The following is a 57,671-nucleotide window of genomic DNA, read 5'->3' as shown; positions in this document are numbered from 1 at the left end:
ATATGGAAACTCTCAATAGCGGATATGATCGCAGTGATGAGTGGATGTATTTTAAAGCCGGGGCTTATACTCAAAACAATACTGGTGATGACGATGACACTGATGTGGTAACATTTTATCGCCTCAACAATACCCATGATGCTAATTAAGAGAACAGCAGATAAAGAAAATAGTATATTCTAAAATAGGCTACCCTTCAAGGTAGCCTATCTTTTTTCTTTGTTGTTGGAGACTAGATATTACTTTACCAAATGAGATTTAAGGTCTTCATAAGTGGCAATGGATATGACAGATTTCTCTCTGCCCAATACTTTTTTAATTTGAGGAGGTATATCCAATTTTGTTCCAATGGTTTGTTCAACTACTGGGAGAAACTTTACCGGATGCGCTGTTTCCAAAAAGATACCATATACATTGGAATGGTTTTTAGTATATTCTTTTAAACCAAGATAACCTACCGCTCCATGTGGATCAAGAATGTAACCCGTTTTTTCATATACTTCGGTCATAGTTTTTCGGGTCAACTCATCATCAAAGGAATAGGAACTCAAATTTTGTGAGAGACTCTCAAAATTGTTTCCATACAATTTTTGTATTCTAATAAAATTACTGGGGTCACCAACATCCATAGCATTTGATATGGTTGGCTTGGAGGGTTTTGGCTGATATTCCCCGGATTGCATAAACAAAGGTACAGTATCGTTGATATTGGTAGAAGCCACAAAATGTTTTACGGGCATCCCCAATTTTTGAGCTACAATTCCAGCACAAATGTTACCAAAGTTACCTGAGGGAACAGAAAACACAATCTCCTTACCTTTTGATTTAGCCTGTTTGTAAGCAAACAAAAAATAGAACAATTGTGGAAGCCATCTCGCAATGTTTATGCTGTTGGCAGAAGTCAATTTTCTTTTGGAAGTTATGTCTTCGTCCAAAAATGCTGTTTTTACCATACGCTGACAGTCATCAAAAGTACCGTCAACCTTTATGGCAACTATATTCTGCCCCAAAGTGGTAAGTTGCCGTTCTTGAATGTCGCTTACCTTTCCATTGGGATACAGGATTACTACATTCACACCTTTCACCCCTAAAAATCCATTGGCAACTGCCCCTCCAGTATCACCAGAAGTTGCAACAAGGACAGTTACATTGGTTTCCTCTCCCTTGGAAAAATAACCCAAGCACTTTGCCATAAATCGTGCTCCAACATCTTTAAAGGCCATAGTGGGTCCATGGAAAAGTTCAAGGGTGGCAATATCATCTTCTATCTCCACTACGGGAAAATCAAAATCCAGTACGTTTTCAATAATATTTTTTAAAACATCATCTGGAATATCCGCATCCACAAATTGATGTATTGCCTTAAATGCAATTTCATTTGTAGAAAGCGATTCAATACTTTCAAAAAAACTTTTGGGAAGTGGCGTTATCTCTTCTGGAAAATAGAGTCCCTTGTCTGGAGCAATACCAGCTATAAGAGCGTCTTTAAAAGTCGCACTTATGTCAGAGTTATTTAGGCTATAAAATTTCATGGATTTAGGATATTCTTTTTACACCTTGAGTGTTGACTTTGGAAACATGGATATCAAATTCAATTCCAATATTCTTATAGGTCTCTTTCATAGATTCAGCTACTTTTTGGGCGATTTTCTCTCCTTTGCTCAAAGCAAAAATTGAAGGACCAGAACCTGAAATTCCTCCTCCCAGAGCCCCAACATGGATTGCGTTTGCTTTTATTTTGTCAAAACCGGGAATTAAAATAGATCGTATTGGTTCCACTATATGGTCTTGGAGTGAACGTCCAATCAGGTCATAATCATTTTGGAAAAGACCGGCAATTAATCCCCCTACATTACCCCATTGTTGAATTCCTTTTTCCAAGGTTATGTTGGTTTTTAGAATTTTTCTTGAATCTGAAGTTTTTACTTCAATCTGTGGGTGTATTACTGTGGCAAAAAGCTCATTGGGTGTGGGTATGGGCACAATATCCAAAGGATTATAACTTCTCACTAAAGTGAACCCCCCATAAATAGCTGGTGCCACATTATCTGCATGGGCAACATCGCTGGCCAATTTTTCTCCCTGCATGGCAAACTGGACCAGTTCCAAATTGGAAAATGGCTTGCCCAAAAGTTCGTTCATTGCCCACACGGCTCCTGCTGAGCTTGCCGCACTGCTTCCTATGCCACTTCCGGGTTTGATTCTTTTGTCAATTTCTATTTCAAAACCTCCATCAAAGTCACTTTTCTCCAAAAATGCCAAGCCAGCAACCCCTGAAACATTTTTGGTAGTTTCAAGAGGCAATTCTTGTCCAGATATTTTGGTAATCGTTATTCCCTTTTCAGAAGTTTTGCGTATAATCATTTCATCTCCCACAGAATCCAATGCCAACCCGAGAACATCAAATCCACAAGAAACATTGGCTATTGTTGCAGGGCAAAAAACTTTTATTTCTTCCATGTTAAAAGTTTCCAATTCGTATAATATCTGCAAAGATACCAGAAGCCGTGACTTCTGCACCTGCACCTGCACCTTTAATGATCATAGGCTGATTGGGGTAGCGTTCCGTGTAAAAGAGTACAATATTGTCGCTGCCTTCAAGATTATAAAAATCATGGCCCTTCGGTATTTTTTGAAGCCCAACTTTGGCTTTTCCATTTTCAAACTGGGCAACATATTTGAGTTTGCTTTCAGCATCTTGAGCCTCTTTAAAAAGTTTTTGGAACGAGGATTCATGGTCTTTTAAAGATGTGAAAAATGCTTCGTTTGAATTGGTTTCCAAACTTTCTTTGGGGAGGAAGGATTCGTTTTCTATTTGTTCAATATCCAATTGATTTCCGCTCTCTCTAGCAAGAATAAGAATCTTTCGCATTACATCGATACCACTTAAATCAATTGTTGGGTCTGGTTCGGTATAGCCCTCTTCTTGCGCTTGTTTTACAACATCATGAAAAGTAACCGAATCATTGAAGTTATTGAACACAAAGTTCAGACTTCCGGATAAGACAGCTTGAATCTTATTAATTTTATCTCCAGAAGCGATAAGATGTTTAAGTGTATCTATAATGGGAAGGCCGGCACCTACGTTGGTCTCAAACAAGAATGGTGAATTGTATTGTTTTGCCAGTTTTTTAAGTTCTTGATAATAAGTGTAGTCCGAAGAACATGCAATTTTATTGCAAGTGACCACTGAAATGCTGTTTTTTAGATAATTGGGATAGCTTTGGGAAACTTCTTCACTAGCGGTATTATCTACAAATACACTATTTCGGTAATTGAGTGATTCAACGGTTTTAAAGAATACATCCTTGTCTGCTTTTTTACCATTGGCCAAAATGGTCTTCCAATCTTCAAGATCAATTCCATTTTCATTAAAAGCCATGGTTCTAGAATTACTAATTCCAATGACCCGTAGATTTAATTTGAGTTCTTCTTTTAGATATTTCCTTTGTTGTGCTATCTGATCAAGAAACTTTGCTCCAACATTACCCACTCCCATTACAAAAAGATTGAGTTGTTTTATGTTTTCCTCAAAAAATTCTTCGTGGAGCGAATTAAGTGCCTTTTTTACATCAGCCTTTTTAATAACCGCCGAAATATTACGCTCAGAAGCCCCTTGGGCAATGGCTCTTATGTTAACATTGTTTTTACCAAGCGTGCTGAACATTTTTCCGCTAAGCCCCTGGTGACTTTTCATATTGTCTCCTACCAAGGCTACAATGGCGAGGTCAGTTTCAACGATAACGGGCTTTATTTTGTTATTGGAAATTTCGTAAGCAAAAGCATCATTTATTGCCTTAACAGCTTTATCAACATCCTCATCAGAAATCCCAATACAAATAGAGTGTTCAGAAGATGCTTGCGTTATTAGTACAACACTGATATTTTCGAGTGACAATGTTTCAAAAAAACGTTTTGATATACCTGGAATACCAATCATACCAGGCCCTTCCAAAGAGAGTAAACTTATGTTGGCCACATGGCTTATTCCTCGGACCGTTTTGCCATTTCCATTGGTGTTTTTAGTGATATGGGTTCCAATGTCCTCTGGCTTAAAGGTATTTTTGATAATAATGGGAATCTCCTTGTTGAGCACAGGTTGTATTGTTGGAGGATAGAGTACTTTGGCTCCAAAATGTGACAGTTCCATAGCTTCTTCATAACTTATATGGGAAACGGATTTTGCCTGTTTTACCAATTTTGGATTAGCTGTGAACATACCACTAACATCTGTCCAAATTTCTAGAACATCGCCATTCTGCGAAGCTGCAATTATGGCGGCGGTATAATCTGAGCCTCCTCTTCCCAAGGTTGTGGTATCTCCTGAATTGCTTGATGCCACAAAACCCGGTAGTACTATTGTCTGATGTTGATTCGCTTTAAAATAATCATTGCAGAGTTGATTGGTTTTATTAAAATCAACATTAGCTTTCCCGTAAGCATTATCAGTAATAATTAGTTGTCTACTATCCTTGAATGTAGCATCCAAACCTTCGGATTTTAAAAATTCGCAGATAATAAATGAGGAAAGTAACTCTCCATAACTTACTATTTTGTCTGAAAGCTTTGGGGTAAGTTCTCCAATTGAAAAAGCTCCTTCCAGCAAGGTTTCCAAAACATTTAAATCACTTTTTACCTTGCTTAAAATAGCACTTTGGGATTTAACCGGGATAAGTTCCTTGATTGCTATAATATGTTGCTCTTCAATTTCACCAAGACCTTTTTTATAGGTAGTATCTTGATTTGAAGCAAGTTGAGAGGTTTTTAATAATAAATCTGTGATTCCACCAAATGCAGAAACAACCACAGCCACTTTTTTTTCACTTTGGTTTAGAAGAATTTTTTTAACTCGATTTATGTTTTCTGGATTGGCAACTGAAGTACCACCAAATTTTAAGACTTTCATGATAAATTATATTGTAAAATATTGGAATAGATTATAGACGGACGGAAATAATTAGCAGATTACCCCAAAGGGGTTGTTGTAGTCAAAGTGAAGATAGATGAAAAAGTATTCATCATAATTAAATTTATATCCGTTTGTTTAGATTGCATCGCACAATAATCGTTGGTAAAAGTAGTACTTTTAGATGCTTCTCCAAATAATTCTAAAATTTTTACGAAATATATACCAATAATCAATTTTTCTTATTGAATGAAAATATTTACCGCAAGTCAAATCTATGACGCTGATAAATTCACAATCTCAAAGCAACAAATTAAGAGTGATGATCTTATGGAAAGGGCAGCCACTGCACTTTTTAATTGGATACATTCCAGACTAAATGGCGCACAGGTCAATATTAAGTTGTTCTGTGGAATTGGCAACAATGGAGGCGATGGGATAGCTCTTGCCAGGCTTCTTCAAGAGCATGGGTATAGTATTTCTGTATTCGTTGTGAATTACAGTGAAAAGCGTTCAAAGGATTTTTTAATAAATCTGGACAGATTGAAAGATCGAAAATTATGGCCAGAGTTTTTAGACTCGGATTGTTCTTTTCCAGACATAAACCAAAACGATATAATAGTAGATGCCATTTTCGGAATAGGGTTGAACAGAAAATTGGATGACTGGGTTGGCAATTTAATCAAGCATATAAACGTTTCCAACGCCTTTGTACTTTCGGTAGACATTCCATCAGGTCTTCCAATGGATAGCAACCCTTCCGATTCTAGTTATGTTATACGCGCTAGTCATGTACTTAGTTTTCAAGTGCCAAAGCTTATATTCTTTCTTCCGGAGACCGGAATTTATCAAAATCAATGGGAAGTTTTAGATATTGGTCTGGACCCTGAATACCTGAATTCAACCAATACAGAGTATCAATTAATAGGTAAGAATGAAATACTCCCCTTGTATCGACCGCGGCTTAAATTCTCGCATAAGGGAAACTACGGACATGCGGTAATTATTGGTGGAAGTTATGGTAAAATTGGTGCGGTGCAGTTGGCTTGTAGTGCATGTTTATCAGTTGGCAGTGGTCTTGTAACGGCTTATGTGCCAGAATGTGGGTACAATGCGTTGCAGACAGCCTTACCGGAAGCAATGGTATTGACAGATGATGAAGATGATAGCATTACCAAAATAAATGTTCCCTTTGTTCCTTCAGTTTATGGGATTGGAATGGGAATGGGTACTGAAGAAAAGACCATAAAAGCATTTGGTACGTTTTTGAAAAATGTTGAATCTCCTTTGGTCATTGATGCGGACGGATTGAATATTTTGGCTAAACATCCAAGTCTGCTAAAAGATGTTCCTAAAGGTTCTGTTTTAACTCCTCACCCAAAAGAGTTGCAGCGTTTGATTGGCGAATGGGAAGACGATTTTGATAAGCTTAACAAAGCAAAAGACTTTTCCGTAAAGAACAACTGTATTTTGGTTATCAAGGGAGCACATAGTATTGTTATTCATGCTGAAAAAGGGTACATAAACAATACAGGTAACCCAGGCATGGCAACCGCTGGTAGCGGTGATGTGCTTACGGGTATGATTACTGGATTGATTTCTCAAGGATACTCTCCATTAAATGCAGCCATTTTTGGAGTATACTTACATGGTATGGCAGGTGATGTCGGTGTTATGGATTTTGGTTACGAAGCTTTAAAAGCTACAGAAATAATTAATAATATTGGAAAAGCGTATATTGAACTACTGCGACCCCCAAAACCTGAAAATGTAAAAGAGGTTTAGACCTTGCCTTTACTTTTATTTTTTTTCAATCTTTTCTTTACCCAAGCAAGAGCATTGTCATATTCAATGAAGAACTCCATATTCTTCTTGTAGAAAAGCTTTTCAATTTTAAAATTGTGCATATCTATTTCCTTCTTGGAAACGATGGCAAAGGCTTTTAAATTCTCCAATCCCCTTAAGTAATTGTAGATGGTTGGATCTACGGCGTAGGAGTGCTTTCGGAGGCTTATATAGCCAAAATCTTTATCTCTAAAATGTATCTCTGAAATTCCAATAATCTGATAGGCTCTCTCAAGTGTAACCGTTGCGCCTTCATCAAAGGTTGAAATCATGTAATTGTCAAAAACCTGAACACTTCCTATATCTAATAGGTATTCACGTACAACAATAGCTTTCTTAGTAGAAGCAATTTTCATTCTTCAAATAATTATAGTGTCTCTCATTACGAAAGTATGGGGAATGGTGTTGGGGCGAAACTTTTTTAGATTAAACGTGATAAATATCGTGTGTATGGTATTTTATATTAGGTCCAATAAAAAAGCCGGCAGTTTAGCCGGCTTCTTTTTTATATTTACTTGGCTAATCTGCCTTTGGTGTTTTCTCAGGTTTTTTAATGGTAATGGTGAGTTCTTCTTTCTTTTCATCCAAATCCATAAAAATACTGTCGCCTTCTCCTAATTTAGAATTAACAATCTCTTCAGCAAGTGCATCTTCAATATATTTTTGAATTGCTCTCTTTAAAGGTCTTGCACCGTATTGTTTATCAAATCCTTTCTCAGCTATATAATCCTTGGCCTTTTTAGTAAGGTTAAGGTCGTATCCAATATCTTTAATTCTATTGAATAACTTATCAAGCTCAATATCAATGATTTTATGAATATCCTTACGCTCCAATGCGTTAAAGACAACCACATCATCAATTCTGTTTAAGAACTCAGGGGCAAATGCTTTTTTCAAGGCATTCTCAATAACACTTTTCTGATGCGAATCAGCCTGCGCTTTTTTGGCAGCAGTACCAAAACCAACACCTTGTCCAAAATCCTTTAATTGACGTGCTCCAATATTGGAAGTCATTATGATTATGGTATTTCTAAAATCAATTTTGCGACCAAGGCTATCGGTAAGAAAACCATCATCCAAAACCTGTAACAGCATATTGAATACGTCAGGATGTGCTTTTTCTACTTCATCCAACAATATTACTGAATAGGGTTTGCGACGTACTTTTTCCGTTAGCTGCCCACCTTCTTCATAACCAACGTATCCTGGAGGAGCTCCGACCAACCTTGAAATAGCGAATTTTTCCATGTATTCACTCATATCAATACGGATAAGAGCATCTTCAGAATCAAAAAGTTCTTTTGCTAGAATCTTTGCCAACTGCGTTTTACCTACTCCTGTTTGTCCCAAGAAAATAAACGAGCCAATGGGTTTATTTGGGTCTTTAAGACCTGCTCGATTTCTTTGTATGGCTTTGGCAACCTTTGCAACGGCTTCATCTTGACCAATTACAAATCCTTTTATAAGGTTAGGAAGTTCTGCAAGTTTATTGCTTTCTGTTTGCGCTATTCTGTTTACTGGAATTCCGCTCATCATGGAAACCACATCAGCAACGTTATCTTCGGAAACTGTTTCTCTATGTAACTTGCTTTCTTCTTCCCATCGCTCTTGGGCAGAGGCCAATTCTTTTTCCAAACGTTTTTCGTCATCGCGAAGCTTTGCAGCCTCTTCATACTTTTGTTTTTTGACAACACTATTTTTCAGTTCCCGAACATCATCCAACTGATTTTCCAATTCCAATATTTGCTGGGGAACATCCATATTCACAATATGAACACGGGAACCTGCTTCATCCAAGGCATCAATAGCTTTGTCTGGTAAAAAACGATCTGTCATGTACCTGTTTGTCAACTTAACACAGGCAAGAATAGCTTCGTCCGTATAATTTACATTGTGATGGTCTTCATATTTCCCTTTGATGTTCATCAAAATTTCAATGGTTTCCTCAACTGTGGTTGGTTCAACCATCACTTTTTGAAAACGACGTTCCAAGGCCCCATCTTTTTCTATGTACTGTCTATATTCGTCAAGTGTTGTTGCTCCTATACATTGAATTTCACCTCTTGCAAGTGCAGGTTTAAACATATTGGAGGCATCTAAACTACCTGTTGCCCCACCAGCACCAACAATGGTATGAATCTCGTCAATAAACAAAATGATATCATCATTCTTTTCCAATTCATTCATTACCGCCTTCATACGTTCCTCAAACTGTCCGCGATATTTGGTTCCTGCCACCAAAGAAGCAAGGTCTAAAGTGACGACTCGTTTGTTATAAAGAATTCTTGAAACCTTTTTGTTGATGATTCTAAGAGCCAAACCTTCTGCAATGGCACTTTTACCAACCCCAGGTTCGCCAATAAGTAGCGGATTGTTTTTCTTTCTTCTACTTAATATTTGGGATACCCGTTCAATCTCTTTTTCCCTTCCAACAACGGGGTCCAGTTTATTTTCCTCGGCCAGTTTGGTCAAATCACGACCAAAGTTGTCCAAGACAGGTGTTTTGGACTTTTTTGTTCCTTTTTGGGAAGAGCTCGATCCAAAAGTACTTTCCTTAGAATCCCCAGTATCATCTGAGTCACTCGGGAAAGATTCGGCTTGTGGAGCATCTAAATAATCATCATCGCTTGTAATCATAGATTTAAATTGCTCTTTAACATTGTCGTAATCAACTTTAAGCTTATGCAATAACTTTGTGGTTGGGTCATTTTCATTTCTCAGAATACAAAGTAGCAGATGTGCTGTGTTAATAGAAGAGCTTTGAAATAGCTTAGCTTCTAAAAAAGTAGTTTTAAGAGCCCTTTCAGCCTGTCGTGTTAGGTGAAGGTTCTTTTTGTCTTTTTGAATTGTTCCTGTATTTGGATTTGCCGGGCTTAGAATCTCGACCTTTCTTCTTAAGTGATCTAAATCTACATCCAAAGCATCTAAAATGTTAATGGCTTTACCATTACCATCTCTTAAAAGACCTAGCATTAAATGTTCCGTTCCAATAAAATCATGCCCCAATCGAAGGGCTTCTTCCTTGCTATATGCTATTACGTCTTTTACTCTTGGGGAAAAATTATCGTCCATACACTTCCTTTTCAGCAATTAAAATTAATAAAAGTATCCTTACCGTGGTCAAATACCATACCCATATTCGATAAAGTTGTTGTAAATGTCGAGATAAAGGGAACTTTTTATCAAGTTTAACAAAGCTTTATTACGATAATTATGATTGAAAGTAATGCTGTTGATAATTTTTTTAATAAAGTAATTTCTATCTGCTTTGGAAGGTGTGATTTTGCGTATATTGGCATGATATTTTAACCACAAAAAGCATTAAGATTTTAGCATGGCGGAAGGAGAAAAGTTAATTCCTATCAATATTGAAGATGAGATGAAATCTGCCTACATTGACTATTCAATGTCGGTCATTGTGTCACGTGCACTGCCAGATGTACGAGATGGACTTAAACCTGTACACAGAAGGGTATTATACGGAATGCACGAATTAGGTGTCAGATCCAATAGTGCACACAAGAAATCAGCCCGTATTGTTGGTGAGGTTTTGGGTAAGTACCACCCGCACGGAGATACCTCGGTCTATGATTCAATGGTACGTATGGCACAGGAATGGAGTTTGCGGTATATGCTTGTTGATGGGCAAGGAAACTTTGGTTCTGTTGACGGGGATAGCCCAGCGGCAATGCGTTACACTGAAGCAAGAATGCGGAAAATCGCGGATGATATGCTTGCGGACATCGATAAAGATACCGTAGATCATCAGCTGAATTTTGATGATTCCTTAAAAGAGCCCACGGTACTTCCAGCCAGAATTCCTAATCTATTAGTGAATGGAGCTTCTGGTATTGCTGTTGGTATGGCAACAAACATGCCCCCGCACAATCTCTCAGAAGTTGTTGATGGTACAATTGCCTACATAGAAAATAGTGATATTGAAATAGATGAGCTGATATCCCATATAAAAGCTCCCGACTTTCCAACTGGAGGGATTATTTATGGATATGATGGGGTAAAGGAAGCTTTTCATACGGGAAGAGGGCGTGTGGTAATGCGCGCTAAAGCTACTTTTGAAGAAGTTCAGGGCAGGGAATGTATCATTGTCACCGAGATTCCATATCAGGTCAATAAGGCGGACATGATCAAAAAGACGGCTGACCTTGTCAATGATAAAAAAATAGAAGGAATTTCTACTATTCGGGATGAGTCGGATAGAAAGGGAATGCGAATCGTATACATTTTAAAACGAGATGCAATTCCTAATATAGTGCTGAACATGTTATACAAGTATACGGCACTACAATCATCTTTCAGTGTAAATAATATTGCACTTGTTAAAGGAAGACCAAAGTTACTCAACCTAAAGGAGATCATTCATCACTTTGTGGAGCATAGACATGAAGTGGTGGTTCGTAGAACTAAATTTGAACTTAAAAAAGCAGAAGACCGAGCCCACATACTTGAAGGACTTATTATTGCTTCGGATAATATTGACGAAGTAATTGCGATAATACGAGGATCATCTAATGTAGATGAAGCCCGAAGCAGTTTGATGGAGCGCTTCAAGCTTACGGAAATTCAAGCCAAAGCTATCGTAGAAATGCGACTAAGACAGCTTACTGGACTTGAACAGGATAAGTTACGCGAGGAGTACGATGCACTTTTGAAGACCATAGAAGATTTAAAGGACATCCTGGACAAAAAAGACCGCAGAATGCAAATCATTAAAGATGAATTGCAGGAGGTAAAGGATAAGTATGGAGATGAAAGAAGATCGGAAATAAACTTTGCAGGCGGAGACTTGAGCATTGAGGATATGATTCCCGATGAACAGGTGGTCATTACCATTTCGCATGCTGGTTATATCAAAAGAACACCCTTAACGGAATATAAGACACAGAATAGGGGTGGGGTAGGCCAAAAAGCTTCTTCAACCCGAAATGAAGATTTCTTGGAACACTTATTTGTTGGGACCAACCATCAATATATGTTGTTCTTTACCCAAAAAGGGAAGTGTTTTTGGATGCGCGTATACGAAATACCGGAAGGAAGCAGAACTTCCAAAGGAAGAGCCATTCAAAATCTTATCAATATTGACCAACAGGACAAGGTTAAAGCCTTTATTTGTACACAAGATTTAAAGGACGAAGACTATGTTAATGGCCACTATGTAATTATGGCCACGAAGAAAGGAACTGTTAAAAAGACCTCTTTGGAACAATATTCCAGACCACGTCAAAATGGTATTAATGCCATTACGATTAAGGATGATGATGAACTTCTTGAAGCTAAACTTACAACAGGAACAAGTCAAATATTCTTAGGGTTAAAGTCTGGTAAGGCTATTCGTTTTGAGGAAGGAAAGACTAGACCCATGGGTAGAAATGCTTCTGGTGTTCGAGGAATTAGACTTGCCAATGATGATGATGAGGTTATAGGAATGGTATCCGTACATAATTTTGAGGATAATATTTTGGTAGTGTCCGAAAATGGATACGGAAAACGTTCAACTATTGATGATTACAGAGTAACCAATAGAGGAGGTAAAGGAGTCAAGACAATTTCTATTACCGATAAAACAGGTGGACTTGTGGCAATTAAAAGCGTTTCAGATACTGATGATCTAATGATTATTAACAAATCTGGAATTGCAATTAGAATGAGTATTGAAGATTTAAGGGTTATGGGAAGAGCTACCCAAGGGGTACGTCTCATTAACTTAAAGGACAACGATTCCATTGCTGCCGTGGCCAAAGTAATGAAGGATGATGACGCTGTTGATGAAGTCGATATCCTTGATATTGAGGTAAATGGAGAAGATGGCACAGCAATTGATAATAATTCAGATGAAATAAAAGAATAATCAATAAACACTAATTATTATAATTATATTAAAAATGAAGACTAGAGTTTTAATACTATTGGCTATAGGGATTTCCGCTATAGGGTTTTCCCAAAAGAATGAGATCAAAGCAGCTGAAAAAGCATTTAAAGTTGGTGATGCAGCCAGTGCCAAAACAGCATTAGATGGTGCTGCATCGTTAATTGATGCTGCTGATGCAAAGACACAAGTTCAATATTATGCCCTTAAGGGAAATGTGTATTCGGATTTGGCAAAAAAGGGAGATGGAGCAGCATTTCAACCAGCTATTGATGCATTCAATAAGGTAATCTCCATGGAAGAAGCAAGTGGAAAAGCAAAGTATACGTCCGTTGCCAAACAGAAATTATCTCAAATGACAGCGGATTTGGTAAATGCTGCTGTTGATGATAACAGTAATCAAAAATTTGAGGAGGCTTCTGAAAAGTTGTACATGGGTTATAAATTGAGTCCTTCAGACACTACATATCTGTATTATGCAGCTAGTAGTGCTGTAAATGGAAAAATATATGAAAAAGCGCTGGTTTATTACAATGAGCTTAAAGATCTTGGATATGACGGTAGAGCAATTACATATACAGCGGTAAATATAGAGTCTGGAGAAGTAGAGACAATGGATCAGGCAACTAGAGACCTCTATATCAAAGCGGGGACACATAAAGATCCAAAAGAAGAAGAATCACCTTCAAAGACAGCTGAAATTGTAAAGAATATTGCGCTGATATATCAGCAATTAGGAGACAATGAAAAGGCATTGGATGCATACAAAGATGCGAGAGGGGCGAATCCTGATGATGTAAATCTTGTTTTGGGTGAGGCTAATTTATACTACACCATGGGTGATAAAGATAAGTTCAAAGAGTTAATGGCTGTAGCATCTGAAATGGCCCCTGATAACGCTGATTTACTTTACAATATAGGTGTAATCAACATGGAACAAGGAAATATTGAAGAAGCAAGAGATGCCTACAATAAAGCTTTGGCTGTAGATCCCGGTTATATAAATGCATTATTGAACCTTTCCACTACATACGTAAATGAGGGTAATTCCCTTATTGATGACATGAATTCTTTAGGAAATTCTAGAGCTGATATTGCCAAATACGAAGAATTTAAACAGAAAAAAGATGATTTGTTTTTGGAAGGAGCTAGAATATTGGAGGATGCACTTAAAACAAACCCTGATAATCAAGGTGTTTTATCTCAGCTAAAGAACATTTATGGAGCTTTGGGAGATAATGACAATTTTATGAGGATTAAAAAATTGTTGGGAGAATAAAAGTTTTCCACCAAAAAAAAGAGCCGTAAAATATTTGCGGCTCTTTTTTTTATATAACTTTTTTGATCACCCTAAGCTTATGGGTATACTGTTTTTCGTGGGCATTGAAAATTCCTGTGTGGTCCAAACGATCAATACGAACATGACCATGGGCGTGGATGATATAGTTATCCTTTAAAATGATACCGACATGGTCTATAATTCCCTCGTTATTATCAAAAAAAGCTAAGTCTCCCGGTTCACTTTCTTCAATAAAACTTAAAGCTTCGCCCTGTTTTGACTGTTGTTCCGCTTCACGTTTTAAGGAGTATCCATTTATTTTATAAACCATTTGTGTAAAACCAGAACAATCAATACCAAAAGGGGTTTTTCCACCCCATAAATAAGGAGTATTCACATAAAGAAGTGCCGTATTTATCAAGTTGGATTTAGAATTTTCATTGGGAGTAACATCGCCTTCAAAAGTATGTTCTAGAATTCGTGAACCATCAATTGATGACCCTAAAACAATGGGAATAAGAAGGCTATTGCTAGAGCTTATATGCGAAATTATATCAGCAGAGAATTGAGGTTTTTCTTGTTTCTCCAATTGATGGTATTCATCCTCCGTAATAAAAGTAAATTGTTTATTGGAAACCCAACCTTCATATCCATCAAAAGCAACTCTAATCCTGCTCCACCTTTTTCTACTTTCCAATATTTTAAAATGCTCTCCGTACAGCAATTGAGAGGTCATTTCATCAACATCATCTGGAAGTATTCGTATAGGAACTATGCTAAGGTGGCAAATACCATACTGCATTTACTTGTGGGCTTGAGTGTGATTAAATCCTTTCTAAAACTATTGCAGAAGCACCTCCACCACCATTACAGATTGCCGCAGCACCTAGTTTGGCATTATTTTGTTCAAGAACATTGAGCAAGGTAATTGTGATTCTAGCTCCCGAACAACCTAAAGGATGCCCAAGAGAAACCGCTCCACCATTTACATTCACATTGGAGTCCTCCAATCCTAAAAGTTTCATATTGGCAAGACCAACTACAGAAAAAGCTTCATTAAATTCAAAAAAATCAATGTCTTTTATTGAGACCCCAGCTCTGTCCAGGGCTTTGGGTAATGCCTTTGCTGGGGCAGTTGTAAACCATTCCGGTTCATGGGCGGCATCCGCATATCCTTTTATTTTGGCCAAAGGAGTAAGATTTAGTTCAGCTGCTTTATCAGAGCTCATTAATACAACTGCGGCAGCACCATCATTTATTGTGGATGCATTGGCCGCGGTAACGGTTCCATCTTTGGTAAAAGCCGGCCTCAATGCTGGAATTTTTTCCATTTTCACATTTTTGAACTCCTCATCCTCACCAACAATGATGGGTTCTCCTCTTCTTTGGGGAACTTCTACAGGAACAACTTCATTTTTAAATTTTCCAGCTTTCCATGCTTCAGCTGATCTTTGGTAAGATTGTATTGCAAATGCGTCCTGATCCTCTCTGCTAAACTTATGCTCCGTTGCACAGGCATCTGCACATACACCCATGGCATTCTGATCATAAACATCGACCAAGCCATCTTTTTGCATTCCATCCACCAATGTTGCTGGGCCAAATTTTAAACCATTTCGCATATATGCGTAATGTGGAATAAGACTCATATTTTCCATACCTCCGGCTACTACTATTGAATTTTCACCCAATGCAATGGATTGTGCGGCTTGCATTATTGATTTCATTCCAGATGCGCATACCTTGTTTATAGTTGTGCAGGGCACGGTATCGGGTATTCCAGCATAAATAGCAGCTTGTCTTGCAGGTGCCTGTCCAGTTCCGGCCTGTACAACATTTCCCATCAAAACTTCCTCTACCAATTCAGGCTTTAACCCTATTTTTTCCATTGCCGCTTTAATTGCCACAGAGCCCAATTTAGGAGCAGGTACAGTGGATAGCGCACCCATAAAACTTCCTATTGGCGTTCTGGTAGCGGAAACGATTACTACTTCATTCATATACACATTTTTACTGTTGCGAAAATACTAAATTTTAATGCAAAGCCATGACAGAGAATAGGTGGGATGCTTGTTATTTATATTTTCTATTTTTGATGCATATCTTACATAGAATGGGAAAGACTTTGGACAATGTTTACAAACATCAATCACTTGCCTACAAGTATTTTCTCTATTTCGTTTCAGTAGGGTTGATCGTATTCTTTTTTCCAAAGGGAGGTAAGTTCAAATATGAATTTCAAAAAGGGAAGCCCTGGCAGTATGAGAATTTATATGCTCCCATTGATTTTTCAATAAAAAAGACGGAAGATGAGATTGCGAACGAAAAGCAATCGCTTTCAGACAATAAAATTGACTACTACACATTTGATGCCTCGATACAAGAAAAAGCCAAGGCAACCATCCAAAAAGAACTGAAGGCCTTTTTTGGACAAAGTAATTATTCAGCTTCACAACAAAATGAAGTATTGAATATAGGCTTGGAAGTGATAGATAGTATTTATGCCCTGGGGGTATTTCAAAATAAACCCACAACGAGTTCCATATTATTGATTAAAAATAATGAAGCAAGACCTTTGGGCTCTGGAAACTATATCGATTTGCCCAAAGCCAAAAAGGAGATTTCAAATATTTTATCCCAAAGCAATATCCCAGCAAAGGAAATTTTGAGGACTACATTATTTAAGGCAGTTGAAGCCAATGTATTTTATGATGAGGCAATTACGGAGAAGGCATTGGAAGAAGAACTATCCAAAATTTCTTTTACGAGGGGAGATGTTTCAGAAGGTCGGTTTATAATCGCCAAAGGAGAAGTGGTTGAGGCCGAAAATTTTAAAATATTGAATTCCCTTAAAGAAGAATACGAGTCAGAACTGTGGGGTGGAAACAACTATTACTATATCATTTTGGGATACACCATTTTGGTTGCTTTGGTTCTAGTAATGCTTTTCCTGTTTTTAAAGAGATATCGAAGCGAAATATTTAAAAATAACAATAAGGTCACCTTTATTTTTGTAAACATTTTATTAATGGTTTTTGCAACCACATTAATGGTGAAAAACAATGATAGTTATGTGTATGTTGTACCTTTATGTATTCTTCCATTAATATTAAAAAACTTTTTTGATGCCAGACTTGGTTTGTTTGTGCATGTTTTAACGGTACTTATTTTGGGTTTTGTAGTGCCCAATAGCTTCGAATATATTTTTCTACAGATCATTGCGGGCATTGTTACCATACTAACGGCTTCGGAGCTTTATAAGCGAGCCAACCTTTTCATTTCAGTAGGGCAGATTACCTTGATTTATATCATTGGGTATTTTGCTTTTCATATAATTCATGAGGGAAATTTTGAAAGTATCGAATGGGTATTGTTCGGGGTTTTTATATTAAATGGACTTTTAACTCTTTTTGCCCAACCCTTGATCTACATCTATGAAAAAATATTCGGATTGGTATCCGATGTTTCCTTGTTGGAACTTTCAGATACGAACTCTAAATTATTAAAGGAGCTTTCGGATAAGGCACCAGGAACGTTTCACCATTCTTTGCAAGTGGCTAACTTAGCCGAGGCAGCTGCCAACGAAATTGGAGCAAATGCCATGTTGGTAAGGGTTGGGGCACTGTATCATGATATTGGAAAAATGAACAATCCAACTTTTTTCACAGAAAATCAAATAACCAGTGTAAATCCGCATGATGATTTGCCACCAAAAGAAAGCGCGAAAATTATAATAGACCATGTAATAGAAGGGATTGAAATAGCGCGCAAGAATAAATTGCCTGATAGAATAATTGACTTTTTGCGTACTCATCATGGTACAACAACAGTTTTCTATTTTTACAAAAAGCAACAGGGCATAGAGGAAAATGTAGATCAAAAAGCCTTTCAATACCCTGGCCCTATACCTTTTTCCAAAGAAACTGCAATCTTAATGATGTCAGATGCTGTTGAAGCTGCTTCCAAAAGTTTAAAGAACCCAACCTATTTGATTATTGATGAGTTTGTGGAAAAGATTATTAGGGGGCAGATGCAGGCCAATCAATTTTTAAATGCAAACATTACATTGAAAGAAATAGAAGTAATCAAAAAGGTATTGAAACAAAAATTGACCAATATATATCACCTGAGAGTTGAGTATCCGGAGTAATGAAATTTTTGATTTAAAAAAGTAAAAAAATAGTTGCGAACTTACATATGAAAGGGTATTTTTGCATCCGCGTTTTGCGCAGGTTCTTATACAAAGAAAGACTAAAGGAGAGGTGCCGGAGTGGTAACGGAGCAGATTGCTAATCTGTCGACGCGTAAGTGTCGCATGGGTTCGAGTCCCATTCTCTCCGCAATTTTCTTTTAAAAATAAAAGATAACTTTTTTCGGGGTGTAGCGTAGCCCGGTTATCGCGCCGCGTTTGGGACGCGGAGGTCGCAGGTTCGAATCCTGCCACCCCGACAAAAACCGAATCGGAAGATTCGGTTTTTTTATTTACTTACTGGTCGCATAGCTCAGCTGGATAGAGCATCTGCCTTCTAAGCAGACGGTCGCAGGTTCGAATCCTGCTGCGATCACTATTTTAAAACCTCAGTTCTACTGGGGTTTTTTCGTTTTTAAACTTTTTGCGATGTTTTTATTATGGTTTAAGCTCTTTGAATAGGAATTTATACGGAATTATTTCCTACCAAATACGCGTTTATTTGAACTATTGATTTTCATTTTGAGGGTAGAAATTATTTTTGCAGTTTAACTGTGATATTAATGTATGAGGTGCTAGTACCAAAATCAGACCCATAAATCTACTGAACAGACATCTTTTTCCGTTTATTTAATATTTCTAATATTTAAAGTAATTGATTATGAGGCAAATTTTATTACTTTTTATAATTATGGTTTTCTGCGCGTTTAAGGCACCTCTTACAGCTCAGCGGAATGATTTTATCAAAGAATATTTGGAGCGATTTGAAAATTCTAAGAAGTATCTCATTAAAGTGGCAGATGCAATGCCAGAGGATAAATATAATTTTAGGCCCACGCAAGAATCGCTAAGCTTTGCTGAAAATTTATTGCATATTGGGTATGCAATGGATTGGCATACTCAGTCATTATTAGGCGGAAGAGAATCTAGGGATTGGAATACGGATACAAGGTATAAAGTTGCCAGTAAATCTAAAAAGGAAATAATTAAGGTAGTTGATAAGACATTTCATGAAACCATTAGTTTTATCAAACAATTTGACATTACTGAATTCGATGAGAAGTTGGATTATTTTGGTTTAAACAGAACAAAGAGGCAGATATTACTATTGCTCGCTAATCATATTACCCATCACAGAGGTCAAATTCTCGTATATCTAAGATTAAATCAATTGGTACCGCCTAGATATGTCCTTTTTCAATAGTCGTTTAATTATACTTTTTAATTTTATCCTATTCAGAATAGCTTCTTACGTTAGTTTATATCAATTGAACCATACTGCATATCGCTGTCTTCTTAATTCTAAAGCTAACTTTTCTTCCATTTTAAGGGCTTCTGATCTTGTTGACATAGAATCTATATGGTTGTAAAGGCTGGGTCTTAGATACATGCCATACTTTTGAACGATATTTGACGAAAGTTTATGACCTTTTTTATTTATGTGGCCAGACTTATGCTGTTCAAATCGTTCTCTCGGAGTCTTACTTGTCATACCAACATAAAGGCACTGTAATACTCCATTGAATTGTGGATTTGCGGCTCGGAACTTTGTACTCTCCGTAAATACCTTTTTCGATAACTCTATAACGTAAACTCGATATTGTCTTTGAGGCATTCCTTAATTTGAACTTTTGATTCAATCTTGATACCAAAAATAGAAAAATGGTAAGATTTATAAACGCAGATAAAGCTACTTTATCTGTTCCAAAAAAACTATGGTCTGTAAATATGTTCGCTTGGTTCTATAATCTTTTTTCTTTTCAAATTCCAAGTGAGATACGCTTCCTAAGTTTCTTTTGGTTTCTAAATCGTGGATTAGCCTAAGTATGGAAACATAACTCCCTTCAAGAGTGAAAATGTAAGTCATAACATGACTGTTATCTTTATCACTGGTATGCGGGGCATTAAAATCAATAATTTTTATGTTGTTTTCGGCAGCTTCCTTATTTACAACCCGCAATAAGTTGTTTTCCATGGCTGTATTGTTCAGGTCCAACTTTTGAAGTACAGAATCTAAATAGATTTCTTTTTTGGACAGTAATGTCAATTTTTGCGGAATATCTTCAGATAAGCGTTCTTCCTTTTTTAAGGACAGGTATTCTTTTCGTAAGTCAAGTGTATTGGAGATTGCTAATTTATAACATAGCAACAAAGCCAAAAACAGAAACAATAATAGTATTATATTCTTATTTTTAAAATTCTGCGACACTGATTTTTATCTTAAAATTTGATGTATTTTTATTTTTATAATCGTAGTCCATTGTTTCCACAGATGTAATCCATTCAATTGTTTCCAAAAGAGTAATCCAAGAAGAAAAATCTTCACTGCTTATGGAGGTTCCCATAACCAATATTCTATTCTCATCAAGCTGGATAGGTTTTGATTCCTGTATAGGTTTTGTGAGTGGTTGATAAAGCAATTCGGTCAAGAGGATGCTTTTTGGGAGTGAAGCACCAAGCTTGTCTAGATAAAATGATGTTCTAGAGTTTGAAAGGGACAATACAGCATCTACTTTTTTTTCTTTTTCGTTCACCCGATTCCTGACAATGGTTAGATTCTTTTTGTTCTCATTTTTAAAGGCCAAGTTTTCTTTTGACAATTGAACCCTATCAAAATAAAAGTTGAACAACAGAAAGTTTGAGAGTAAGAGCAATAATATAAAACCCAAAGATGAACGCAATAGTATGCCAAATGTCCTACTGTTTACAAATTCGCTTTGCAGGTTTCTGCCAACATTGCTAAAATTGGAAGCTCTCATTGTATTGCTAGTCAAAAAACTCAATACTCCAGAAAAAGCCATTATCTCGGTATTTTTGACACTCAATCCGTTGATGTTATATGTTGAAACAGAACTGTTTTTTTTTGAAATGGATAAATTGGTATCAGAAAGACCGTTTAGGACCAACTTATCTGTATTTGTGAATATAAAATCACTGTCCAGATAGTCTACAATTATACTTAACGAGCACGGACCCAGTGAAAAACCCCCTACATTAAACTTCATTTTTTTTAATTGTACCAGGTAATTTTCTACATCCTGTTTTTTGACAACGCTTATGCAAGGGAGGTCTTTGAGCTTTGAAATTTGATAAAAGAAGTTTTCAAAATTCAATCCCGGAAAAACTTGTTCCACAGCTGCCCTGTCTTCAAAATTGGATATTGCATGTTTTGTAATTACACTGTCCGTATTATAAATAAGATATATAGGAACTGAGACTTTGGCTAGGGAGGGAAGCATTTCCAATTCGCCAAAACTTTGACTATCCATAATGACCAGCTCGCCTTTCTTTTTTATTACTTGTAAAAGCCGGAACTGGGTAGTACCTTCTATTTGATATATTTCCAATCCATAGAAGGTATTTCCCTTGGTAAAATATGTTTTTATGTAGTCTAACACTAGTAAATGACCGTTGGTTTAATTAAAATGGTGAGTTTCTGTTTACTGTCCTCTCTTATCCGCTTGCTAAAAAACCATTTGATTATGGGGATTCTTGCCAGAAAGGGCACACCGCTGCCCGAGTCATTTTTTACTTTTTCCTCCAGTCCCCCTAGAATTGCCAAATCCTGATTTTGCATTCTGATGATGGAACTGAATTCCCTAGATGTTAGCCCAGGTGGGGCATCGTCATCTATCCGTTCGGAACTGAAGTCTGACTGTATTACGTTAATATCCAAGGTCACCTGGCCGTTACCCGAGACAAGTGGTTTTATACTTACTGCGAGTTGTGCATCTATAGGCTGAAAGTTTCGAATCTCAGAGGCAGTGGGTATCTGGGATCCGAAAAAATTCTGACTGGTTACCACATAATAGGTGGTTTCGCCTATAGAAAGGTTGGCTCGATGGCCATTTAAGGTGGAAAGTTTTGGTGTAGACCTAATCTTTATATTTCCATTGGACTCCATGGCTTTAATGGTTGCAAAAAATTCAGGAACGACCTTACCAATATTAAAGGAGCCAAACCCGTCAAAACCACCAATAATTTTATTTACAGTACTGGCACCTAGGGTTAAGTCGGTTTCAGGGAATACGTTACCTGTAGTCGTTACAGCTTCTTCACCAATTCCCCAACTAATACCTGTCTCAACTGTAGCTGACTTTCTAACCTCAATTAGCATCACTTCAATAAGAATCACGGGAACAGGTTTATCTATCTCTTTGATGAATTTCTTGAAACGATTGATATTGGCAGCTGGACCGCTGACCAAAAAACTATTCAGTTCAAAATCTATTTTGACATCCAAGTCGGTAACTACATCATCTGGCAAGATATTTACGATGGCTTCTGCGGGTGAGGAATAGTCGTTAAATTGGTTAGTTTGGGTACTGATTCTTCTTGAGCTATTGGAATTTTGTCCAAAATTACCCTGCGTATTGTTAAACCCTGTACTGCTATTTTGAAATCCATTCCCTAAATAATTTACACCCCCAGAGACAGTTCTTCCTGCTGTTCTTCCTGCTCCACCTGATTGCATGGGATCTCCCAATAGTTCAACGGACCGATGCATCATTTGTATGACTTCCAACTTTCGAACGCTTAGTTGGTCCGCTGTGCCAAAAAAATAGCGGTCATTTTCTTTTTTAAATGTAAAACTTGCGGTGGTTGTATTTGGAAGGGGATTTTGTGATGCCCTGTTTTGGGATCGATTGGGATTTTGAGGCCGTGGCGAAACATTAGCATTCCCAGTATTTGGAGAAGTAGCCTTGCTTTCAAATATTTTTGTCAGTAATTCATCGTAATAAATTTGTTTTGCTTTGAAATTGATGTTCCCAGCATCCGTTAGAGGAGTAGCCACATATACATCCAAGTCAAGGTCTAAACTTATGTCCCTGACAATTGCAGCAATAGGAACATTATCGAAATCTACATTTAATATTCTATTTACGGTATCCAATACCTGGTAGTAGAAATTGTTATTTCCCAAAGCCCTATTCCCTCGATTTGCGACACCTGAACTCCCGTTGTTTTGAATGACCCGATCAAAAAGGTAAAAACCATCCCTGGACTTTGAATATTTCAAATTGTTGGTCTCCGCAAGTTTTTCCATTGCCAGATCAATAGGTACATTCTTGAGGTATAGGGTCAAAGGAATAGTTTCCATTCCATTATTGTACAACAGATTTTGCCCGGAAATGTCAATGATTTTACGGAAGGTTTTTTCCAAGGTATCCCCATTTAGATCCATGGAAATAAGATTGTTCAAGGCATCAAAGGCCACAACAACTTCTTTTTCCGGAACAACCACTGGGGGAGACTGAAATTTTTGGATGGAGAGGATATTACCTGTAAAATTAATATCCAAACCGTATTGCTTACAAAGGAATACGAGCAAATCTGCCACCGTTACGTTTGAGAAATTATTTACGATGTTGATTCCTTGCAATCCGGGATCAATATTGATATTTATTTTGTGTACTTGGGATACGGCAAGTAAAAAATTGGAAAGCGATACACTGTTTACGTTGATGTCAAGTTTCAAGTTTTCTGAAAGCCCGGGATTATCTACTGATAGTACTTCAAGATTGTTTTTTATGCTTTGTATCCTGCTTTCTTCCTGACCATAGAAGAAAATGGAATACAATAAAAAAATCAATAGTAGGTTCTTTTTCATTTGATTAGGTGGTTAACAATGGATATACTTCAGCAATAGATGTGGTCCCTTCCTTCATCAATAGCAGTGCATTGTCTTTAAGGCTACTAATGTTATGCTCCTTTAAATAGTTGTTGATATCCAATGCATTGTTTTTAATAAGGGGAGTTAATGAGCCAGTAATGGGTATGATTTCGTAAATGGCCTTTCTTCCAGTATAACCGGTATGGTGGCAAGCTTGACAGCCGACAGGCACATAATGTTCTCTTAAATCCTTAGGTGGATTAAACCCTTCAGGGAATACATCTGCGGTAAGCTCGGTTTTTTGTTTACATTTTTCACATAGCTTTCGCACCAAACGTTGGGCAACGCTTAAGTTTAGGGTACTCGCAATCAGAAATGGCGGAATGCCCATGTCAATAAGCCTGGAGACAGTGGCCCAAGCTGAGTTGGTGTGGATGGTGGATAGCACTAAATGCCCTGTCAAAGCTGCGCGTATGGCCATGTTTGCCGTTTTAACATCCCGAATTTCCCCAACCATGATAATGTCTGGATCTTGTCTTAAAAATGTTCGAAGCGCACTGGCAAAATCCAATCCAATGTTTTCTTTTAACTGAACTTGATTCACCCCTTCCAAAGTGTATTCAATAGGATCTTCAATGGTTAGGATATTGGTTTTGGAGTCATTCAGTAGTTTTAAGGTGGCATATAAGGTGGTGGTCTTTCCAGAACCGGTTGGACCAGAGATCAATACAATGCCATTAGGAATTTTTATCCCTTCCTTGTATCTGCGAAGCTCATTTGCATTGAATCCCAAATCAGTTAAGCTAACTGATTTTGTATCCTTGTTCAATATCCTGAGCACAATTTTTTCCCCAAATAGAGTGGGAAGGGAGGAGACGCGAATATCAAATTCACTTCCGTTGGACTTCATGGTAATTCGCCCATCTTGGGGTAGACGCTTTTCGGCAATATCCAAATCTGCCCTTATCTTAATTTTATTGATGATAGTAGGATACTCATGAATGGGTATGCTAAATTGCTCCATCAATTTGCCATCCAATCTAAAACGTACCCTACATATGGTTTCATAGGGCTCAAAGTGTATATCACTACTACCAATGGCCTTTGCGTTCACCAAAATTTTTTCTAGGAAATCAGGAGTATAATGTAGCTCTCCATTTTGGGTAGCTTCGACTTTTCTGTAATTGGCGGTTAAAAAATCTTGTAGTTCTGTGGAGGGGAGTGGTTCAAGCTTCAATGGAAAATCCAATACTATTTGCAACTCTGAAGCTAGACTTTCAAGAGCTTTGGAATCGGTCCAAAAAACTAAAATACCATCGATTGATTCTTTTGGGACAACTCTATAAAAAAAGGCTTGGTCCGCACTAATATGCTGAACTAGTGTTGGAGGGAGATATAAATCTTTCCTTGTTTCAGTAGGCATATAGCGATGTGGATTTAGAGGCGATACTTGATAAGACTACAAAAAAAAGAAAAAATGCCATTAAACCGGCTAGGGGCACACTGGACAACTCAAGTCTCTTCTTCGATAACAGAAACACGAGAAGGGAAAATACAATGGAGCCTACAAAAAGGACAACAAAAGTTATGGTGGGGAATCCCAACCCAAAAGCATAGAAAAAAAGAATGTCGCCTAAACCCAAGCTATGGTTGAGAAAGGTCTTTTTTAAAAATAACCGGGTATAAACAAAAAGTATGGTGACTATTGCAGTAACAAGCAAAGCATTGATTGCGGAATAGTATATAAAAATTTTTAGTCCATTTGTGTTTAAGAAGAGAAGAAGGCCAAACAATAGCATAGCTAGGGGGAATAGGAACCAAAATACTTTTCGTTCCTTAAAATCCTGATACGATATACCTGCAAGACAAACCATTAGCATCACTTTTAAAGCCAAAATCAATCCTTTACAATCTGTTTTGGGTTACCATTTTCATCCACTTCCCATATGTTGAACACGCCGTCACCATCAAAATCTGTTATTGCGGAGGCCCTAGCCTTAAAAGTGGCATTATCTGCACTTATCACCTCATAGATATAATTGGCGGTCCCATTTTCTCTTACTGTTCTGGGCGCTTCAAAATCCAATTCCTCCATAATGTCGGAATATTTACTGTGCATATACCTATAGGTAGTTTGTGCATTGTAAATAGCTTTTAACTGTACCTGTGCCTCAACGCTTTTCGCTTTGGATATTAATGGCATTAAGTTGGGAAGGGCCAACAATAGCAGAATGCCAATAATGGCAAGTACGATTAAGGTTTCCTGCAGGTTGATAGCCTTTATTTTTTTAAGGGGAATGGGCTTTATGGTGGAATTAATCCGAATGCTTTTCATTTGGGCGTTTGGTTCAGAAGAAGGTACAAGGTATACTTTTTTGTAAAAATTACAACATATTATCTGATATATATCGATAATTTTTTCATATAAATAGTGTAAGAAATTAATATTTAAAACATAAGATTATCATATTGTTAATTCTCTAAAATAATGTAGTTAAAGTCTTCACTTAATGAAAGGAATACAAATTTTTGGATTACAGATAGTTATAAATTTAAAGAATAAAATTTCAAATTTTTAAAGAAAAAATTTATTGTATTACGAATAAAAATCTTACAAAATATTTCTTACTTTTCATGTAGCCAAACATCTATTTCAATCAACCTAACGTGAAAAGAATTCTAACCCCCTTCTTATCTGTTTGTTTAACCATATCAAGTTATGGACAAACATTGCAAAAACTTTTTTTTTCCCCACAAAGCCATTTGTTTTTTAGTGTTGTTGCAATAGCCCCATCCATTGGTCATGATATGGCAAGAACTCGATTTAACGGTCCTGATATTGAGGCTACATTGGACACAGATACCAAAGCATATGGACCGCCCAATATTCCCTTTGCCGAAAATGGCATTCAATTGGAGAAGATTGAGGGGCTGGTCCCTTTGCATTCTAGAATTAAAAAAGGAAGATCAAAATTATATAAGAGAAATCGAAAAGAAGTAGAACGCTTAAGTATGCTACTGGCATAAGAAAAGTCCAAGTTTAACACAAACCTAATCAAAACCAGATGAAAGTTATTTTAAAAATTGTATTTCTATTTTTCTGCGGATCGATAATCGCACAGACCAATTTATCGCTACGTGTCAATGCAGGTGGACCACAACTTACCCATAACGGGGATGTTTTTCTCGCCGACCAATATTCTGTGAGCGGAAGTGGTTGGACTACTACCAATGGTCAAAGTCTTGATGCTCTTTATGTCACGGAAAGATGGGGAGACCAGACGTTATCTTATGAAATACCTGTGGACAATGGAACTTATGATGTAATTCTCCATTTCGCGGAGTTATGGTATCACGGTGGCGAAATTGGATCAAGAGTATTCGATGTGAGTATGGAAAATCAATTAGTACTCGATAACTATGACATAAACGCAGATATTGGCCCTTTGACTGCTGTTGAAAAAGCCTTTGTTGTTAGTGTGACTGATGGATTTTTAAGTATTTATTTTTCTTCTCTTCCGGCAGATGGAGGTGCAAACAACCCTAAAGTTTCAGCTATAGAAGTACTTGGAACAAACAATACGGACACCCAATCCCCAACTACCCCAACATTATCCAGTGCAACTAATACAGATACTACGGTGGACCTCTCCTGGAGCGGAGCTACCGATAACATTGCCGTCACGGGGTACAAAATTTATAAGGATGGTGCTTTGGAGGCCACATTGGGCAATGTTAGTACCTATCAAGTTACTGGTTTAACCGCTAGCACTGCATACAATTTTACAGCAACCGCTCTTGACGCTGCAGGGAATGAGAGTGTGACCAGTAATATTGTCTCAGTTACAACTGATAGCTCTGGGGGATCTTCGGGTGGAAGTACTGTCTGGAGCGAATCTTCTGGAAACATCTCTTACAGTGCCGGGAATGTCGGTATCGGCACAAGTACTATTCCAAGCGCCTATAAACTTGCGGTGAACGGAAAGATTATTACTGAAGAGCTCAAGGTACAGTTACAATCGGCATGGCCAGACTATGTTTTCGCCAAAAACTATGACCTTCCTTCTCTGGAAGAAATCCAAAAACATATTGATGAAAAAGGTCACTTGCCAAATATGCCCTCGGCCAAGGAAGTCGAGGAAAACGGGATTGAAGTAGGAGAGATGAACCGATTGCTCTTGGAGAAGATAGAGGAACTTACAATCTACATTATAGCAATGAAAAAGGAAATTATCGAATTAAAAAATAAAAGATGAATAACAACAAACTTTTCGCTTTTATGCTTTGCACGTTAATGTGTCAGATATTTTTAGCTCAGAATACCCCAGATAGTACTATCAATTTAGCGCTTTTAAATGATGCTACAGTTACGAGTAACATTACAGGGCCTGCTCGGGGAATTCCCGAGGATGTGTTCTACGACCTTGTTAAGGACGATTATGTAAGTAAAACTCCATGGAATGAATACGGAGTAGCTGGTGGCCTTAATCTTGGGATCCCTTCGAGGGGGAATGGGTTTAATTTTCAAATAGAATGGGCCACACCAAAAAATATTAACTATTTAACATTTGGAGGCACCTATCCCAATCAACCACAACCAAATACAAAATGGGCTATAAGCTATTTTGATGGTAGCAGTTGGATTACCCTCTCTGAAGGTACTGGTGGATGGATAGACAGTGGCATTTATGTATGGGGCGGTACAGAACAGATTCCGATTTATGCATCAAAATTGCTTATTGAAATTTTTAGTGATGGTGTAAACGATTTAATCAGCATACACCTAAGAGGGAGAGGCGGTGTTTCAAATGGGACCAACGATTCTTCAACTACAACAAAGGCTTGCTTAATACAATATTTGCCATCTACAAATCAGGATAACCAAGACCCCACAGCGCCCACACTGACAAGCACGGGCCATGGTCAGAGCACTGTTAACCTTAGCTGGAGCGGCGCTACAGACAATACGGCCGTAACAGGATACAAAATTTTTAAAGATGGTGTTTTGGAAGCCACCTTGGGTAATGTAAGCTCTTATCAGGTAGTGGGCCTAACAGCATCTACAAGTTACAGTTTCACTATGATCGCCTTGGATGCTGCTGGGAACGAGAGTGTTACCAGTAATACTGTTCCCATAACCACCGATGCTCTTTCAGGAGGTGTAAGTTCTGCATGGTCTGAGAATGGAACTACCTTGAGCCATACCGGCGAAGTTGCTATAGGCACCAGTTCGGTTCCATCAGGGTATAAGTTGGCCGTGGATGGCAATATCCGTACCCGAGAGATTCGGGTGGACCAGGACAGCTGGCCGGACTACGTATTCGAGGAAGGTTATGAGTTGCCTTCCCTGGAGGAAATCGAAAAACATATAGAGAAAAAGGGATATCTGCCCAACATCCCCTCTGCCAAGGAAGTTGAGAAAAACGGGATTGAAGTAGGAGAAATGAACCGGTTGCTCTTAGAAAAGATAGAGGAACTTACGCTTTATATAATCCAATTAGAGAAAGAGAACAAAAGAATAGATGCTTTGGAAAATGAGCAAAAAATACTAAAGCAAAATATGAAAGACCTTAAGATGATAATCAAAACATATAAGAATGCAAAAAAATAACCTTGCGCTAATTCTATTAGTCTTGCCATTTTTGGCTTTTGCCCAGAACCTTGCACTTAATAAACCAACTGAACAATCCACTACTTATGTAGGCTTTGTTTCTTCAAGAGCAGTAGATGGTAGTACTGGAATATATTCGCATACACATTATAACAAAACTGATCAATGGTGGAAAGTCGATTTGGAAAGTACCTACACGATTAATCGTATTGTCGTATATAATCGAAATGGAACAACAGAGCAAGAAGATAGGCTTATTGGTAGTAAGGTTATGGTTAGTTTGGTCAACAGCTCTGACCCTAATGATTATACTGAACTTTATACATTAACAAGTGATTTGGTTCAGGATCAAACTGGTCTTAATGTACAAGGGAGATATATAATGGTATATCAACCTTCAATTGGTCCATTGCACTTGGCAGAGGTTGAGGTTTTTGGTACTGCTGGGAGTTCGGACACTCAAAATCCAACGGCCCCAACACTCTCCAATACCGGTCAATCACAGACTACTGCAGATTTAAGCTGGAGCGGAGCTACCGATAACACTGCCGTAACTGGATATAAGATTTTTAAAGATGGTGCTTTGGAGGCCACTTTTGGTAATGTAAGCACCTATCAAGTAACTGGATTGACGGCTAGCACTACCTACGGTTTCACAGCAACCGCTCTTGATGCTGCCGGTAATGAGAGTGTGACCAGTAATATTGTCTCAGTTACAACTGACAGTTCTGGGGGGTCTTCGGGTGGAAGCACGGTCTGGAGCGAATCCTCAGGAGATATTTCGTATACAACGGGCAATGTGGGCATAGGTACAAGTAGTATTCCAAGTGAATACAAGCTTGCGGTAAATGGCAAGATCATCAGCGAAGAGCTAAAGGTGCAACTGCAATCGGCATGGCCGGACTATGTTTTCAATAAAGACTACAAACTGCCAACATTGGAGGAAATCCAAAAGCATATTCAGGAAAAAGGGCATTTGATTAACATTCCCTCTGCAGATGAAGTGGAGGCCAATGGCGTCGAACTTGGTGAAATGAACAAACTGTTGTTAGAGAAGATTGAAGAGTTGACGCTGTATATTCTCAAACAACAGCAAAAGATTACGGCTATGGATAGAAGATTGGAAATATTAGAAAATATAACTATTGACTAAAACTAAAATGAAAAATAAATCTCTTTTTTTGATTGCTTTTTGCTTATTTTACCACCAACTTTCATTAGCACAAAACACTTACACGTATACTCTTATTGATGCGGATAACAACACTGCGTTAATTTCCTCATTCAATACCGATGTCACTTGGAATATTGATAATTCAGGGGGTCTGAATTTAATTTCAGATTTATCTGTATACGGTGTTGCAGATAAAGTAAGGTTTATTACAACTGAAAATACGCGTACTGAGGGGGCGATTCCATATGCCTATTATGGTGATGCCTCTGGTGCTTATGGGCAACAAGGTCCTACATATTATGGATGGTTCCCTACTGTGGGCTCCCTTTATTTTACGGTTGAATATTTAGATGTCAATCTAAATGTAATTACCACAGATACCTTTACAATAACGTTTATTGATAATAACACATCCTCTCCGGACACCGAAGCCCCTATGGCCCCGACGCTTTCGAGCACCGGAGAGACGGAAACCACCGCGGACCTTTTCTGGAGCGGTGCCACGGACAATGTAGCTGTTACCGATTATAATATTTACAAGGACGGTGTCTTTGAGGTGAACGTCAGTGGAAGTCTACATACGGTAACTGGCTTAACTTCATCCACTACCTATAGCTTTACGGTGACCGCCTTGGATGCTGCCGGGAACGAGAGTGTTGCCAGTAATGCGATATTAGTGACAACCGATAGCTCAACGGACACTCAGGTCCCAACGGTCCCAACGCTATCCAGTAATGGAGAAACGGAGACCACGGCGAATCTTTCCTGGAGCGGTGCCACGGACAATGTCGGGGTAACCGGATACAAGATTTTTAAAGATGGCGCTTTGGAGGCCACCTTGGGCAATGTAAGTTCCCATACGGTCACGGGCCTTACCGCATCTACCACTTATAGTTTTACGGTTACCGCTTTGGATGCTGCCGGGAACGAGAGTGTGGCCAGTAATATTGTGCAAGTTACAACTGACAGCTCTGGGGGTTCTTCGGGTGGAGGCACCGTCTGGAGCGAATCTTCTGGAAACATCTCATATAGTGCTGGAAATGTAGGTATCGGTACAAGTACTATTCCAAATACCTACAAACTTGCCGTAAACGGAAAGATCATAAGCGAGGAGCTCAAGGTACAGTTACAATCGGCATGGCCAGATTATGTTTTTGCAAAGGATTATGACCTGCCTTCTTTGGAAGAAGTAGGAAAGTATATTCAAAAAAAGGGTCATCTGCCCAACATGCCTCCTGCCAAGGAAGTTAAGGAAAATGGAATTGAAGTAGGTGAAATGAACAGGTTGCTCTTGGAAAAGATAGAGGAGCTTACGCTGTATATCCTTCAACAGGAAGAACGCTTGAAAAGTCTAGAAAACAAAATTGACAACAAATAAAAACCAAGAACTACACCTATGAACAAACTCGCATTGCCCATTTCAATAATTGCCTTACTAGCCAGCATTGCTACTTTTTTTATTTCACAATCCAAATCAGATTTGGTTTATGTGGATATCAACAAGTTGGTTGAAGGATATGACCGCACAGCAAAAGAGCGGGAAGCCTTTAACAAAAAAACAGCTACGCTAAAGGCAAATGTGGACAGCCTTATGGTGAATTGGCAAAATGAACTGAAGGACTATGAAAAAGAACGAAGCTCAATGACCAAAAAAGAGTTGGAGCTCAAACAAGAATTGCTGCAGGGCAAACAACAACAAATCAACAATTACCAACAGGCCATACAGAAGCAGATACAGGAAGAAGATCAAAAAATGACCCAGACGGTCATAAATGATATCAATGCCTATGTAAAGGAATATGGAAAGGAAAATGGCTACCCAATAATTTTTGGAGCGGGAGGCAATGGTAACATCATGTATGCTGTAGATGCTTCAGATTTAACCGAAACCATTTTAGAAGGGCTAAATACAGATTATAATGGCAAGTAAACTCAATAGAAGGGGACTTTCTTGGCTGCCCAAGCTACGAATGCAAATACTCTCCCCTGTGTTTGTATTGGTATTGGGGGTATCGTGCAAACCCAAAACCTTCGACTCAGAAAAAGAGCTGTTCGCCTATCTTAAAACGGAGGCAAATGGGTATCACCATGAAAAGGTCATTGGAAATATTTCTTACGCTCTTACTTATAGGCCTACCGACTTGTTGGTGAAACAGGAACTCACCGAAGGTTTTTCCAACGAAAAAGTGGATAGCCTACGAAAAGAGTACAGTAACTACCTCTACTTTAATTTGAGTATGAGTGCCAATAATCAGGAATTGTTGAATGCCACGGCGAGGAATAGGAATGAGTTTGGGGTCATGGTCAACCAGCTGGTATTTGGGATGGGAGATAAAGTACATCTAATCAGTCAAAAGAGAGATACCATACCCATGATAGATTATGTATATCCCAGAATGTATGGAACGGACAAAAGCACCAATATGCTGTTGGTATATCCAAAAGAAAAAAAACTATTGGAACAGGACTACTTTTTTTTCAGTGTGCAGGATTTTGGTTTTGCCACTGGTGAGGTAGGATTTAAGATACATACAAAACCATTCCTCATAGAGCCACAACTAAATTTTGATGAAATCCTTTAACTATGAATACAATATCCTCTAACCATAAAAAAACTAGTATGGAGAAAACCAAGTTTTCACATAAGGTCATGGCGGTGTTTTTAACACTAAATTTTTTAACAGGTCTTTTACCTGTAAATCTTCTATTTGCATCTAATAATGGGCCAAACTCACCTGATGTCGCAGGTTTTGAACCCATTGATGCCACCGATATGGTAAATTTGAATACGGGGAATCTAGCCTATACCCTTCCCTTGATGGAAGTGGATGGTTTTCCTATATCTATGGCGTACCACGCAGGGGTGCCTGCAACGTTGGATGCCTCATGGGCAGGCTTAGGATGGTATTTGAATACTGGGGCCATTAACAGGCAACAAATTGCCGTGCCAGATGATTGGAAGGCCGGTACCTCCATTAACTTTATCTCATATCAAAATGCCGAGACAACCTATGAACTTGGAGTGGGTGCTTCAATACCGGAATTGGGCTATGCAGGGGTAGGGATCTCATGGGGCGGTAACCAGGGGCTTGTGGGTATGGTAGAAGCTGGTATTGGATTAGGGAGCACATTTAATTTGGATCAAACACAAACAGGTTTGGGGATTAATGCTAGTGCCAATACTGCTGGACAATACTATATTGGAGCCTATGCAGGAGTACAAATAAAAGGCTCCTCTGTAAACATTGGGGCTAATGTGGGCTATTCCTCAAGTGGAGGGGTAATTGCTGGGGTTGGTGCTTCTGTTTCGGATGGCAATTCCAAAACGGGTATGTCAACTATGGGTATTGGGTATAATACCAAGGGAATGTTTTCAATTGGTGCTGGCGGTGGAAAGGAATATCAAAATGGAAGAGGAGGTTTTGGTGGTGGAGGCCTATCTATGGGCAGTTTTTCATCTGGGGATTATGATATTTCAACAAAAAGCCTTGGGGCACGAATTCCTCTAATTGTCCTCCCTATTTATATAAAATTCGGAAAACGTAAAGTAACTTACACTTTGCGTAAGGGATATAAGGATACGGCATATGGATCATTGTATTCAGCAGAGGCTGCAAGCGTGAATCCCCTCAACTTTCCAGATGGCAACTACTTGGATTACCAGAACCGCTATGCGTATATGGATGTATATGAGCAAGAGCTACCGCAACAGGAAGAGGAATTTATAACGGACTATCTAGCAGACCGCGAAAAATTGAATTTCACCTTTGCCGGTTATGATATGTTTGATGTGCAGGCCAATGGTATTGGCGGTCGTCTCAGACCACGTTTATTAGACAATGTAACACTTTTTAATAGGGGATATGATGGTAATGATTCCGAGGTTGCCAATAGCAAAAAACATGTCTTTTATCATAATACGGGATTAAGCTCAAATCGCTATTTCGGCTCAGGCAATCGTCAAATGCAGCTATATTTTGATGGGACGTTTTCCAATGCGGAGAAAATAACCCCCAGTAACGTGGTATTGAGCGGCGATGAGTTGTTCGATATGGTCGATAACCCTGCTGATACCGGAACCTTTCTCACCAATCCTGATAGAAGGGCAACTACTCCGTCATACGTAGAGGTATTCACCAATCAAGAATTGGCTGACCAGATTTATCCAGGGCAGTACGGAGTTACAGAACCGGAGGCGCTACCGTTTTCGGTTAGGCACGATAGTAATTATGTAGATCCAAACGGTATTGGTGCCTATCGTATTACTTCCCCAGATGGCAAGACCTATCACTTTACCTTACCAGTCTATCAATTTGAAAAAGTAAAGAGAACATTATTAAAAACGGCCAATCAAGATCCTCACAATGCTTCAGATGTCTCAGAAAGTCGCCAATATACCCGTTATGCCACCCATTGGTTGTTGACAGCGGTAACCGGACCAGATTATGTGGATGTGGATAACGATGGAAAGGTAGGACCAAATGATTATGGCTATTGGGTTCGGTTGGACCATGGCAAATGGTCCGATGGCTACACTTGGCGACAACCCTATGAGGATGAGGCACGTAACTATACCACGAATATCAGACGAGAAATAGATGAGGAGGATTTCGGTTACTTCTCGTTTGGGCGCAAGGAGTTATACTATCTGAATAAAATTGTTTCCCGTGAACATACAGCCTTCTTTGTAAAGGATATACGGAGTGATGCTGTTGGAAAGGCCATGGATTTTTATTTTGAAAATGGTGGAAACGAGGAGATAGGTACTTCAGGAACTCAGGGTTGGCTCAATCAATCCATGGGGATAGATGTTGATGTAAGGGAAACAGGGGTTAACTACGATACAGAATATACACTGCGCTTGGATAAAATTTTATTGGTCCGCAATGAAAACGCTGACGGCCTCACTCCAGATTTGGGTTCAGGATTGGGCAGTGGTTTTAGCGATTATACAAAGAATGATCAGGTGCTGATTAATTGGCAATCCGAAGATTTCAGAAATCACTACGGCGATGGGTATACCTATACGCTGCATCAGGAAGATAATATTTTAGATGTACAAGATGTTGCTGTATCTGGAATACAGAACGATATTTTAAAAGAGGTACGGTTTAACCACAGTTATGACCTGGCTAAGAATTCCCCCAATTCATGGGTTACTCCAGTGAACCCGAACAAGGGAAAACTTACGTTGGAATCTGTAGAGTTTAGGGGACGCCAGGGAACGAAATATATGCCACCCTACCGCTTTGATTATTACGATAGAGATGCGGAGAACGTTTCTTTTGAGGAGTTAAGGAAATTATTGATGGGGGACGACCTTTACAATGCGGCAGATGACACACCTACTTATAGAGCGGCGTATTATTCAGCAAGAAAGGACCTTGTGGATGACTGGGGCTATATCCATGATGATGAGGACCGTTGGAGCCTAAAGAGCATACAGATGCCCACAGGAGCTTCCATTGACATTGAATACGAAGAGGACGATTATTGGATAGAGGCGTTTTCCAGAAGATATTGGGAAGAAAACCTAAGATTCTCTGTTTATTATGATCCCAATCAGACATGGGGGTGTGGCGGGACTTTTAACGGTTATAGGGATTATAAGATATATGTACAAAACCTTTCTGGTATCGATAATGACTTAGTTACTGACTTCAACAAATATTTTGAAATCGGGGATCAAGTGTATTTAGATCTTTGGATGTGCAAAAGACGAGATAAACTAATAGGCTCTGATGAACAAAATTGGGTTAATATACCAGGAGACATCAATGATGTGCCCGAAGATATTAGCAATTTCTCTTGCGTTGACGATATTATGACACCAATGGTTGTTGAAAATATACTTACTGACAACACAATGGTTTTATCTGTAGGAATCGCAGTAAACCCTAACTGGTATTTTATACAAAATTTTGGAGATGTTGATGCTTCACCAATTAGCACAAACTTATCCAATCTTTATTATTATGGAAGAAAGGATGGGGAAGGATCACCGAGATTTCAAGCAGGTGTCCGCGGGCAATGTGTAGATATTGGCAGTCAACAATCTGCGCATTCCATTAATTATAAACTCCTTGCCAATAAAATCCCAGAAGACGAAGTAGGTGGCGGCCTTAAGGTTACCAAGGTAACCACTACCACGGATACCGGTTCTGTGGGGGTATTGGAATATGACTATACTTTTCCGCCCGATCATGAAAAAGCAGGTCGGTCATCTGGTATTACCTCTTTTGCTCCAGTAGATGGGCTACAGTTTGTGCCCTACCAATCAGAGTTGCCCAACCCTGGGGTGCAGTATGAATATGTAACCCTATATCGCAAGGATGGTAACGACAATATATTGGATTATACCGAGTATAATTTCCATACCCTTAAACCTGCTTTCAACATCTTTAGTGAGAACCTGATGTTGGAAAACGAAGAGCGTGGCCCTACCGAAGACCCTATTTTTTGGACAGAGGTCACCGCCGAAGAACAGGGTACTACCCAAGCCAAAAAAATAGGGGTACACCTAAACACGGGTATTTTAGGTTCCTACAAAGGAATAAAACAGTACAATGCTTTAGGGCATATCTTATCCTCAGTAGACTACACCTATACCAACGGAACCCAATTGACGGCACAAGGACAAGGACACGTGCAAGAGTCCTTTAATAGTCTAAAATCGGTATTTAGGACGGATAGTGATGGTAATGGTGCTAGTTTGACAAACCGTTTATTGAGTGTTTCCACACGCAGTGAGTACAACAATGCTCAGGTTTCGATAAGCAATACTGCCAATGGGCATACCAGTACGGTCACCTACACGGATGTAGACCCCATTTTAGGAAGCTACCGCAATTCCGAAACGTTACGGGCAGATGGCACTTATGAACGGCAACGGCGTATTCCGGCCTATGAAGTCTATCCAACCATGGGGCCTAAGGCAGAGGACCCTAATAATACCAATATGCTTACCCAGGAGGCCATGATGCTGACCGATGTACAGGTAAATGGACAATGGCAAACAACACAGGCCAGTACCAGCACATGGCATGACGAGACCATGTATGAAGATGAAACAACAACTACGAATGACGGTATCTGGCGTAAATTGGGTAGCTGGGCATGGCGTGGTGCAGTGGACGTCAATGGTACCTACGGGCGTGAGGTAACCACCGCAGATTTTCAATGGGGATATGGGCAGTCCCAGACAAACTCCGAATGGTTACATATTTCCGAAACTACAAGATATAACCACTATTCCATGCCTTTGGAAAGTAGAGATCTTAATGGCAACTACGTTTCCAGCAAAACAGGGGCAGACGGCCACCGATTTGTTGCAGCAGGGAATGCGGCTTATAACGAACTCTTCTTCTCTGGAGCAGAGGAAAGCATTGGAACCGATTTGGGCGGAGGGGTTACCCTGGGCACCGGGACTGTTGACAATTCCCAAGCCCACACGGGGACAAGTTCTGTAAATATAGCTTCTGGAGGAAATAGTTTTGTGCTCAATCTGGTGCCTGAGACGCAAGAACGGTTTAAGGCATCTGTATGGGTGCTTGCCGATAGTCCTCCAGCCTTGAACTTACAGGTTGGTGGTGCCTCGGTCAATTATATGGCCAATGAGGTGGTGCGGGCCGGGCAATGGACACAACTCAGTTTTTATTTTGATGCCACCATGGCCACTGCCGTGCAACTGACCAATCAATCGGGCAATGCAGTCCATGTCGACGATTTTAGGCTGCATCCTGTTGCATCCGCAATGAGTTGCTATGTGTACAACGACTTGGGCGAACTAAGCCACATGCTTGGAGCCAATAATTTGGGCATTGAATACGTGTATGATACGGCAGGCAGGTTACAAGAGACCCGGAATGAAGTTGTGGATTATAGTGGAGCTGGAAGTGGAGGCTTTAAAAAGGGCCAAGAATATAGTTATACCTACAAATACAGTGCAGACGAAACCAATTAACCAAAAAACTAATCCAATGGGAAAATTAAAATTTCTACTCATAGGCCTTGCAGCTCATATGGTCCTCAATGTGACCCATGCCCAAGATGTGTCATCAGCGGAACGCCAGGCACTTATAGACCTTTATAACAGCACCAATGGTGCTAGCTGGGCCAATAATACCAATTGGAACACCTCTTCAGTAGTAAGTACTTGGTATGGGGTGACCGTGGTCAATGATGTTGTTACTGAACTGGATTTAAGTTCCAACCTTTTATCCGGGACAATCCCACAAAGTATTGATGACCTTAGTGGGCTGACCAGAATAGATTTTGATGATAATCAATTGTCAGGGACAATCCCAACCTCAATTGGTTTGCTCACAAATCTGGAAAAATTGACCTTCAGCCGCAATCAATTATCCGGTAGTTTACCCACGGAAATTGGACAACTCACCAATTTGGACTTGTTATCATTATGGGACAATAGTTTCACAGGGGCAATCCCCTCAAACCTGTCATTACTGACTGGATTGGTAAACCTTTATCTATATGACAATATGTTTTCCGGTGGAATCCCTACCGCTTTGGGCCAATTATCCAACCTTGCAAATTTGGATTTGGCCAACAACCAACTTACCGGAACCATCCCAACAGAACTATCCCAACTATCAAATCTTTTTTTACTTCGATTATCAGGAAACCAACTTTCAGGAACCATTCCTTCAGGGCTTTCCCAATTGAATAATTTAACGTTTCTGATATTGGGAAATAACTTGCTTAGTGGCAATGTTCCTAATTTCACAGGCAGTTCCCTAAATAGATTAGAAATAGACATCAATGCCTTTCTCTTTTCCAATTTTGAAGCCGAACATCCAACCTATTTTTCCAATTTATCTATTTACAACTATTCACCCCAAGCCAAGGTAGACCAAGAAGAAACGCTTTCGGTAGCAGAAAATGGCAGCATTACACTGACCAGCACAGCCCTTACCAGTACCAACAATAGCTACCAATGGTATAAGGACGGAGTAGCCATTTCCGGTGCAACCAGTAAGGACTATGTGATTTCTAATGCAACAGCAACGGATGCTGGGGTGTATCATTTTGAGGCCACCAACTCCGTGGTCACGGGGCTCACCCTGACCCGAAACGATATTACCCTAAGCGTAACCGCTCCCACTTGTGGGGTCTCCGCAGCGGAAAAACAGGCACTTTTGGATCTTTACAACAGTACCAACGGGGCCAACTGGACCAATACCTGGGACATTGTTAACGACGAGCCCTGTGATTGGTATGGGGTGACGGTCGAAAATGGGAATGTAACTATGTTAAGTTTAAATAACAATCAGCTAGATGGTATTATTGGAGCCACAATTGGAAACCTTACAAACTTAACCCACCTACTGATGTCTAGCAATAACCTTAGTGGAGAAATCCCTGAGGAAGTTGGGAATCTTTCTAATTTAACCTTTCTCACTTTTAGCGCTAATAATCTTATTGGTCCCATCCCTAAAGAACTTGGAAATCTGGCAAACTTGGCAAGCCTTACTTTAACCCGAAATTCACTTAGCGGGGAAGTACCTGTGGAACTCACCAATCTTTCAAGCCTTGTAAGCCTTTACTTGGACGAGAATAAGTTAACAGGTAATTTTGCCATGAATTTAGTAAACACCCCTGGAATTATAACGGTTAACATTCAAGACAATGAATTTATATTTAGCAATTTAGAAGACTCATTTAACACATTAATTTCTATTCCAACTTTTATATACGGCCCACAAGCAAAGGTTGATGAAGAAGAAACAATGACTGTAGTTGAAAATGGCTCCATTACCTTAACCTCCAATGATCTTACCAGCGTTAACAATAGTTACCAATGGTATAAGGATGGGGTGGCCATTGCAGGAGCCACTAGTAAAGATTATGTTATCTCCAATGCAACCGCAACTGATGCTGGGGTTTATTATTTTAGAGCACTTAACAGTGTGGTCACTAGTGCAAGTGGTTTACAATTAACCAGAAATAATATTACCCTAAGCGTAACCGCCCCCACTTGTGGGGTATCCGCTGCTGAAAAACAAGCACTTTTGGACCTTTACAATAGCACCAACGGGGCCAATTGGACCAATACCTGGGATATTGTTAACGACGAACCTTGTGATTGGTATGGGGTAACGGTCGAAAATGGGGAAGTGATCCGATTATATCTATTGGACAATAATTTATCCGGAACCCTGACAACTGAACTGGGTCAATTAACAAATCTGAGAGGCCTCGATCTTCGTAATAACCAGATTGCCGGTAGTATTCCGGCATCTCTTGGAAATTTAACATCTTTGGAATTTCTTATACTTTCAAGAAACAATTTGTCAAGCAACATTCCGAGCTCTATAGGTAACTTGATAAACCTTAAAACACTCGCATTAAATGAAAACATTTTAACAGGTTCAATCCCATCTACACTTGGTAATTTTCCAAGTCTTTCCTTGCTCATTTTGAACGATAACAACTTAACTGGAAATATTCCAAGTACATTAGGAAATTTATCAAGTCTAACCGGTCTTAGTATAGATAATAATAACTTATCTGGGAATATTCCTGCTGAACTTGGCCAACTTGGTAATTTGACCCAATTATATCTTTATAACAATCAGCTAACAGGTGCTATTCCTGCCGAACTTGGCCAACTTGGTAATTTGACCCAATTACATCTTTATAACAATCAGCTAACAGGGACTATTCCGATTGAACTGGGTCAATTAAATAATTTGGAGCGCATGAAACTAAATGATAATCAATTCTCTGGAAATATTCCAGCAGAATTAGGTAATCTTTCCAATTTAATAGAACTAGGATTAGATAATAATAATCTACAAGGCCAAATCCCCTCTACCCTAAATCAACTAAGTAATCTGGACATTCTAGACTTGTCCAATAATCAGCTATCTGGACCCTTGCCAAATTTCATTGGAATTGTAAGGTTAACATTGGGAATTTGCAATAATTCATTGGTTTTTGGGGATTTTGAAAATCAACATATATCTTATTTAGGCACGATAGGTTCCTATTCTTATTCCCCCCAAGCCGAAGTCAATGAGGAAGAAACCCATGTCGTCTGCGTAGAGGAAAGTTTGGTGCTGACTACAGATGTTACCGGTTCGGCAAATCACTACCAATGGTTTAAAGATGGCACCCCAATTGCCGGGGCACCGGACAGTGCTACCTACCTCATTCAAAATGCTACCTTGGCCGACGCGGGTATATACCATTGCGAGGTAACAAGCGATATTGTCACAGGACTTACCCTTACTCGAAGGCCCATAGAAGTTACTGTATCTACTCTATTGGAGGACACCCATAATACGGTGACTAGCCGTTCCTACGACCTTACAGGAAACCAGATAGCGGCGGGCAAACAATTCTATGATGGTCTTGGGCTGTTGGAGCAGACCCAAAGCTGGAACATAAGAACAGATGAGACCTGGGCTTCCGCAGTGTTGCGCGATGCCTTTGATCGGTCCGCCCTGCAGACCCTTTCGTCTCCAATTACCTCTGGAAGCCAGTTCAATTTTAAGGAAGATTTTGTGATGCAGGCGGTCAATGTGCCCTACACCCTTACCGATTATCAAGACCCTTTGAATCCATCAACGGTGGCCAATTTAGAGAACACTTTGGGCTGGTATTACAGCGAGGACAATACAGATAATCCGTACCAAGATCAAACCGACTATCCTTTTTCGCGTACGGTATACAGCACCTTAAATCCAGGTGGAGTACTAACGGCCTTTGGGGGCAATAAAATTGATCAAACCGGAACCGAAGAATGGGCAAAGACCTATGCTTTTACGATGTCTTCCGGGGGCGAACTCGCCCATAGCTCGGCCTTTAACGATATTGCCTATTCGAGCAGGCGAATTATCAAGACCGTAAACCGAGATGTCCATGGGATAGAAACCGTGGTCTTTAGGGATACGGATGGTAGGGTGTTGGCCGCCGCACGCAGTGGCAATGAGGAAAACCCTGCTCAGTTACAATATGGGGTTACTTTAGAGGTTGGCTCCCAAGGCTATGTGGATATTCATATTCCCCAAGGGTGTACCGGAATTACCTTGGGTGGCGGTGGACCACTGGATGGTCAATCCTATCAAATCTATGACCTCACCTCAGAAGAACAGGTCTTTGGAACAAGCACATTACCAGCAGGTTTTTATAGAGTGGCCTTTACGGTAAAAGAACCTGCAACTCCCTATACGGTAAGCCATCAAGTGAATTATTATGACTATAGCCTTAACGAATATGATACAGCCAATAGATTGGTGGCTTCGTACCAGCCCCTTGGCAATACCAAAGCGGAAAAACCAGTGACCACCTACGAGTACAACACATTGGGACAGTTGATCAAGACCACTAGCCCAGATGAAGGTACCGCTTGGTTTGAGTATAGGGAAGATGGTCAGATACGTTTTTCGCAAAACAGCAAGCAACTGGAGTTTGGTAATGACCCCTACAGCCCCCTTGCCAACGGATGGATTTCCTATACTGACTATGATGCGCAGGCAAGACCTGTGGAATCAGGGGAAATTTCTGCCTCTTTGTACTATGTAGATGCAGATGCATCAAGTACCGATCCGTATTCTCAACGTGGGGTGATCCAAACACAATATGATTTTGTCGATACCTCTGAACTTTCAGGTATTTTGGGCCTACCGGTCGCGTATCATTCCCCCGCTTTTTTATCGGGCAATGTGGCCAAAACATCAAACGATAACAGTAGCACCTATTATAGCTACGACATTTATGGCCGGGTACAATGGGTGGCCCAAAATATTACAGGTCTGGGTGCAAAGACCATAGACTATGAATACGACCCCGTTTCCGGTCTTGTTACCAAAGTCCTCTATCAAAAGGATCAAACCGATCAGTTTGTACATCGATACACCTATGATGCTGCCTACCAATTAACTTTGGTGGAAACTTCACCAGATAATAGCACATACGAAGAACACGCGCGTTATTTTTATCATGAGGATGGCAGTCTAAGGCGTACAGAACTGGCAGAAGGGGTACAGGGAATAGATTATGTCTATAACTTGGCGGGCCAGCTAAAGGCCATTAACCACCCTACGCTAGACCCCACCAACGACCCAGGGGGCGATACCAACGACCTTTTTGGAATGGCCCTGGATTACCACAACAACGATTACAAACGGACCAATACCCCAACCCCGGTGACCACCAATGCCGGAGGTACGGATCAGTTTAATGGCAATATAAAGAGCACGCGCTGGAACAATGCCTATCAACCCATAATAGGAGGCGAACATCGCTATAGCTATACCTATGATAAGAACTACTGGATGACCGGGGCAGATTTTGAGGCCTCTGGAACGGCAACGGGCAGTCCCCAGGCCAACGTGACCAGTACCGATGTGGTTGCAAGCGGGGAGGTTCTGGAGCTTAAGGCGGGCCAGTCCGTAACGCTTTTACCGGGTTTTGAAGCACAAAATGGTAGTGAGGTAAGTGTGTTTATAGACACCGGCAGCACCACTATAGTCTATGGGGCGAATGACTATGATGTAAGCAATATTACCTACGATGCCAATGGTAACATACAAAGCCTGTCCCGTAATAAAGGCTCACAAACAGGCACCAATGCCATGGACGATTTGGATTATACCTACAAAAGTAACCCACAGGATGGCCCCAACCAACTATTGCGGGTAGACGATGCCGTGGGTGATGCCCCAGATGCGGATGATATTGATGATCAAGATGGGGACAACTACGTGTACAATGCCATTGGGCAATTGGTGCGCAACAATACCGAAGATATTGATTATCTTTACAATGCCAGTGGCTTGGTGACCGAGGTACAACAAGGAGGCCAGCCAGCGGTGAAGTTCTTTTACAACGATAGAAACCATAGGATAAAAAAGGAAACCTATACCAATGGGGCCTTGCAGTACAGCACCTATTATGTACGTGATGTGGCCGGGCAGGTACTGGCCATTTATAACAATACCGGTGGTAGTATGGCCTTGGCGGAACAGCCCATTTATGGTGGTGGTCGTATAGGTGTCTCGTATGTCAGTTCGAGCGCAGTCGAGAACAGATTATACGTTTACGAACTCACAGACCACCTGGGCAATGTACGGGCGGTGTTTACCAAAAACGGCACAACAGCGCAGGAAGAGGGCTTTACGGACTACTATCCCTTTGGCATGCCAATGCCAGGACGCTCACTTTTGGGTGCAGAGGGTTATAGATATGCCTTCCAAGGGCAGGAAAAGGACCCAGAGACGGGGAAAGAAGCTTTTCAGTTAAGGCTCTGGGACTCTAGAATCGGTAGGTGGCTCACAACTGATCCGTTTGGGCAGTACAATAACCCGTATTTGGGGATGGGGAATAACCCTATAAGTCGAATCGACCCTGATGGTGGACAAGATTGTAATTGTAAAGACAATGACCCCCCAGGACTCCTACCTTTTTTTAATAGCCTTTTCAATGATTTATCCAATTTTTTACAAGGAATCGATTCCAAGGAAGGTCCTGATTACAGTTATCTTGACCAATTAAATAAACAGCAAGATGTATTGAATGCTTTGACATCCGATTTGAAAAGAAGAGAAGAATTTCTTCAAAAGGCGAATGGAGTTGCGCTTACTGTTGGAACTGGAGGGTTAGGTTTGGCAACGACAAGTGGTACCCTTAGTGCTAGTTTGATAACAAGAGGAGGGCTTTCCGCATTAGCAAAAAGGGGGCTGTTTTCTTTTTCTACAAAAGGTTTTGGTCAAAGAGTTTTGTTTGAAACAGGTACTGAGCTTTTAGCGAATAATTTTAATCCGTATGAGGTGAATTTGATTGGAATTGCCGCGTCCGTCCCCGCATCAAATTTAGGTTCTGAGTTTATTGGAAGCGCATATGAGTATTCCATTAATGAAGGCTTTGATATTTTTACATATGAAGCAGCGGCCGTGAATTTCACTGTGGGTAGAGCTAATAGCAGTATTCATAGTAATTTGCAAGGTACTTCTAGTTTACTAGGAAATAATGGATCTATACAGGTAATGAGAAATAGCTTTATTTTAGCAGGGCAGACAGGAACTAAATTATTAGGAAATGAAATTATCGGGAATTGACAAATTAAAGGATGAAGAGTATAGGGGTAGGATATTTTTAGCCATTATAGTTGTAGTTATTTTGGGAGGTATTGTTTTTCAATATTATAAGCAAAAAGATATAAAACTAAATGAGGGTCAAATCACTGGAAGAATAACAAAATTTTTAAAACATGGTAGAGCTAGCTTTGGAGTTAGGTACGAATATTATGTCAATGGAGAACTATATGCCGGTCAAGTAGGCATTAGTCCTTTCAGTTGTGATAATGGAAAAAAGGGATGCGTAGGGGAAGAATTTGAAGTTTATTATTCCATTAAAAACCCCGAGTATAGTAGAATAGACCTTGGTAAGTATGAACAATATAAAAATACCGTAGAATTTTTTGATTGACCCCCGCTCCCGCTAGATTGTACCTAGTTGCGGGAAGAGTAAGCAAGCCTGAATAGGATAGGAGCGTAAAGTATTTTAAAAGTTTGGCTGTGTACCCTGTCATTTCGAAGGAGAGTAACGACTGAGAAATCTAGAAAAACCATGGGATTTCTCCCTCTGGTCGAAATGACATCGAGCCCAATTTTTCATTTCGACTGAGCGTAGCCCCCCGCTCCCGCTAGTCTATGACTAGTGGCGGTAAGGCCACTAGAAATGTATTTCAATTTATAAAAGAGAAAAAACTTTAACGGAAAAAACCTAAAACCATGAAAATTAAACTAATAGCATTCGTTTTTATGATAAGTATGTCCGTCATGGCCCAAAAAGGGAAGTTTTCAGCGGCGTTGTCCTATCCTTTGCCGTTTGGCGATACTTATTTTAAGGAAAACTATACGGGTAACATAGATGTAGGGGCGCAATACCGGTTTGCAAACAGTGAGTTTTTAAATTTTGGGGTTTCTGCCAATGCTAGCTTTTATGCATTTGAAAATGAAAACTTTACCACACAACCAGATATCAATGCCCGTTTTGTTCAGCCCCGGCTTTTTGGGGAATTGCATGTGGGCAGATTGAGGGTGCAGGTTGGTGGAGGGTACAGCTTTGCCACCTTCAGTACCGAGAATGCTCTGGAGCCTGGACGTACTGAAAAGGTAAAGGACAATACCAATGGTCCAAATATAAATGCGGCGGTTTCCATAGACATTGTAAAAGGGCTTTTTGTTGTGGCTCAATATGACTATATCAAAATTTCAGCTTTTGGGAGTTTGGAGGATATTGATTTTAATAGGCAAGTGAACCTGTTTAAGGTTGGTTTGGGCTATCGTTTATAAAATTAAAGATGAAGAAAAGAGAACTACTATTTACCCTTTTTATGTTTGTTGGTGTGGTATCCACGATAGCCCAAAAAGGAGCTATATAAACTTACCAATATGGTAAACAATACAATAAAATTGTAAATAATACTAAGTAAAATGCGACTAGTGGCGGCAACATAAAAAGAATAGTATAATGATTAAGCCATAGCAATGCTGTTGTGGCTTTTGGTTTTTAAATGAAGGAGAGAGCAGTTTAGATTTCTCACTTAGCTAGAAATGACAAAGACCAATCCCGTCATTTCGAAATGAGATGCAAAGCATCGATTGAGAAATCTGGAAAACCCATGTTAGGATTTCTCCCTGCGGTCGAAATGACATCGCAACCAATTTATCTTTTTCAAAGAAGAGCAACTACTAAGAAATCTGCCACATAGCAGTGAGATTCCTCACACGCATTCCATACGATTCGGAATGACAAAAAAAGTAAGGAGTGTCATTTCGGAATGAGGGCTTTGCCCGATTGAGAAATCCCAAAAATCCCAATAGTATGAATAGAACTATTATTTCATCAAAAATTTACAAATATTATAGGAATTTACGCTGATAAAAACCTATATTTTCTTTACCTTGAACTAAGAAATAAAAATATAAGATGAGGTATTTTAGTACATGGGTATTGACCACCTATGGCGTACTTTTTTTGCTGGGCTGTGGTGCTTATAAGGCCGAAAAGCAAGAATCGTTACTGAGTTTTCCAGAGTTGGGTACCTTGGTCAAAACCAAGGGAGATATATGGTACACTGCAGCAGAACAGATTGGGATTCCCAAATGGTCCGTGCTCAAAGTTGATGTAAAACAGCTTCCATTTAATAAAACAAGCTATTATTCCTATGCCAAATATATGGAGCAAGCGGGGAAAATCAACAGCATATCCTATAACGATTCGCTGCCCTACAAACCAAAATACCTACGGTTACAATTGTTGGATATGCTGGGTCTTACCCAGTTATTGAACAACGAACAGCATGATGACCTAAGATCCTATATTTCCAATGATGATGGGTACAAAATGGTAACCGGACTGAACATCACTGTTCCAGAAGTTGAAATGCCGGGATTTTTACAGGCAGAGGCCATCCAATTGCAAAAAGATGCATACGACAATATTATTTTAGTGGTAATTAATGGTGAATTTGAAAAGCACTACTTTTTCTCCGAACTCCATGTCTTTGATTATCAATACGCGAATTTTTGCTGGGGAGAAGATCAGTACCACAATATGATTATAGAAAACTTGATTTCTGAAGGTCAAAAATGCCCTAAGGGTACCTACTTAAAAGCATCCAAGGTAAATGACAATAGATCCTACCTCAAATTCTAGTGGAATGAAGAAAAAATTATTGTTAATCTCAATCATTGCTATGACTATGATATGGAGTTGCGAGGATATTTTGGAAGTTCCTGATATCTCTAACCAAACCGTTCCCATCTTGGCTCCAGCGGAAGGCAGTGTGTTGAACATCAATGCTGTGGGTTTTAATTGGCAGACCATAGCTGATGCCACAACCTACAGGGTTCAAATTGCAAGCCCGGATTTTGAAAACACGGTTCAGATTGTAATGGATAGTATTATCACTGAAGATTCCCTGGGAATCGTAAATACGCGTTTGGACCAAAGTCTATTGAATGGTTCCTACGCTTGGCGGGTCAAGGCTTTTAACAGCGATTATGAAACCGGATATACCTTGAGTAATTTTTTGGTGGACGGAGATGAGAATCTGGATATAACCCCGCCCAATACACCCCAATTGGTAACTCCTGCAAATGGGGCTTCGCAGACGGAGGCTTCAGTAAATTTTTCATGGACAAGGGAAGATGTTCCGGGAACAGCGGAACGGGACAGTATTTTTATCTTTTCTGATGAGAGCTTACAAAGTTTAACGACCAAGGCCTTGGGCGCCAATAAAGCGTATACGACAAATGTGGCCTCTGGCACGTTCTACTGGGTCGTTCGCGCTTATGATGCCGCTGGCAACGAAAGTGATGTCAGTACCACCTTTAATTTTACCATAAACAATTGAGCAAAAATGTAAAGACATATATATTGATTGGGCTCGTATTAATAATATGGGGTGTTATTGGAATTAAAGTTTTTCGTACGCTTTCCCCAGAACCACAGGCACCTGTATTTGCAGAAAATATAAACTTTAAACCCAAAAAGGTCGTTCAAAGAGACACTTTTAGTATTGTTGCGGATTATAGGGATCCCTTCTTGGGAACTATGCCCACATCCAATAAAAAAAGAACAAAGAAGGTCAAGCAGCCAGTCGTTCAATTTCCCAGCATTAACTACACAGGCCTGATAAGCGGGCAACAAAACAAGGACCACATCTATTTTGTAACTATAGATGGCACCCAATATTTAATGCAAAAGAGGAATGAGAACAAAGGAGTCAGCTTGATAAGTGGAACATCTGAAGGCATTAGAGTGCGTTACAAGGGAATTGTAAAAACAATACCATTGCAAAATGCCGAAAATTAAAAAGATAAAGGCCGGTGCATTACAATTTGTACTTTTTATAGGTACCGTAATCGCAGTGCTTTTGTTGACCTTTGTAGTGTTACACAAGACCCATTCTCTTTTTGATAAAAAAACATCCAAAACCGTTGAGGTAATCAAAAAAGCAGATTTAGGGCTTCAATATGCCATACAACAAGAAATGCCTATCAATGATTCGGTACAACTGAATTTTCAACTGGATGATGACATTCAGGTAACCTCTATAAAATCATATTGGGGCATTTTTGAAAAGTATGCTACAGTATCCCAATTTGGAAAAACCCGATTTCTGAAAACCGCATTGGTAGGTGGGGGAGTAGAGAATGATTTTCCGGCTTTGTACCTCAAAGACAAGAATAGGCCTATGATCATTGCGGGAAAATCCAAGATAACAGGAAATGCTTACTTACCAAAACAAGGTATACGACCGGGAACCATTGGTGGCCGATTTCATCAATTTACCTCTCCCGTCTATGGAAACCTAAAAAACAGTTCAACCACCTTACCAGCACTAAATCCTGAACTTAAAAATCATCTAAAAAGGCTATTGGTTGAAGAAACAGGAAGATTTGGAAAAAATGCAGTACGACTTTCCAGGAACTTAAGGCTTTCAAATTCATTTGAATCCCCTACGCAATACATTTACGGGGACGTGCTTAGACTATCTGGTGTTGACCTACGTGGAAATATTATTGTAAGAGCAACACAGCAAATTATAGTCAGTGCAGATTGCTATATCAAAGACATTGTCCTAGTGGCACCGGAAATTACTTTAGAGAATAAGTTTAAGGGTACCCTTCAGGCAATTACTTTAGATAAAATTAAAGTTGGAAAAGGTGTGGTGTTGGACTATCCATCTGCTTTAGTGGTGGAAAGAGGGAATGCAACAAATCCAAAAGAGCAAAGAGAGGCAAACATTAGTATTGAAAAAGGAGCGATGATCAAGGGGATTGTAGCCTATTTTGAAACCTCGGAAGAGAGCATTTTTTTTCCACAGATAGCGATTGCGGAAAATGCTTCAGTCTTTGGGGAAATATACTGTGAGAAGAACCTGGAACTCAAGGGAGACGTAATCGGAAATGTGACTACGGATGCCTTTATAGCCCTAGAGAATGGAAGTGTATACCAAAACCATTTGTTCAATGGCACCATAAACGCAAGCCTATTGTCAATGGAGTATGCAGGTTTGTTGTTCAATAAAGAAAAAAGAGTAGCAAAATGGTTGTACTAAAAAAGCTGAAAGCTTCTACCTTAATGGAAACTATGGTTGCCACAGTACTTATTGTGGTCATTTTTATGCTTTCCAGCCTTATTTTGAATTCTCTTTTTTCAGCTCAAGTAAAGGGTAATTTGCAACCGATAAAATCACATTTGAATCAATTGGAATATCAATATGTCAATCAAAAGATAAACCTTCCGTACTATGAGGAGTGGAAGACATGGGATATCACGATCAGTATTACTCAAAATATGGTGCAGATTGAAGCTGTTGAAAAAGTGGCTTCAAGTTCCCGCTCAATAAAACAAAAAATCCACTATGCCAAGAACCTCTAAAAAAATAGCGGCGTTCACCTTAAGTGAAATGTTGGTTGTGTTATTACTGACCATTATTGTAGTGGGACTGGCTTTTTCTGTTTTGGGATTGGTACAAAGACAAATGTTGGGTATTCAAGACAATTACGAAGAAAAAACCACTGATAACCTTTTACAACAGGCACTATGGGTCGATTTTAATTCATATGCCCAAGTTGAGTTTTCCTCCAAAGCGCAAGCACTGTCTTTTAGTAATGAGGTAGATGGTAAAGCGTACCGGTTTTATAAAGGCTATATTTTACGTGACAGGGATACCCTTTACACTGATTTGACCATTGGCAAGGTGTTTTACAAAGGGGAAGAGGTGGGCAATGGCCTAATAGATGCTCTTGAGCTCACTAAATTTGATGAAGTTCCCAAAACACTCTTTGTCCATAAAAAGAATTCAGCAACCGATTTTATGAATTGATATGGGCTTTAAATTAGAAAACATAGCTGTTGATAAGGCACATAAAGCCGATGATGCCCAAGAAGAGCAGAAACCATCAATTCTTGAAAGGGAAATAACCTTATTTGGAAAATCATTTTCCAACAAGAAAAAAGAAGATTTTTATACGGAGCTAAGCGTGCTTTTAAAGGCTGGAATTACGCTTAAAGAATCCTTGGGACTTATCGAGGAAGGACAGAAAAAGGAAAAACAAAAAAACCTGTTTAATGATTTGGGCGAAAGTTTACTTTCAGGGAGTAGTTTTTCTGAAGCGATAAAAGATAAAAAAGAGTTTACCGAATATGAATACTATTCTTTGAAGATAGGGGAGGAGTCAGGAACCCTTACTACCATTACGAAAGAGTTAGGCTCATTTTTTGCCAAAAAAAATGAACAACAAAGAAATCTGGTCAATGCACTTACCTATCCCATTATTATTCTTGTAACTGCTGTGCTGGTGGTTATTTTTATGCTTAGGTTGGTGGTTCCCATGTTCCAGGACATTTTTGAACAAAACAATGTGGAATTGCCTTGGATTACCCGCTTTATTGTGGCTGTGTCAGATTTCATTAAAGACTATGGTTGGTGGATGGTACTCTTAATATTAGGCTCTTTGTTTTTAAGAAAAGCGCTTTTTGGAAATGATTGGTTCAAAAAAAGGCTGGATTATTTTTTGATGTGGATTCCTTATGTGGGGAATTTTCTTAAAGCAGTTTATTTGGCCCAGTTTACCCGAGCGATCAGTTTGCTTACCGCTTCAAAAGTTCCTGTATTGAACAGCATAGAACTTGCAGGGAAAATGATAGATTTTTATCCGCTGCGAGATGCGTTGGATAGTGTAAGTCATAAAATTCTTCAAGGTGAAAGTTTAAGTAATAGTCTTAAAGGAAATCATGTTTTTAGTAATAAGATGATATCCATGGTCAAAGTTGCGGAAGAAACCAATCAAACGGAATTTATGTTTGAGCGGTTAAACCAGCAGTACAGTGTTGAAGTACAGCAAAAATCCAAGTTATTGAGTACGTTATTGGAGCCAATGATAATTCTTGTGGTTGGAATTTGTGTTGGAGTAATTTTGGTGGCAATGTATTTGCCCATGTTTAAATTGGGTAGTGTTCTTGGTTGATTTTAAATTGTTCAAGGTTTATTCCTTAGTAAATTCACAAATACCTGACGAGTACTATTAAAGATATCTGCTAGCCTTCTATACAAACAGTTACAGGTTATAATCCAGTAGCGATCAACCAACAGCAAAATCTTTGGGTAATTTATTCAATCTTAATTTACCCTAGCCGTTCCTCATAAATCTCTGAAATCAAGTTTTTAAGTAGATTTTCAACGGGAGGTTTCTCGTAAATACCATCCATTCCTGATTTTTTGGAAAGGTTTTGGACTTCATCATCTATAAACCCGGTCAATCCAAAGATGGGAATGTCAATACCCTTGTTTCTCATCTCCTTGGTCAAATCATATCCATTTACCCCTGGCATATTGATATCCGTAAAAACTAAATCTGGACCAATGGCTTCCACTTGTTCCAGTAAATCTGCTCCATCTTCTAGCATTGTAATATTACCTCCAATTTTGTTGAATACTACTTCCGAAAGTGTACGCATTAAAATATCGTCATCTACAACAACAATATTCAATTTCTTATCATTTTTTTCAGCTTCAAAGCTCTTGATCAGATTGGACACTGGCTCCAAAGGTTCTTTCAATACTTTAATTGGAATCTCAATATTAAAGCATGATCCCTTGCCAACTTCACTGGTTACGTTTATTTCCCCATCATGTGAATCCACTATCTTTTTTACAATCATTAATCCAAGTCCAGTACTTTTTTCCCCAGCTGTAGATTTTACCGAAGTCTTGGTAAAGGGGTCGAACAAATGGCTCATTTCACTTTCTGGGATACCTTGTCCTTCATCTTGTACGGAAATATGTAAATAGCCCTCTTTCTGAATGGTTTTCAAGTATACCGAGGTTCCTTCATGCGAAAATTTTATCGCATTGGTAATTAGGTTGTTGAGAACTTGGTTCATTTTGTTTTTATCCAAAGCGGTTCTAAGATTTCCAACTTCAATTTCGCCTACCAGTTTGATGTTCTTTTTGTCAGCAAAAACCTGGCTAAATTGAATACTCGTTTCTATAAATTGGGTTACATCCACCATTTCTTCTTCCAGTTCAATAGTTCCAGACTCAATTTTACTAATGTCCAAAAAGTCATTGACCAGATTTTGGGCAAATTTTGTGGAAACAAAAATGTTCTCTAGTTCCTGTATTTTGGCTGGATCTTTCAGGATTGGTTTTAATTCACCAATTAAAGATTTGGAATAAAACTCGATAATGGCCAATGGGTTTCTAATGTCATGGGCAGCCATTCCAAGGAACTTGTTTTTAAGCTGATTCAGCGCATCAAGTTCTTCATATTGTAATTGTAAGGTTCTTTTTTGATTATAAAGGGTAACAAAAATATCTACCTTAGCTGAAACAATACTTGGATCAAGAGGTTTATATAAATAGTCAACTGCACCTTCTGAATATCCTTTTATAACATATTCTTTTTCTTTATTGATTGCTGTTGCGAAAATTACCGGAACGTTTTTGGTGTTCTTTCTTCCCCTAAAAATCTCTATAAACTCGAACCCATTCATTTCGGGCATTTGGACATCGGTAATCACCAATGCAAACTCGTGCAACCTTGCCAATTTTAGAGCTTCATTTCCGCTAGTGGCGGTAATTATTTCCCGGTCTTCCTTTTCAATGATGTGCTCCAAAGAATATAAGTTCTCCGCTAAATCATCGACAATAAGAATTTTCGCTTTTTCCATCTTAAAAATATTTAGCGGCGGTTTTGTAAATTTCATGGGCAGGTACAATATGGTCTACTTGTTCAACAGCCTCAATAACAGCTCCTGGCATTGCTTTGGCAAAGGCTTCAGCCGGACTTTGCACTATTACTTTCCCATTTCTTTTATTAACCCATTTAGCTCCTTCCGCGCCATCTGCGTTTGCACCACTAACAATTATTGCAATTAACTTGTCTTCTAGATTGTATGAGAAAGACTCAAGGGAAACATCAGCTGAAGGTCTTGAAAACATTACTTTTTCACTAAGATCAAGACTCAAGGTCATGTCTTTTTCCAATATGCAATGATAGCCCGCTGGGGCCACATAAATTGCTCCTTTTTCTAAATGTATTCCATGTTCTATTGCTTCTACTTTCATATGTACCATACTGCCTAAATAATTCACCAAGTGATCTTGCATGCTCGTTTTTCTGTGTAACACCACTACTATTGCCACTTTTGGGACTTGATTTATGTCCTTTACAAAGCGCTCCAATACATTGATGGCACCTGCGGAACCACAGAATAGTACCACTTTTATGAGCTCTTGATCATCTTTTCTTTCGATATATTTTGAGTTTGCCATTAATTACTTCCAATTCATCCAAAACAGGTGAAAAAATTGCACTTTCCTTTGCACCTAACACCAGATATCCCTTTGGAACCAAGCTGTCTAAAAATAGACGCAACACTTTATTTTGCTGTTCTGTAGTTAAATAGATAAAAACATTTCGGCACATGATCATATGCATTTGGTTGAATGAGGAACCATTTACCAAATTATGTTTTGTAAACACCATGTTTTTACTTAATTCCTTGTTCATTTTTACCTTTCCGTAATTCGCCACATAATAATCCGATAAGGACAATGCCCCTCCTGATTTTATATAGTTGGTAGAATACTCCTTTACCTCCTTTAAGTCATAGATTCCCTTTTTTGCATGATTTAGTACTTCAGCATTAATGTCGGTGCAGTATTGCACGGATCTTTGTAATAGTCCTTGTTCTTTTAATAATATGGCCAAACTCATTGGTTCTTGACCTGTAGAACATCCGGCATGCCAAATATTGATTCTGGGATAGGTTTCCAAAAGGCCGAACACTTCATCGCCCAAAAACTTAAATACTTCATAATCCCTGAACATTTCTGTGGTGTTCACCGTAATTTCAATCAATAACTCATCTTCACTAATACTCTGATTGGTCAAAAAATATTTAAAGGCCATGAACGAATCACACGATTTAAGCTTCATAAGTCGTAAAACTCTCCTTCTCAAAGATTCTTGGGCATAGCCAGAAAAATCTATTCCATAGAGCTTATTGGATAATTCGATAAAATCCTCCAGGTCGTTTTTCGAAATTTCAAGTACTACTTCCATTAATTATATAGCCAAACTCTTAATAATGACATTAACTTTTCAACATCTAAAGGCTTAGACATATAATCACTTACACCTGCCTCTAAACATTTTTCACGGTCTCCTTTCATGGCTTTAGCGGTCAATGCTATTATTGGAAGCTTATTATATCCCATTTCTCTTATCTTCTTAGTTGCCTCATAGCCATCCATAACGGGCATCATAATGTCCATTAGAATAGCGTCAAATTCGCCGTTCTTTACTTCGTTCACTGCCTCTTCTCCGTTGGTGGCAACGGTTACGATTACCTCTTCTTCTTCCAATATGGTTTCCAGAGCATATATGTTCCTCATATCATCATCAACAATAAGAATGCGTTTTCCTTTTACTATATCTTCTGAACCAAATTCCTTTGGAGGCAAAACTGGATATTCTGTCTGTGTGGAATTGAGCATATTCATAAACAACTCTGTTTCCTCCGAAAGACGGTCATAAGATTTTGGGGTCTTTAGTATTACAGAAGTATCCTTATGACGCTCAATCTGTTTCAATTCTTTTTTGGTTAATTCTCTACCAGTAAATACGATTACGGGAACTTCCTTTTTTTCGGTTTTCAATTCACCCAACAATTCAATTCCATCTATGTCTGGAAGTCCAAGATCCAATACAACTAAATCAGGATGTTCATCCTTAAAAAGTTTACGGGCATCTTTGGCATTTTTTGCAGAAATAGCCTCCAACTGTTTACTTTCTATCATTTCTTGTAAGGCCTTATTATTTAGCTCGTCATCTTCAATAATCAGCACTTTTTTCATATCTGTACCAGAAAGAGTCTTAGCGATATTGGAAAATGTATGTTCAAGTTTTTCCAATGCAATTGGTTTTACAAGGTATTCAACCGCACCCATTTCCAATCCCAATTTGGTTTTGTCCACACCTGAAATAACATGTACCGGAATGTGTGCATGTTCTTCACTTGCTTTTAGTGTTCTAAGAACTGTCCAACCGTCCATAACGGGCAAGGTCATGTCCAATATTATTGCATTTGGGCGGTAAAAATCTACATGTTTGAGAGCCTTGTCGCCTTGATCGGTGGCCAGTACTTTAAAACCATTTTCACGAGCTTGATCTACAAGTACTTTTGCGAACTGAAGATCGTCCTCAACTACAAGGAGTACATTATCGTCTTTTTCAAGTTGATCTCGGTCATCAGCTATTACAGCTTCTAACGTTTCACCTGGAACACTTTTTTCTATCTTTACTTCTTCCGGTTGATCAATATTCTCTCTAACCGATTTAGGTTCCGCTGTGGTCTCAACTTCATGTTCAATCTTTTTCTTAGGGGTTTCCAGTTGAATTATTTCTGAATTTTCAAAAGGAAGGAATACGGTAAAAGTAGATCCTTTTCCAACTTCGCTTTCAACAAAGATTTCCCCGCCAAGAAGTTTTACCAGTTCTTTGGAAATACTCAAACCAAGACCTGTTCCCCCATATTTTCGTTGGGTTGTCCCATCTTCCTGAACGAAGGCTTCAAATACCGACTGCAATTTCTCTGGGGCAATGCCTATTCCTGAATCCGTAACTGAAATTTGCAGTACTTGTTCATTTTTTATAAGTGCCGGGCTGGTAAATTTTGACTGGGTCTTACTGTTTTTAAAGTTTAAGGTTACACTTCCTTTTATATCTGTGAATTTGAAGGCGTTACTAAGCAAGTTTTTAACTACTTGATTCAATCGTTGTTTATCAGTTGTAAACGATTCCGGTAGCGATTCGTCTAGGTTCAATACAAACTCTACTCCTTTATCCTGTGCTATGGCAACAAATGTCTTTTTACAATCTTCGGCATAGCTACCCATGTCAAGCGTTTCCATTTCCAGTTCAATCTTTCCAGATTCCACTTTGGCCAAATCCAGTACTTCATTGATCAGGCTTAGCAGGTCCTCTCCCGATTTATTTATTATTTGCGCAAATTCAATTTGCTTTTCTGTCAGATTTTTTGCTTTATTTCCTTGGAGCAATTTTGAAAGAATGATCACACTATTTAGCGGTGTTCTTAGTTCATGGGACATATTGGC

At 39.1% G+C, this 57,671-nt stretch carries 41 protein-coding genes and 3 tRNA genes (2 of these 44 running past the window's edge); 27 read left to right on the top strand and 17 right to left on the bottom strand.

Features of this window, described 5'->3' with window-relative positions; all coding sequences use genetic code 11:
- On the top strand, nucleotides 1-149 hold the 3' end of the coding sequence (locus tag AAY42_RS05485; protein ID WP_175288733.1) for a polysaccharide lyase family 7 protein. It extends 925 nt beyond the left edge of the window; only the last 149 of its 1,074 coding nucleotides appear in the window; the start codon falls outside the window, past its left edge; the stop codon is at nucleotides 147-149.
- Nucleotides 150-239: 90 nt separating this feature from the next.
- On the opposite strand, the gene thrC is transcribed toward AAY42_RS05485, so the two are convergent.
- Genes thrC through thrA form a run of 3 tightly spaced genes read right to left on the bottom strand, consistent with a single transcriptional unit; the run spans nucleotide 240 to nucleotide 4,906 of the window.
- Nucleotides 240-1,532 carry a threonine synthase gene (gene thrC, locus AAY42_RS05480; protein WP_055393138.1) on the bottom strand — a complete coding sequence of 431 codons (1,293 nt, stop codon included), beginning with the start codon at nucleotides 1,530-1,532 and terminating at the stop codon, nucleotides 240-242.
- Nucleotides 1,533-1,536: 4 nt separating this feature from the next.
- Nucleotides 1,537-2,460, bottom strand: a complete 924-nt coding sequence (locus AAY42_RS05475; RefSeq protein ID WP_055393137.1) for a homoserine kinase — start codon at nucleotides 2,458-2,460, stop codon at nucleotides 1,537-1,539.
- A gap of 1 nt (nucleotide 2,461) precedes the next feature.
- Nucleotides 2,462-4,906 carry a bifunctional aspartate kinase/homoserine dehydrogenase I gene (gene thrA, locus AAY42_RS05470; RefSeq protein WP_055393135.1) on the bottom strand — a complete coding sequence of 815 codons (2,445 nt, stop codon included), beginning with the start codon at nucleotides 4,904-4,906 and terminating at the stop codon, nucleotides 2,462-2,464.
- A gap of 249 nt (nucleotides 4,907-5,155) precedes the next feature.
- On the opposite strand from thrA, the gene AAY42_RS05465 reads away from it, so the two are divergent.
- The gene (locus AAY42_RS05465) at nucleotides 5,156-6,691 is read left to right on the top strand and encodes a bifunctional ADP-dependent NAD(P)H-hydrate dehydratase/NAD(P)H-hydrate epimerase (RefSeq protein WP_055393134.1); all 1,536 of its coding nucleotides are present in this window, start codon (nucleotides 5,156-5,158) and stop codon (nucleotides 6,689-6,691) included.
- On the opposite strand, the gene AAY42_RS05460 is transcribed toward AAY42_RS05465, so the two are convergent.
- Entirely contained in the window at nucleotides 6,688-7,107 is a 420-nt protein-coding gene (locus AAY42_RS05460) for a hypothetical protein (RefSeq protein WP_055393131.1), read from the bottom strand. The two genes, AAY42_RS05465 and AAY42_RS05460, sit on opposite strands and share 4 nt — an antisense overlap.
- A gap of 163 nt (nucleotides 7,108-7,270) precedes the next feature.
- Complete coding sequence (locus AAY42_RS05455; RefSeq protein WP_055393130.1) at nucleotides 7,271-9,823, bottom strand: ATP-dependent Clp protease ATP-binding subunit; 2,553 nt, start codon at nucleotides 9,821-9,823, stop codon at nucleotides 7,271-7,273.
- Between the two features lie 262 nt (nucleotides 9,824-10,085).
- Here AAY42_RS05455 and gyrA point away from each other — a divergent pair, with 262 nt between their 5' ends.
- Nucleotides 10,086-12,617, top strand: a complete 2,532-nt coding sequence (gene gyrA, locus AAY42_RS05445; protein WP_055393126.1) for a DNA gyrase subunit A — start codon at nucleotides 10,086-10,088, stop codon at nucleotides 12,615-12,617.
- Between the two features lie 34 nt (nucleotides 12,618-12,651).
- A complete protein-coding gene (locus AAY42_RS05440) occupies nucleotides 12,652-13,914 on the top strand; it encodes a tetratricopeptide repeat protein (RefSeq protein WP_055393125.1) in 1,263 nt (420 codons plus the stop codon).
- A 49-nt stretch (nucleotides 13,915-13,963) separates the two neighbouring features.
- Here the strand turns inward: AAY42_RS05440 and AAY42_RS05435 are convergent, their stop codons facing one another.
- Both AAY42_RS05435 and AAY42_RS05430 read right to left on the bottom strand, forming a co-directional pair.
- Entirely contained in the window at nucleotides 13,964-14,716 is a 753-nt protein-coding gene (locus tag AAY42_RS05435) for a C40 family peptidase (RefSeq protein ID WP_055393123.1), read from the bottom strand.
- 22 nt (nucleotides 14,717-14,738) lie between these two features.
- On the bottom strand, nucleotides 14,739-15,914 hold the full coding sequence (locus AAY42_RS05430; protein WP_055393122.1) for an acetyl-CoA C-acyltransferase: 1,176 nt from the start codon (nucleotides 15,912-15,914) through the stop codon (nucleotides 14,739-14,741).
- Between the two features lie 113 nt (nucleotides 15,915-16,027).
- Between AAY42_RS05430 and AAY42_RS05425 the strand changes: the two genes are divergently transcribed.
- The 5 genes from AAY42_RS05425 (at nucleotide 16,028) to AAY42_RS05405 (ending at nucleotide 19,307) form a co-directional block, all read left to right on the top strand.
- Nucleotides 16,028-18,064 carry an HD family phosphohydrolase gene (locus AAY42_RS05425; protein WP_055393120.1) on the top strand — a complete coding sequence of 679 codons (2,037 nt, stop codon included), beginning with the start codon at nucleotides 16,028-16,030 and terminating at the stop codon, nucleotides 18,062-18,064.
- 106 nt (nucleotides 18,065-18,170) lie between these two features.
- Nucleotides 18,171-18,254: transfer RNA gene (locus AAY42_RS05420), tRNA-Ser, on the top strand.
- 34 nt (nucleotides 18,255-18,288) lie between these two features.
- A tRNA-Pro gene (locus AAY42_RS05415) sits at nucleotides 18,289-18,363 on the top strand.
- A gap of 42 nt (nucleotides 18,364-18,405) precedes the next feature.
- Nucleotides 18,406-18,479 (top strand) — tRNA-Arg (locus AAY42_RS05410).
- Between the two features lie 285 nt (nucleotides 18,480-18,764).
- Nucleotides 18,765-19,307 carry a DinB family protein gene (locus AAY42_RS05405; RefSeq protein ID WP_055393118.1) on the top strand — a complete coding sequence of 181 codons (543 nt, stop codon included), beginning with the start codon at nucleotides 18,765-18,767 and terminating at the stop codon, nucleotides 19,305-19,307.
- A 60-nt stretch (nucleotides 19,308-19,367) separates the two neighbouring features.
- On the opposite strand, the gene AAY42_RS18550 is transcribed toward AAY42_RS05405, so the two are convergent.
- From AAY42_RS18550 to AAY42_RS05370, 6 genes are all read right to left on the bottom strand, one after another.
- The gene (locus AAY42_RS18550; RefSeq protein WP_055393117.1) at nucleotides 19,368-19,718 is read right to left on the bottom strand and encodes a GIY-YIG nuclease family protein; all 351 of its coding nucleotides are present in this window, start codon (nucleotides 19,716-19,718) and stop codon (nucleotides 19,368-19,370) included.
- Between the two features lie 75 nt (nucleotides 19,719-19,793).
- Nucleotides 19,794-20,312, bottom strand: coding sequence for a hypothetical protein (locus AAY42_RS05395; protein ID WP_139063660.1), 519 nt, complete (start codon nucleotides 20,310-20,312; stop codon nucleotides 19,794-19,796).
- Nucleotides 20,296-21,501, bottom strand: coding sequence for a hypothetical protein (locus AAY42_RS05390; RefSeq protein WP_055393115.1), 1,206 nt, complete (start codon nucleotides 21,499-21,501; stop codon nucleotides 20,296-20,298). The genes AAY42_RS05395 and AAY42_RS05390 overlap by 17 nt, the downstream gene beginning before the upstream one ends.
- Nucleotides 21,501-23,714: a type II secretion system protein GspD gene (locus AAY42_RS05385; RefSeq protein ID WP_055393114.1), complete on the bottom strand. Its 2,214-nt coding sequence runs from the start codon at nucleotides 23,712-23,714 to the stop codon at nucleotides 21,501-21,503. The genes AAY42_RS05390 and AAY42_RS05385 overlap by 1 nt, the downstream gene beginning before the upstream one ends.
- Before the next feature lie 4 nt (nucleotides 23,715-23,718).
- On the bottom strand, nucleotides 23,719-25,140 hold the full coding sequence (locus AAY42_RS05380; RefSeq protein WP_055393113.1) for a GspE/PulE family protein: 1,422 nt from the start codon (nucleotides 25,138-25,140) through the stop codon (nucleotides 23,719-23,721).
- 474 nt (nucleotides 25,141-25,614) lie between these two features.
- Nucleotides 25,615-26,052 carry a general secretion pathway protein GspG gene (locus AAY42_RS05370; protein WP_055393110.1) on the bottom strand — a complete coding sequence of 146 codons (438 nt, stop codon included), beginning with the start codon at nucleotides 26,050-26,052 and terminating at the stop codon, nucleotides 25,615-25,617.
- Nucleotides 26,053-26,447: 395 nt separating this feature from the next.
- Between AAY42_RS05370 and AAY42_RS05365 the strand changes: the two genes are divergently transcribed.
- The 18 genes from AAY42_RS05365 (at nucleotide 26,448) to AAY42_RS05285 (ending at nucleotide 52,515) form a co-directional block, all read left to right on the top strand.
- Nucleotides 26,448-26,744: a hypothetical protein gene (locus AAY42_RS05365; protein WP_139063658.1), complete on the top strand. Its 297-nt coding sequence runs from the start codon at nucleotides 26,448-26,450 to the stop codon at nucleotides 26,742-26,744.
- A 38-nt stretch (nucleotides 26,745-26,782) separates the two neighbouring features.
- A complete protein-coding gene (locus tag AAY42_RS18470) occupies nucleotides 26,783-27,973 on the top strand; it encodes a malectin domain-containing carbohydrate-binding protein (protein WP_055393106.1) in 1,191 nt (396 codons plus the stop codon).
- Nucleotides 27,970-29,328: a fibronectin type III domain-containing protein gene (locus tag AAY42_RS05355; RefSeq protein WP_139063657.1), complete on the top strand. Its 1,359-nt coding sequence runs from the start codon at nucleotides 27,970-27,972 to the stop codon at nucleotides 29,326-29,328. Before AAY42_RS18470 ends, AAY42_RS05355 begins: the two co-directional genes overlap by 4 nt.
- Nucleotides 29,315-30,481, top strand: a complete 1,167-nt coding sequence (locus AAY42_RS05350) for a galactose-binding domain-containing protein (protein ID WP_055393101.1) — start codon at nucleotides 29,315-29,317, stop codon at nucleotides 30,479-30,481. The genes AAY42_RS05355 and AAY42_RS05350 overlap by 14 nt, the downstream gene beginning before the upstream one ends.
- Nucleotides 30,482-30,488: 7 nt before the next feature.
- A complete protein-coding gene (locus tag AAY42_RS05345; protein ID WP_055393100.1) occupies nucleotides 30,489-31,880 on the top strand; it encodes a fibronectin type III domain-containing protein in 1,392 nt (463 codons plus the stop codon).
- 18 nt (nucleotides 31,881-31,898) lie between these two features.
- Nucleotides 31,899-32,432, top strand: coding sequence for an OmpH/Skp family outer membrane protein (locus tag AAY42_RS05340; RefSeq protein ID WP_055393099.1), 534 nt, complete (start codon nucleotides 31,899-31,901; stop codon nucleotides 32,430-32,432).
- Entirely contained in the window at nucleotides 32,422-33,084 is a 663-nt protein-coding gene (locus tag AAY42_RS05335) for a hypothetical protein (RefSeq protein ID WP_055393098.1), read from the top strand. Before AAY42_RS05340 ends, AAY42_RS05335 begins: the two co-directional genes overlap by 11 nt.
- Before the next feature lie 38 nt (nucleotides 33,085-33,122).
- On the top strand, nucleotides 33,123-38,465 hold the full coding sequence (locus tag AAY42_RS17925; RefSeq protein WP_139063655.1) for a hypothetical protein: 5,343 nt from the start codon (nucleotides 33,123-33,125) through the stop codon (nucleotides 38,463-38,465).
- A 16-nt stretch (nucleotides 38,466-38,481) separates the two neighbouring features.
- Nucleotides 38,482-45,585, top strand: coding sequence for a leucine-rich repeat domain-containing protein (locus AAY42_RS18245; protein ID WP_175288732.1), 7,104 nt, complete (start codon nucleotides 38,482-38,484; stop codon nucleotides 45,583-45,585).
- Nucleotides 45,566-45,955, top strand: coding sequence for a hypothetical protein (locus tag AAY42_RS05325; RefSeq protein WP_055393091.1), 390 nt, complete (start codon nucleotides 45,566-45,568; stop codon nucleotides 45,953-45,955). The genes AAY42_RS18245 and AAY42_RS05325 overlap by 20 nt, the downstream gene beginning before the upstream one ends.
- A gap of 305 nt (nucleotides 45,956-46,260) precedes the next feature.
- Nucleotides 46,261-46,824 carry an outer membrane protein gene (locus AAY42_RS05320; RefSeq protein ID WP_082433330.1) on the top strand — a complete coding sequence of 188 codons (564 nt, stop codon included), beginning with the start codon at nucleotides 46,261-46,263 and terminating at the stop codon, nucleotides 46,822-46,824.
- Nucleotides 46,825-47,461: 637 nt separating this feature from the next.
- Entirely contained in the window at nucleotides 47,462-48,190 is a 729-nt protein-coding gene (locus AAY42_RS05315; RefSeq protein ID WP_055393088.1) for a hypothetical protein, read from the top strand.
- 4 nt (nucleotides 48,191-48,194) lie between these two features.
- Nucleotides 48,195-48,890, top strand: a complete 696-nt coding sequence (locus AAY42_RS05310; RefSeq protein WP_139063653.1) for a hypothetical protein — start codon at nucleotides 48,195-48,197, stop codon at nucleotides 48,888-48,890.
- Complete coding sequence (locus AAY42_RS05305; protein WP_055393084.1) at nucleotides 48,887-49,351, top strand: KH domain-containing protein; 465 nt, start codon at nucleotides 48,887-48,889, stop codon at nucleotides 49,349-49,351. Before AAY42_RS05310 ends, AAY42_RS05305 begins: the two co-directional genes overlap by 4 nt.
- Nucleotides 49,338-50,600: a hypothetical protein gene (locus tag AAY42_RS05300; protein WP_055393083.1), complete on the top strand. Its 1,263-nt coding sequence runs from the start codon at nucleotides 49,338-49,340 to the stop codon at nucleotides 50,598-50,600. Before AAY42_RS05305 ends, AAY42_RS05300 begins: the two co-directional genes overlap by 14 nt.
- The gene (locus AAY42_RS05295; RefSeq protein ID WP_175288731.1) at nucleotides 50,588-50,923 is read left to right on the top strand and encodes a hypothetical protein; all 336 of its coding nucleotides are present in this window, start codon (nucleotides 50,588-50,590) and stop codon (nucleotides 50,921-50,923) included. Before AAY42_RS05300 ends, AAY42_RS05295 begins: the two co-directional genes overlap by 13 nt.
- Complete coding sequence (locus AAY42_RS05290; RefSeq protein WP_055393082.1) at nucleotides 50,907-51,371, top strand: PulJ/GspJ family protein; 465 nt, start codon at nucleotides 50,907-50,909, stop codon at nucleotides 51,369-51,371. Before AAY42_RS05295 ends, AAY42_RS05290 begins: the two co-directional genes overlap by 17 nt.
- Nucleotide 51,372: 1 nt before the next feature.
- On the top strand, nucleotides 51,373-52,515 hold the full coding sequence (locus tag AAY42_RS05285; RefSeq protein ID WP_055393081.1) for a type II secretion system F family protein: 1,143 nt from the start codon (nucleotides 51,373-51,375) through the stop codon (nucleotides 52,513-52,515).
- Between the two features lie 157 nt (nucleotides 52,516-52,672).
- Here the strand turns inward: AAY42_RS05285 and AAY42_RS05280 are convergent, their stop codons facing one another.
- The 4 genes in view from AAY42_RS05280 to AAY42_RS05265 are tightly spaced (at most 1 nt apart) and all read right to left on the bottom strand, a layout consistent with a single transcriptional unit that may run on beyond the window.
- Nucleotides 52,673-54,220 (bottom strand): hybrid sensor histidine kinase/response regulator, encoded by a 1,548-nt coding sequence (locus AAY42_RS05280; protein ID WP_175288730.1) that lies wholly within the window; start codon nucleotides 54,218-54,220, stop codon nucleotides 52,673-52,675.
- Between the two features lies 1 nt (nucleotide 54,221).
- A complete protein-coding gene (locus AAY42_RS05275) occupies nucleotides 54,222-54,824 on the bottom strand; it encodes a chemotaxis protein CheB (RefSeq protein ID WP_055393078.1) in 603 nt (200 codons plus the stop codon).
- Nucleotides 54,790-55,617: a CheR family methyltransferase gene (locus tag AAY42_RS05270; RefSeq protein WP_055393076.1), complete on the bottom strand. Its 828-nt coding sequence runs from the start codon at nucleotides 55,615-55,617 to the stop codon at nucleotides 54,790-54,792. Before AAY42_RS05270 ends, AAY42_RS05275 begins: the two co-directional genes overlap by 35 nt.
- Nucleotides 55,617-57,671: the 3' end of a response regulator gene (locus AAY42_RS05265; RefSeq protein WP_082433329.1), read on the bottom strand. It continues 2,931 nt past the right edge of the window; the window shows 2,055 of its 4,986 coding nt (coding positions 2,932-4,986); its start codon lies off the right edge, out of view; the stop codon is at nucleotides 55,617-55,619. The genes AAY42_RS05270 and AAY42_RS05265 overlap by 1 nt, the downstream gene beginning before the upstream one ends.

This window comes from Flagellimonas eckloniae (assembly GCF_001413955.1).
Classification (GTDB): Bacteria; Bacteroidota; Bacteroidia; order Flavobacteriales; family Flavobacteriaceae; genus Flagellimonas; species Flagellimonas eckloniae.
Note: the sequence above shows the minus strand (reverse complement) of the source record. Positions and strands in the feature narration are given on the sequence as shown.

Coding starts and splice junctions, on each gene's coding strand:
- AAY42_RS05350 (WP_055393101.1), top strand. CDS start 29,315: ATGCAAAAAAATAACCTTGCGCTAATTCTATTAGTCTTGCCATTTTTG.
- AAY42_RS05435 (WP_055393123.1), bottom strand. CDS start 14,716: ATGCAGTATGGTATTTGCCACCTTAGCATAGTTCCTATACGAATACTT.
- AAY42_RS05465 (WP_055393134.1), top strand. CDS start 5,156: ATGAAAATATTTACCGCAAGTCAAATCTATGACGCTGATAAATTCACA.
- AAY42_RS05275 (WP_055393078.1), bottom strand. CDS start 54,824: ATGGCAAACTCAAAATATATCGAAAGAAAAGATGATCAAGAGCTCATA.
- AAY42_RS17925 (WP_139063655.1), top strand. CDS start 33,123: ATGGAGAAAACCAAGTTTTCACATAAGGTCATGGCGGTGTTTTTAACA.
- AAY42_RS05335 (WP_055393098.1), top strand. CDS start 32,422: ATGGCAAGTAAACTCAATAGAAGGGGACTTTCTTGGCTGCCCAAGCTA.
- AAY42_RS05425 (WP_055393120.1), top strand. CDS start 16,028: ATGGGAAAGACTTTGGACAATGTTTACAAACATCAATCACTTGCCTAC.
- AAY42_RS18245 (WP_175288732.1), top strand. CDS start 38,482: ATGGGAAAATTAAAATTTCTACTCATAGGCCTTGCAGCTCATATGGTC.
- AAY42_RS05455 (WP_055393130.1), bottom strand. CDS start 9,823: ATGGACGATAATTTTTCCCCAAGAGTAAAAGACGTAATAGCATATAGC.
- AAY42_RS18550 (WP_055393117.1), bottom strand. CDS start 19,718: ATGCCTCAAAGACAATATCGAGTTTACGTTATAGAGTTATCGAAAAAG.
- AAY42_RS05340 (WP_055393099.1), top strand. CDS start 31,899: ATGAACAAACTCGCATTGCCCATTTCAATAATTGCCTTACTAGCCAGC.
- thrA (WP_055393135.1), bottom strand. CDS start 4,906: ATGAAAGTCTTAAAATTTGGTGGTACTTCAGTTGCCAATCCAGAAAAC.
- AAY42_RS05370 (WP_055393110.1), bottom strand. CDS start 26,052: ATGAAAAGCATTCGGATTAATTCCACCATAAAGCCCATTCCCCTTAAA.
- AAY42_RS05475 (WP_055393137.1), bottom strand. CDS start 2,460: ATGGAAGAAATAAAAGTTTTTTGCCCTGCAACAATAGCCAATGTTTCT.
- AAY42_RS05285 (WP_055393081.1), top strand. CDS start 51,373: ATGGGCTTTAAATTAGAAAACATAGCTGTTGATAAGGCACATAAAGCC.
- AAY42_RS05310 (WP_139063653.1), top strand. CDS start 48,195: ATGAAGAAAAAATTATTGTTAATCTCAATCATTGCTATGACTATGATA.
- AAY42_RS05315 (WP_055393088.1), top strand. CDS start 47,462: ATGAGGTATTTTAGTACATGGGTATTGACCACCTATGGCGTACTTTTT.
- AAY42_RS05295 (WP_175288731.1), top strand. CDS start 50,588: ATGGTTGTACTAAAAAAGCTGAAAGCTTCTACCTTAATGGAAACTATG.
- AAY42_RS05380 (WP_055393113.1), bottom strand. CDS start 25,140: ATGCCTACTGAAACAAGGAAAGATTTATATCTCCCTCCAACACTAGTT.
- AAY42_RS05430 (WP_055393122.1), bottom strand. CDS start 15,914: ATGAATGAAGTAGTAATCGTTTCCGCTACCAGAACGCCAATAGGAAGT.
- AAY42_RS05440 (WP_055393125.1), top strand. CDS start 12,652: ATGAAGACTAGAGTTTTAATACTATTGGCTATAGGGATTTCCGCTATA.
- AAY42_RS05290 (WP_055393082.1), top strand. CDS start 50,907: ATGCCAAGAACCTCTAAAAAAATAGCGGCGTTCACCTTAAGTGAAATG.
- AAY42_RS18470 (WP_055393106.1), top strand. CDS start 26,783: ATGAAAGTTATTTTAAAAATTGTATTTCTATTTTTCTGCGGATCGATA.
- AAY42_RS05320 (WP_082433330.1), top strand. CDS start 46,261: ATGAAAATTAAACTAATAGCATTCGTTTTTATGATAAGTATGTCCGTC.
- AAY42_RS05300 (WP_055393083.1), top strand. CDS start 49,338: ATGCCGAAAATTAAAAAGATAAAGGCCGGTGCATTACAATTTGTACTT.
- thrC (WP_055393138.1), bottom strand. CDS start 1,532: ATGAAATTTTATAGCCTAAATAACTCTGACATAAGTGCGACTTTTAAA.
- gyrA (WP_055393126.1), top strand. CDS start 10,086: ATGGCGGAAGGAGAAAAGTTAATTCCTATCAATATTGAAGATGAGATG.
- AAY42_RS05460 (WP_055393131.1), bottom strand. CDS start 7,107: ATGAAAATTGCTTCTACTAAGAAAGCTATTGTTGTACGTGAATACCTA.
- AAY42_RS05345 (WP_055393100.1), top strand. CDS start 30,489: ATGAAAAATAAATCTCTTTTTTTGATTGCTTTTTGCTTATTTTACCAC.
- AAY42_RS05355 (WP_139063657.1), top strand. CDS start 27,970: ATGAATAACAACAAACTTTTCGCTTTTATGCTTTGCACGTTAATGTGT.
- AAY42_RS05270 (WP_055393076.1), bottom strand. CDS start 55,617: ATGGAAGTAGTACTTGAAATTTCGAAAAACGACCTGGAGGATTTTATC.
- AAY42_RS05405 (WP_055393118.1), top strand. CDS start 18,765: ATGAGGCAAATTTTATTACTTTTTATAATTATGGTTTTCTGCGCGTTT.
- AAY42_RS05325 (WP_055393091.1), top strand. CDS start 45,566: ATGAAATTATCGGGAATTGACAAATTAAAGGATGAAGAGTATAGGGGT.
- AAY42_RS05385 (WP_055393114.1), bottom strand. CDS start 23,714: ATGAAAAAGAACCTACTATTGATTTTTTTATTGTATTCCATTTTCTTC.
- AAY42_RS05280 (WP_175288730.1), bottom strand. CDS start 54,220: ATGGAAAAAGCGAAAATTCTTATTGTCGATGATTTAGCGGAGAACTTA.